Genomic DNA, 57,671 nt, shown 5'->3' with positions numbered 1-57,671 from the left:
TAGAATAACATCACGGCTACTCCTTCCGGATATTCACCAATATAGAAAGCTCCCAAAGTAGCTATAATCATTAGAGTGAACTCACTGAAATAGTCTTTTTCCCTGATACTTTCCCAGGCTTCTTTCATCACTGGAATTCCTACCGGAAGATAGGCCACGATATACCATATCAAGGCTACAGATCCTTCACGGAAGAATGCTAAATCGAGAGCATTCATAATTATTCCACCTGCCAGAAGCAGGAGAGAAAATATCACTTTCCCATATTCATGGAATACCGAAACCTTTGCATCAACCTTTTTTTCTGCTGCGCATGAATGAGCGCCACAACTACAATGTCCCATAACATTCATCATTTAGTTGACGCAAAGGTAACAAATGATTTATGCAACAAAGTTGCAAAATCCGTTTTAGAACATATATCCCAATGAGATCATCAGGTTTCTGTTCTTCATTCCTACTTCTTTGATTACCTCAACAAGTCCAAAGTCATAACTTATGGCAACCTGATATTTCTTGCTGAACTCAACCCCGGCTTTCAGTCCAAGACCGAAGTCGAATCGTTTCAGACCATCGTCTCCAAATATATCTTCGGATGCAGAATTGCCTCCTATTTCATCGAAATCAAAATAATCACCATCTACCTTCGCTTTTGCTTTTCCAAACAGTCCGACAGCCATATAAGGACCTACACTACCAAATAATGAGAAATCATCATTCACAGCATATTTATATCCTACACGTATCGGTATTTCCAGATAGTATGGATTAAATGTTATACTTGCAAGTGATCCGCCATCAACTTTAGCACCTTTCAATGTGAGCAATGCAGCGAAATCCATATAAGCACCACCGCCATTCGAAGCCTGCGACAATCCCACTTCCGCTTTAACACCTGCGTGAAAACCTATCCTGCTGTCAAAACCTGTAATGGTGTATTTACTAACATTCATACCTGCCATCACACCCCATTTCAGATTGTCTTGAGCATTGATACTCACCGCACTTATCGCTACTAAAGCGAATAATAATAAGGCCTTTTTCATACGAATAAATAATTTAATTATTGTTTAGAAATTATGTGAGGCAAAAATAATAATAATTCGCACAACTCCGAGAGGTTTAGTAAAAATATAAAAAATAAACGATATGAATCTTATGAGATATAGTCATAGCAAGGGAACCAGACTATTTCAAACGATTTTATGGAACATAGAACAAAAACACTCTGCACAGAGAAAAAAACATAGGATGAAAGACTGTATAACTTAATTAATTGTTATCTTTGCACAATCAGTCGTAGTGCGACTGTATTGTTTGTTTTAAGAAAAAAAGCGTTTAGCTGATTTCTGTGCTAGTGAAAAGTCGAAAATTCCAAACACACAGAGAAGCAGATAAATGCTCCTTGCAATATGCGGGGGGTGTTTCCTGTGTGTGTGTTTAGGGCTTCGACTCCCTCACTGGCGGATAGGCAAATGCTCTCCGCTTTTTTTGTGCCTATAAATTTGCAATTAAACGACAAATTAGCAATAATCACAAAGGCAAGTCAATTCGGATGGAGCGGCACCCGAACGACTGCAAAGTCGAAAACGTAACATTTAGATGTTACTACTTGCCTTTGAAAATATAAGAGACAGAGGCTAGCTATACCCTCGAGGGGAACAAATGGATTCATTCAGGAGTTCCCCTCTATTTTTGTAAAGATGTGCACTTGAATCCCCCTACAATAAAGTTTGAAAAACACAGAAACATCTTGCACCTTGCACTTTTTCGCCTTATTTCCCTAATATACAACACTCTAATCGAGTGCAAGATACGGTTGCAGATGCGTGCAAGATACCTATATCTTACACGCTGAATAAAACTCAAAAAGAACTGCACTACATCCACGGAAGATACGCATTAATTTATAGAATCTATGCAGAGAATGAGTTGTTCATGCCGAGAAACAATCTGTTTTCATGCTTTGGAACAAAGTGTTTGCTATATCTAAACAATGTGTTTCGCTATAGTGAACACTTTGTTTCAAGCAATTAAACAAAGTGTTTCAAGCATTTGAAACAAACCGGAACAGCAATCAACCGGAAACAAGCTGTTCAGTAATGACGGAAAAGTCCTAGTTGACGGATAAAACAACCGGATTTACTTGTCAGACCGGATAGTTATGGTTACCTTTATAAACTATTTAAATCAACAAAAAAGATGAAGGTTACTCAATTGAGAGTCAAGGACAAATCCACTGCATTAACTACAATGGAAATTGAAACATGGATAGAAAAAACACGAACTGAAACAAAGGCACAGCCTGTATCCGCTTTCAGAGAAGTGTTACGATATAGCCTCCCCGACTCACGCTGCTATGAAGCAGACAAATTGCCGAAGATTCTTCCTGCCGCAGAATTCCGCAGAACGGAAGGTGGCATACAGATGAAAAGTTACAACGGGATAGTAGAACTCACCGTCGGCCCGCTCGCAGGCAGTTCAGAAATCGCATTAGTGAAACAACTCGCTTGGGAACAGCCGCAAACGTACTGCGCTTTTACCGGTTCGAGCAAACGGAGCGTAAAGATCTGGGTGAAATTTACCCGCCCCGACAATTCGCTTCCTCAAAAAAGAGAGGAAGCGGAAATATTCCATGCACATGCCTACCGGCTTGCCGTGAAATGTTACCAACCACAAATTCCATTCAATATCTTATCGAAAGAACCTACGCTGGAACAATATTCACGACTATCATACGATACAGAACTCATGTACAGGCCGAATGCCGTACCGTTTTATCTGTCACAGCCCATGGGAATGCCCGAGGAACTATCTTATCGGGAAGCCGTACATTCGGAAAAGTCGCCACTGACACGAGCGGTACCGGGATACGATACGGAGAAAGCTCTATTTATGCTCTTTGAAGCGGCATTGAGGAAAACTCATGAAGAGATTTACAAAGCAGAAGACGAAGGCGCCCGCCCGAGAGAGGGAGACTTTCAGGCAGTAGTGACACAATTGGCCGTCAACTGTTTCCAGTCGGGTATTCCTGAAGAAGAAACGGTGAAACGTACTATTTTTCACTACTACTTGCGAAATCAGGAAGCGATTATCCGCCAGTTAATCAGAAATGTATATGACGAGTGTGAAGGATTTGGCAAGAAAAGCAGCCTGGGTAAAGAACAGGCACTGGCTTTTCAAACCGAGGAATTTATGAAACGACGCTATGAATTCCGCTACAACACCCAAATAGGTGAGGTGGAATACCGCGAACGAAACTCATTCCGTTTTTACTTCAATCCGATTGACAAACGGGTATTAAACAGCATCGCACTGGACGCACAAGCTGAAGGTATCCCCTTGTGGGACAGAGACATCAGCCGATATATCTACTCCAACCGTGTACCGGTATTCAATCCGTTGGAAGAATTCCTTTACCATCTCCCGGTCTGGGACGGACGCGACCGTATCCGTGGACTGGCGCAAACAGTGCCCTGTAAGAATCCCTACTGGACGGAATTGTTTCACCGTTGGTTCCTTAATATGGTGATGCACTGGCGTGGAACGGATAAAAAATATGCAAACAATGTGTCTCCCCTATTGGTCGGCGGACAAGGAACTCGTAAATCTACATTTTGCCGGAGCATTATCCCGCCTGCCATACGGGCATATTATACGGACAGCATTGATTTCTCACAGAAAAAGGAAGCCGAAAGGTACCTTAACCGGTTTGCACTAATCAATATTGACGAGTTCGACCAGATAAGCGCCAATCAGCAAGGATACTTGAAACATATTCTTCAAAAACCGGTGGTAAATATGCGCAAACCCTACGGGAATGCCGTGTTGGAAATGCGGCGCTATGCATCATTCATCGCTACAAGTAACCAGAAAGACTTGCTCACCGATCCTTCGGGCAGCCGCCGTTTTATCTGTATAGAAGTGACGGATACAATAGACAACAGTCATGCCATAGATTATGAACAACTCTATGCACAAGCCATGTATGAACTGGATCATAACGAACGTTATTGGTTTGACCGGGAAGAGGAACGGATGATGACAGAAAACAACCGGGAGTTTGAACAGACTACACCCGAAGAGCAACTGTTCTATCGTTATTTTCGTCCGGCCAAAGAGCAGGAAGAAGGTGGTGAATGGCTTTCTCCGGCAGAAATACTGGAAGATATCAACAAAAACAGCACTATATCATTGTCTAATAAACGGACAAGCGTATTCGGCCGGATACTCTGCAAACACAATATACCTTCCAAACGTGCCAACCGAGGCACTCTCTACCATGTTGTAAGGCTTTCATAATACAAACAGATGCGTGCAAGACACTTTATCTTACACGCATCTGCAACCATATCTTGCACGCCACCAATCAATTCGTATTCAAGCCATTAACAGTCAAAAGTGCAAGGTGCAAGATAATTACCATTTATATTCTTCTGTGTAGGAATCAAATGCAGGTTCTTCCGTTATTCCTTTTTGGCGGAAAATCCGCCGGATATATTCCTGTTGTTCCGGAGCGAGATATTTCTCTTTACGATAGAAGCGGTAATACATTCCCCGTCCGAAATGGCTTAACATCAAGCTTTTAAGTTGTTCCGCATCCTTATGGGGCACGTTATCCAACAAGTGCCTGACTCCCCACGCTACACGTATTTTCTGTACCGGCTTATAAAAAGAACAAGCATTCGCATCTTCCGGGATGCAATTGGGATTTACCACAGACAGAGTGGGATACTGGTCGGTACTATGCATTGCCACCAAACGATGCAGGCATTTTTCTCCTTTCGGACATCGGCTGTTAAAGCAATGAGCGAAACTATAAGGCACTGACTGATAGTCAAAATTATCTTCCATTATTATTCCAAGTTTTATTTCCTATTTGGCAGAGCAAAGTTACAGCAAATTATCAGCCATACAATTTATATCGCACTTTATTTTTCTGAACATTCCTCAAAATAATAACCAGACTATTTATTCCAACATAGCGACAAATGTTTCGTGCCTCTCCCTACCGCAACAACCATTTCCAAACAGGTACGACTTCTATGTCCAACTCATCTGCTGAAACAGTCCTTTCCTCATCCCAAGTAATGACAAAGGCTTTTTTGATGCCAAAAACTTCCGACATTTTACATAAAGCCCTGATTTCCCGTTCCCGAGTGAGCGGATCATCAATGCTATATGATACTTGTATAGCCATTTCTTCATCAGGAATATAAAAATCCACCTCCACACCTTTATGATAAAAGAACACTCTATCTTCCTCTTTTCCATACCGTTCTATCAAATTTATAGCTACAATATTCTCCAACAACTTAGTTTCGGCATTAATCAGAAAATTACCAAGCAGTCCATTGTCATAAAAATATCTTTTACAACTAGACATACGTTCAGCTACCGAATCTGTAAAATTAGGAATATTAAAAGTCAGATAGACATCATTCATATAAGTCAGATAATCCGCCAATGTATTACGGCTGATGCCACTACCTGAAGATTTTACAATATGCAATAGTCGTGTCTGTGTAGTTGGCTGCATGACACTTTCAGCAAGTTTCTTTGCTAGCAGGCGGATAGCGCCACTATTGCGAATCTCGTTACGTGCTATAATATCCCCCAACAAAATCTTTTGATATAACGAATTAATCCATTCCCGTTTATCTGTCAGAGAGAACATTTCGGCAAAACCGCCGAAATGGAAATAGGTATTGAATAATTTAATGACCTCCAACCGTTGCTCCGGATCAAATTCCCAGTTTGTCTTCAAGTGAATTTGATGAAAAGTCAAATACTCGGCAAATGAAAAAGGAAATACTTCCCGTATGATATACCGTCCGCCTAAAGTAGTGGCAATATCCCTGCTAAGCATTCTCGCATTGCTTCCGGTTATGAAAACCCTATATTTAGAATCTGCCAGTCTACGAGCGAATTTTTCCCATCCTTCAATATTCTGAATCTCATCAAGATAAACCAAGGGTTTGCGGTTATCATACATTTCAGCATAACATTCCAACAGAAGTCCCAGTTCTGAAGCCTCAATGGAAGAGATACGTTCATCTTCAAAATTAATATAAAGGCAATCTTCAAGGGTCGCCTTGCCCGATCTCACAAGATTCTGTATATCCTGATACATCTGATAAGATTTACCCGCCCGACGAATACCGACCAGAACATAATTCGCCTGCTCCTCAAAATAGATCGGTCTTTCAACCAACTGAATCTTACCGATTTCTTGCTGACGTTCGGCTATAATTGCCTTTATTATCCGTTTTTCCATAAAATATGCTTTTTATATTGCACAAATATAGCGAAATTATGCTCAATATATTAAGCAATACACCCTTTTTCTTTCCAACTATAGCTAATATTTCCTATATAGCCCATACCACACGGACTACCCGAAAAGGAGATGTACCTTATCTTTGACACATCTTTTTTCCAGGGAAGGATAAAGAATTTATAAAAAGAAAGAAAAAGTTTGCCGTTCCCTTAAGAATAAATATCTTTGTAACCGTGGTTACAGTAACCACAGTTACTAATATAATTCACTGATTATGAGGTTTTATAATAGAGAAGAAGAACTAAAAGAGCTAAAACGAATTCAGCAATTGGCATTTGAGGAAAGTTCAAGAATGACAGTCGTTACCGGTCGCCGTAGAATTGGGAAGACGAGCCTCATCATGAAAGCCGTTGAACAGACTCCCACTGTCTACTTATTTATAGGGCGCAAAAATGAAGCAACTTTGTGCGAAGAATTCATCCCACTTATCGCACAAGCCCTGCAAATCTTTGTTCCGACAGAAATCCGAAGTTTCCGAAACTTATTCCAATACCTAATGCAGCTTTCGACACAACGGACTTTCAACCTGGTTATTGATGAATTTCAGGAATTCTATACTATTAATGAATCCATATTCAGCGATATGCAAAATATTTGGGACCAATATCGGAAGTCCTCACACATGAATTTAATTGTCAGTGGTTCCATCTACTCTCTTATGCAAAAAATTTTCCAAAACAACAAAGAGCCACTCTTCGGAAGAGCCGATAACATAATCAAGTTGTCAGCTTTCAGTCTCTCTGTTCTAAAAGAAATCATGTATGAATATGCCCCGACACATTCGAATGATGATCTTTTAGCACTTTATACTTTTACTGGCGGGGTGCCTAAATACGTGGAACTTTTTTGCGACAACCATACGCTTCACGTGGAAAGTATGATCCATTTTATGGCTCGCGATAATTCTCCCTTTACCGAAGAAGGAAAAAATTTGTTGATAGAAGAATTCGGGAAAAATTACGGAACCTACTTTTCTATTTTAAGTGCAATTGCCGGAGGCAGAAATACACAAGCAGAAATTGAGGCAGCACTAGGAGAAAAAAGCGCAGGTGGCTATCTGAAACGTCTGATAGACGATTATAATATTATCATACGTCAACGTCCCATTTTAGCAAAAGAGAACTCGACGACTGTCCGATATGAAATATGCGATAATTTTATCAGGTTCTGGTTCAATTACTTCGATCGTAACCGTTCATTGATAGAAATTAAAAACTTTGTAGGGCTGCGTAATATCATAGAAACTGATTATCCAACCTACAGCGGAAAGATATTAGAACTTTACTTCAAACAGAAATTCGCTGAAAGTTATCAATTCCGCGCTATCGGGTCATGGTGGGAAACCAAAGGGAATCAAAACGAAATAGATATTGTTGCACTCTGTCTTGAAAAAAACAAAGCAGTAGTTGCTGAAGTAAAACGCCAACGTAAAAACTTTAAGCCAGAGTTGCTGGAACAGAAAGTTGAACATTTGAAGAAAAAGCTATTGCCTCGTTATACTATTGAAACAATGTGTTTGTCATTGGAAGATATGTAGTACATAGTTAGGCACGGATGACAGGTTTTCTATGAGATCAGTACCCCATCACCTGTATTCCGTGCCCAATATAATATCATTGTTGGTTTTCTTCCCGGTCTGTCCGGATAAACTCCAGAAGTCGTTCTACCGCTTCTTCTTCAGGAATATTTTTCTCTACGCACACCTTGCCTTTATAGAGACTGATTTTCCCCCGTCCTGCTCCTACATAGCCGTAGTCTGCATCTGCCATCTCACCGGGACCATTCACGATACACCCCATGATGCCGATCTTCAGCCCTTTCAAATGTGAAGTGGCTGCCTTGATACGGGCAATAGTCTTTTCCAAGTCGTAAAGTGTACGGCCGCAACCGGGACAAGATATATATTCTGTTTTGGAGGTACGGGTACGTCCGGCCTGCAAGATTCCGAAAGCAGTAGCATCAACGACGGCATGGCTCAAGTTCCCCTGATTGAACAGGAAGATGCCATCACAAAGACCGTCAAAAATCAAGGCTCCCATATCGGCTGCGGACTTTATCTGCAAATTCTCCGCATCATCTTCCGAATAATGCTGGAAGAAGACAACCGGATTTTGTAAACCTTCCGTCATTAGTTGATGTACCAGTGCACGGTGCTCACCCAAACGGTTCGGGTGATTGCTTTGGGAAACAATCACTACCTCCGGATGATGTTTCAGACAGGCTATCACTTCATCCGTTTGTGCCATGTAGGGCATAAACAGGAATTTAAGCTCTGCATTGCATTCTCCCATTAAAGGCAGCTGTGCATGATTGAATGCAGGCCAGCTTCCGTCTTCTCCCTGCCATACATCCGCATCAAGAATATATTCTACTCCGTCTTCCCGTTGATCGGGCAAGGTTCTTCCGGCGTAAATATAGTCCGGTGTGAATTGCGGGTTTACCTCTGTCTTCCCGTCCATGCGGTCGGCAATAACCACAGGTACATGTTCACCTCCGATATTACGGACGGCTTTTGTCTTGCGACGTTCGGGAGACAGATAATTGAATTCCGGTGCTTCCAATCCCGGGATATAAGGATGATCCTGCCTCAACAGAACATAATCCACCAGTTTACGGGCCACCGGGATTTCAGCTTCAGGAGCTTCGCTCAAAGATACCCGAATAGTATCTCCCAATCCGTCACTCAACAGCGCACCGATGCCAAGGGCGGACTTGATACGTCCGTCTTCTCCATCTCCGGCTTCTGTCACCCCGAGGTGTAATGGGAAAGCCATCCCTTCTTTTTCCATGACGTCTACCAACAGGCGGACAGTTTTTACCATGACCACCGTATTAGAAGCCTTGATGGAAATCACCACATCCGTGAAGTTTTCCTCTACACAGATACGGAGAAACTCCATGCAGGACTCTACCATTCCTGCGGGGGTATCGCCATAACGGGACATGATACGATCGGACAGAGAGCCATGATTTACTCCAATCCGGATAGCCGTGTGATTCTCTTTACAGATATTCAGGAACGGGACAAACCGGTCATGGATTTTCTGTATTTCCTGCGCATACTCCTCGTCTGTATATTCCAGTTTTTTAAAAGTACGCGCAGCATCTACATAATTTCCCGGATTGATTCGCACCTTTTCTGCGTATTGAGCAGCCACGTCTGCCACTTTCGGATTGAAATGCACATCGGCAACCAACGGAACCATATATCTCTGGCTACGCAGTCCGATATTAATGTTCATCAAGTTTTCGGCTTCTTTGATGCCCTGGGTTGTGAGGCGGACATACTCTCCACCTGCATCAACAATACGTTTCGCCTGTTCCACACAAGCCTGTGTATCCTGCGTAGACGTGTTCGTCATCGACTGGACACGAATAGAATTGGGGCCGCCCAACGGCACAGCCCCAATATTTACTTCTGTGGTTTCTCTTCGAAAATAATTGAATAGATCCATTAGTTCGTTTTATATTCAAACTTCACTTCTTTCAGTTCTTCGTTTGCTTTTACGATTTTCTTTTTCAGTCCTTCCTTGTAAGCAGCAAAAGCTTCTGCCAGTTTCTCATCGCTCAATGCCAGCATCTGGATGGCAAGGATAGCGGCATTCATCGCTCCGTTGATGGCAACCGTTGCTACAGGAATGCCCGGAGGCATCTGAATGATAGAATAAAGTGCGTCCACACCATCGAGCACGGAACCTTTTACAGGTACTCCGATCACCGGCAATGTAGTGTTAGCCGCAATTACACCGGGAAGGGCGGCAGCCATTCCGGCAGCAGCGATAATTACTTTAATGCCACGGTTGCGGGCATTCTTCGCAAACTCTTCCACAGCTTCGGGCGTGCGGTGAGCAGAAAGAGCGTTCATTTCGAACGATACATGCATATCATTCAGTAGCTGTGCAGCCTTCTCCATAACAGGAAGGTCGGACGTGCTGCCCATGATAATACTTACAATTGGAGTCATAGAATAAAAATTAAAAGCCTCTTCACAGCCCTTTCACGAAGAGAGGGGGTTCAGCTACATTCAACTTATATTAGTTATATTTCTGTTTGCACTATCCGTTTACCACGGCTTTATACGCTTCGGCATCCAGTAGATCTTCCACCGCTTTTACATCCGCCGGCTTCACTTTAATCAACCAACCTTCGCCATAGGGATCTTTATTAACCAGTTCCGGGTTTTCTTCCAATGCTTCATTTTGTTCGAGCACCTCACCTGCTATCGGCAGGAAAAGATCGGAAATAGTTTTCACTACTTCAATCGTTCCGAAAGTTTCACCGGCTTCCAACGTTTCACCAACAGTCGGGATATCTACGAACACAATATCGCCCAATTGTTCCTGTGCATAATCGGTGATACCAACGTATGCAATGTCTCCGTCAACGCGAATCCATTCGTGTTCGTTCGTGTACTTCAAATTCTGTGGAAAGTTCATAATGATTAGTTTTTAGGATTTATACTGTTTTAAAATAAAAATACTCGAAATAAGATGTTACTCACCGGATGAAGTACCAAAAGGGCACATATCAGACCGACAGCAAAACCGGAAAGCACCTCACCCAGCGTGTGATGTCCCAGAACAATGCGTGCAGAACCCAATATACCGGCAATCAAAATAAACAGGCATAGCCATCCGACCGGATTGTAACCGAACAAGGCACTGAAAGAAATCAAGCCTCCGATCACCCCACCCATTCCTGCCATGTGTTCGCTCAACTTCCATTTCAGGTTTACTGCAATGCAAATGATAGACACTACCAGGGAAGCAAGAATGATACCAGTCATATACCACGGGATATTCAGCCTACGCATCATCAGCAGGCAGAACACATACGAGATGATGGTCAGCAGAATAGGTACATAACGCTTCTTACGTTCACTCAACTCCTGACGGGCAAACCCATTGATTTTACGAAACAAGAAAATTGTAATAGTAGGTGTCAGTATGGTGAAGCAGTAAACGATTCCCAACACTATCAACTTATATTGTATCGGCATGATACGAAGATAAGAAAACAGGAATAACACCAGAAACGATAAAAACGGAATAGAAAATGGAGTAAAGACCATCGAAGTGACTCTCGCCACCTGCAACATCGTCTTATCCGCTATGATATGTTCTCTCTCTCTGTCCACTCTTCTTTGATTACTAGTTACTAATTATAAATTACAATTCTCATTCTTCATTGTCAATTATCCATTATTTCCGCAGTCTCGCCACGGGGATATTCAGTTGTTGACGGTATTTGGCTACTGTCCTGCGGGCAATGGGATAACCTTTCTCCTTTAATATATCCGCCAATTCATCATCGGTCAGGGGTTTCTTCTTGTCCTCGCCTTCAATACACTCTTTCAGGATCTTACGAATCTCACGGACAGACATCTCTTCGCCATCTTCTGTGGTATATCCGTCGCTGAAAAAGTATTTGAGCGGATAGATACCGTAATTCGTCTGTACATATTTACTGTTACTCACACGGGAGATTGTCGAAATATCCAATCCCGTACGTTCCGCCACGTCTTTCAGAATCATCGGTTTCAATAGCGATTCATCTCCTTCCAAGAAGAAAGGACGTTGCAGGTCGATAATCGCCTGCATGGTAACCATCAAGGTATTCTGACGCTGACGGACAGCATCGATAAATCCTTGTGCCGCATCCATTTTCTGTTTCAGAAACATCATCGCTTCTTTAGATTCCTTAGACTGGTTAGCCCTGTTTTTTGTATGCTCCTCCACCATTTCCGTGAAGTCACGACTCATACGGAGTTCGGGAACATTGCGGTTATTGAGACTTACATTGATGGTTCCGTCATCATACGTTTCCACAATAAAGTCAGGAACTATTTGTTGGAGATTTCTGCCAATTGCTTCTCCTAAAGAAGCACCCGGACGTGGATTCAGTTTGGTTATTTCAGTAATGGTTTCCTGGAAAGTCTCTTCATCAATATCCAGTTTCTTTATAATCTTCTCCCAATGTTTACGGGTGAATTCTTCGTAACATTCTCTGATAATCCTTTCTTCCAGATTCAAGATAGGACTGGGAGTTTTCTCTTCTTCTTTTTTCCGGCGAATCTGTATCAACAGACATTCCTGAAGACTACGCGCACCGATACCTGCCGGATCGAAGTCCTGTAAGATGTTCAATGCTTCTTCCAGTTCTTCTTCGGTCGATTCGATACCGGCATAAATCGCCAGTTCGTCGCAGATACTTTCCAAAGATTTGCGAAGCAATCCGTCATCATCCAATGAACCGATCAGGTATTCCACCAAGTCACACTGGTGCTCTGTCAGGTTGCGTTCACGCAACTGTTCTTTCAGGATTTCATAAAAAGAGGTGGAGTCGGAAAATGGAATATCCTCCGCTTGTTCATCTTTCGAACGGTTGTTCTCTTGCAATTTATAATCGGGAATATCGTCTTCTGTCAGATAGTCACTCAAAGAATCATAGTCATTGGCATCGCTATCCATGCCATCCTCTGCATTCTCGGTATCGGAATATTCATTATCCGTAGCATTCTCTTCTTTACCTTCTTCAAGTGCCGGATTTTCAAGCAGTTCAGCATGGATACGGTCTTCCAACTCTACTGCGGGAAGCTCCAACAGTTTCACGACCAGAATCTGCTGGGGCGAGAGCGTCTGTACCTGCTGTTGCGCCTGAGATTGTATTTGACGGGAACCTTGTGCCATATTCGTTTTTGCTTTCTACTGTTTCTCGCTACAAAAGTAACTTTTTAACGAGAGATTACACAGATTAGGGAGATAATTTTTAATCCTATAACACAAAATTCGTTATCTTTGTTGCACGAACTTAAAAACTAGGACAATATGTTTGCCAAAGAAACGTATATGCAGCGGAGAGCCCTGCTAAAAAAGAACTTAGGCTCCGGAGTGTTGTTATTTCTCGGAAATGACGAGTGCGGACTGAATTACGAAGATAACACATTCCGTTATCGTCAGGATTCCACTTTCCTTTATTATTTCGGACTTTCATGTGCCGGACTTTCGGCTATTATCGATATAGATGAAGACAAAGAAATTATCTTTGGTGATGAGTTGTCTATCGACGCAATCGTATGGATGGGATCACAGCCGACGTTGCACGAAAAATGCGAACGTGTAGGCGTAAAAAATCTGATGCCGTCTGCTGACATTGTAAGCGACCTCCATCAGTGTGTACAGAAAGGGAAAGCAATTCACTATCTGCCTCCTTACCGCCCTGAACATAAACTGAAACTGATGGACTGGCTGGGTATTCCTCCCGCACATCAGGAAGGTTCTGTTCCATTCATCCGTGCCGTGATCGCTCAACGCAACTATAAATCTGCAGAAGAAATCGTAGAAATAGAAAAGGCTTGCGATGTAACTGCCGATATGCATATTACAGCTATGAAAGTACTTCGTCCGGGTATGTACGAATATGAAGTGGTAGCTGAAATGAACCGGGTGGCCGAATCTAATAACTGCCAGCTATCATTCGCTACAATTGCCACTATCAACGGGCAGACTCTGCACAATCATTATCACGGAAATAAAGTGAAGCCGGGTGATTTGTTCTTAATCGATGCCGGTGCAGAAGTAGAGTCAGGTTATGCGGGTGATATGTCGTCTACCATTCCTGCCGATAAGAAGTTCACCACCCGTCAGCGTGAAGTATACGAGATTCAGAACGCCATGCATCTGGAATCCGTAAAGGCTCTCCGTCCGGGTATTCCTTATATGGACGTATACGAACTGTCAGCCCGCGTCATGGTGGACGGTATGAAGACGCTCGGATTGATGAAAGGAAATACCGAGGATGCTGTACGCGAAGGTGCCCATGCGTTGTTCTATCCGCACGGACTAGGTCACATGATGGGATTGGATGTACATGATATGGAGAATCTGGGAGAGATATGGGTAGGTTACAACGGTCAACCGAAGAGCACACAGTTCGGTCGCAAATCGCAACGCCTCGCTATTCCATTGGAACCGGGTTTTGTACACACGGTAGAACCGGGTATTTATTTTATTCCGGAACTGATCGACATGTGGAAAGCAGAAAAGAAATTTACCGATTTTATCAACTACGAGATAGTGGAGACTTATAAGGACTTCGGTGGTATCCGCAATGAGGAAGATTATCTGATTACAGAAACCGGTGCCCGCCGATTAGGCAAGAAGATTCCTTTGACACCGGAAGAGGTGGAAGCTTTAAGATAAAAAGCCTCATCAAAATAAAAGAAGAACCTTTCTTCTATTCAAAATCAATAGCGGAAGCTTTTCATCCGGATGAAAAACTTCCGCTATTTTTGTCAAAGTACCAAATAGTCCATCTAAAATCACATTTTTTCTACCCTTCTTTTCCCGAATCTTGCGTAATATTGCAACAGAATTAAAATAATTCACTTTTTAATGATATAAAAACAATGAATAACACCATGAAGAGACTACTTTTATCTGTATGGCTATTGTCACTTTCCTTACTGTCCGCCGTAGCTGAAAACTATCCTTATAAAAGCGATGTGCTTTGGGTCACCGTACCCAATCATGCCGACTGGCTTTATAAAACCGGAGAAAAAGTAACTGTAGAAGTACAATTCTATAAATACGGCATCCCCAGGGATAATGTAACCGTCACTTATGAAATTGGCGGTGATATGATGCCTGTTGCCGATACAAAAGGAAGTATAACTTTAAAGAATGGCAGGGGGGTGATTCCTGTGGGCACAATGAAAGAGCCGGGATTCCGCGACTGCCGCCTGAAAGCAACCGTAGATGGAAAGACCTATTCACATCATATCAAAGTAGGATTTTCACCGGAGAAACTTCACCCATATACAACCATGCCTTCCGATTTCAAGGAATTTTGGGAAAAGGCTAAAGCGGAACAAAAGGAGTTTCCCCTAACGTATACCAAAGAACATGTCGAAAAATATTCCACTGATAAAATAGACTGTTATCTCGTAAAATTGCAACTGAACAAACGTGGACAATGCGTCTACGGATATTTATTCTATCCGAAAAAAGAAGGAAAGTTCCCGGTTGTCTTATGCCCTCCGGGAGCAGGAATCAAAACCATCAAAGAACCTCTACGCCATAAATATTATGCGGAACAAGGATGCATCCGTTTTGAATTCGAGATACACGGCCTCAACCCGGAAATGAGTGAAGAAGAATTCAAAGAAATCAGCAACGCTTTCAATGGCAGAGAAAACGGCTACCTGACCAATGGGCTCGACAGTCGTGATAATTATTATATGAAACGGGTATATCTGGCCTGTGTACGCGGTATCGACTTTCTAACTTCCCTACCGGAATGGGATGGCAAAAATATAATCGCACAAGGAGGTAGTCAGGGAGGCGCTCTGGCATTAATCGCTGCCGGACTGGATGAACGGGTGACAGCTTGTGTCGCCAATCATCCTGCATTAAGCGATATGGCAGGCTATAAAGCCGGACGTGCCGGCGGATATCCTCATTTCTTCAGGAATTCGGTAGATATGGATACTCCTGAAAAAATAAAGACAATGGCCTATTATGATGTTGTGAACTTTGCGAAATTAATCAAAGCAGATACCTACATGACATGGGGATTCAACGATGATGTATGTCCTCCGACAACCAGCTACATCGTATACAATGTACTAAACTGTCCGAAAGAAGCACTGATTACTCCCATTAATGAGCATTGGACTTCCAACGATACCGAGTATGGACATCTGCTTTGGATAAAGAAGCATTTAAAGTGAAGTTTTAATCATTCCATCTGGATGCGGGCAATTCTTTTTTCCCGTAACCTTTTTTCCAGGCATACGCTTTCCTCTTCCTGAGATAAAGCGTATCGCCACAATGTTTCATCGCCTCCCAATTAAAGATAGAATGGTGACAGATGATCTTTTCAAACCAATAAAGTATGTGATAAGTCACGAATGGTAACACCATCCACCACCATGAAAACAGTAACGATAAAATAAGTGCTGGTATCAGGGTTAAAGAAAAACATTCCCAATACTGTCTGGCATGAATTCGGAGTTCCATATCTTCCCAGACTTCCAGATATTTATAGCGGGTAAAGAAAAACCAGCCTAACATAAAATAGTGCTTCTTCCCTTTTCCTAAGAACCACTTTGCTAAAAGACTATTATAAAAAATCATATTCACATTTTTTTTGTTGCATGTAGTCCCTTCTTAACAGCAAAAGTAATTAAAGGTTCAATATTTTAAAGTTTTGCATAACAACCATAACATTCTTTCCCTAAATATCACTCAAATATTGTTTATTTTTGTGTTCCCTTGCTTCACTACAACAAAAGGTTTATTTGTATTTTCTGCAAAGGAAACACAATTCACGAATATATCCTAATTTTTCTGCTTAATATTTAAAGCTGCTTCCTCCTAAAAATTCACGCAACAAAGAAGTAGGCGGAATTTCTTTATCCTGTACCGGAACAAAATATTTGATAAACTTCAACAATCGGTAGGCTTCACAATATTCAGGACAGTTACGCGGAACACCCATCAGAATAGGCTCAGCGTGTAAACGAAGTACGGCAAACTCAAAAAGTAGCGCTGAATTAAACATGACATCAGCATTTTCCTGATAAGGGAATATCCATTTGTCTTCACCGGCACGTACACTAGGCCAGCGTGATATGGTTTCACGTGCAGAATATCCCCGATAATTAAAGTCGCGGATGATGCGACGCAACAAACGGTTGTCAGTAGTTGGAATCCAGTTATGGTCATCCAACGAAATAGTAGTCAATGCTGAAACATAAATCTTGAATTTCCGTTCGGCTGGTATATGCGGTGTCAGTTCCGGATTTAAGGCATGAATACCTTCCAGAATCAGAATTGTATTATCTTCTATTTTCAGTTTATCACCTTTATATTCCTTTTTGCCAAGAGAGAAATTAAAACGTGGCAATTCCACCTCCTCGCCACGAAGAAGCGCCTGCAGCTGTTGATTAAACAATTCCAGATCGAGCGCATAAAGTGATTCATAATCATAGTTTCCGTTTTCATCCAAAGGGGTTTCTTCACGGTCTACGAAATAATTATCCAAAGAGATCGGGAATGGCTTCAAGCCATTTGTCATCAGCTGAATAGAAAGCCGTTTGCTGAATGTTGTCTTTCCCGAAGAAGACGGGCCGGCAATCAATACCAGTTTTACCCGGTTACCGTTCTCGCCACGATGGAAGATAGTATCGGCTATCTGCGCTATCTTTTTCTCCTGCAATGCTTCCGCCACATTAATCAAGTCAGTGGCATGTCCTTCTTCACAGGCAAGATTAAAATCTCCGGCATTATTAAGCCCCATGATATAACTCCAATTCAGATATTCCTTAAAAACATCCAGCATCTTCTCCTGCTTCACAACTTCTTCGAGCATACTTGGGTTTTCACGACTCGGAATCCGGAGTAGCAACCCATCATAATACTTCACGATATCGAACAATTTAAGATATCCGGTGCTGGGAAGCAGATTACCATAATAATAATCAATTGTATCACCCAATGTATAATAATAGGTATAAAGAGAACCGGAAGTTTCAAGTAATCTCACTTTATCATTCATCCCCCGCTCGCTGAAAACCCGTACCGCTTCCGCCGTATGACATTCAATGCGGTGATAAGGAATATTTTCCGCAATGATCTCCTGCATCCGTTGCTTGATACGCGTCACATCTTCGAGTTCAATGGGGCGTCCAATCCGCAAATTGCAGAAATAACCTTTTGAAACAGGATGTTCCACAAACAATTTTCCCTCGGGAAAGAGTTCCGTGACAGCCTTAAACAAGACAAAACAAAGCGAACGGACATAAGTACGCATACCGGACTGATCTCTCACATCCAGAAACTCTACATCCTTATTATTATATACTCTGAAATTAAGTCCCTCGGAGCGATTATTGACCTTGGCACTCACTACTTGATAAGGAAAATTAAGATTAAAACCGTAATAAATATCCAAAAGTGAGCTTCCGATAGGGAATTCTTTGGAATTATTGTTATTTTTGCAACATATTTGTAACATCTGTTTCATCGAGTTCGTTAAAAGGTGAATAATTTGGGACTAATATACTTATAATCAGATTGAGAACAAATAACCATTAAAAATATTATAGATGGAATATTCTTTTTATGATTTTTTAAAGCTCATAGGCTCATTGGGACTCTTCCTCTACGGAATGAAAATCATGAGCGAGGGCTTACAAAAGGTCGCGGGTGATAGATTGCGAAGTATTCTAACGGCAATGACCACCAACCGGGTAACGGGAGTTCTAACAGGAGTGTTGATTACAGCCCTTATCCAGTCTTCTTCAGCAACGACGGTGATGGTCGTTAGTTTCGTGAATGCCGGGTTACTTACACTTGCCGAATCCATCAGCGTTATTATGGGTGCCAACATCGGTACTACTGTAACTGCTTGGATCATTTCAATTTTCGGATTTAAGGTCGATATGGCTGCTTTCGCTCTTCCCCTCTTAGCCATTGCCCTCCCGCTCATCTTTTCTGGAAAAAGCAACCGCAAGTCCATCGGTGAATTCATTTTTGGTTTTTCTTTCCTTTTCATGGGGCTCTCTTATCTGAAAGCAAACGCCCCCGACCTGAATGCCAATCCGGAAATGCTTGCCTTCGTACAGAACTACACGGATATGGGATTCTTTTCCATTATTCTGTTCTTGCTCATCGGTACAATATTGACCATGATTGTGCAAGCCTCTGCAGCTACCATGGCAATCACATTAATTATGTGTGCCAACGGCTGGATCAGCCTGGAACTGGGAGCAGCACTCGTATTGGGAGAAAACATCGGAACGACTATCACGGCCAATCTTGCCGCACTTACAGCCAACACACAGGCTAAGCGGGCAGCATTGGCCCATTTTGTTTTTAACGTGTTTGGGGTCATTTGGGTATTGATTGTCTTCCATCCTTTCATGGATCTAGTAAACTGGGTAGTAGACACCTTCTTTCAAAGCAGTAATCCAGAGGTTGCTATTTCCTACAAGCTATCTGCTTTCCACTCTATCTTCAATATCTGTAACGTATGTATCTTGATATGGGCTGTAAAACTGATTGAACGTACCGTATGCGCTTTAATCCACCCCAAAGAAGAGGACGAAGAACCTCGCCTGCGGTTTATCACTGGTGGTATGCTTTCCACTGCTGAACTTTCCATCCTTCAGGCACGTAAGGAAATCCATCTTTTCGCAGAACGTACCCACCGGATGTTCGGCATGGTGCAGGATCTGTTGCATACGGAAAAGGATGACGATTTCAATAAGCTGTTCAGCCGGATAGAGAAATATGAAAATATCAGCGACAATATGGAACTTGAAATAGCCAACTACCTGAATCAGGTATCCGAAGGCCGTTTGAGTTCTGAAAGTAAGTTACAGATACGCGCCATGTTGCGTGAAGTGACAGAAATTGAAAGTATTGGCGACAGCTGCTATAATCTGGCACGTACCATCAACCGGAAACGTCAGACTAATCAAGACTTTACCGAGAAACAATATGAGCATATTCATTTCATGATGAAGCTGACTAACGATGCACTTGCCCAAATGATTGTGGTAGTAGAAAAACCGGAGCATCAGAGCATTGACATCAACAAATCCTTCAACATTGAAAACGAAATTAATAATTATCGTAATCAACTGAAGAATCAGAATATTCTGGATGTGAACAACAAAGAATATGATTATCAGATGGGAGTTTACTACATGGATATTATCGCCGAGTGCGAGAAACTTGGCGACTACGTAGTGAATGTAGTAGAAGCCAGCAGTGATGTGAAAGAGAAAAGAGCTTCTTAACAGATAAAATAAAGAATAAAAAAGGAGAATCAGTAGTATCAATACATACCTGATTCTCCTTTTTATATCTAATAGTATCTTTTATAAAATCAATTATATACGTATGATTCAGCCAAACGCCAGAACAATGTAGATTCCGGAACAGTAGTTGTACGAAGCACTTTTGCAGTCCCGCCTTCTGAGGCCGGATTTATATTGGCAAAAATATTCCATCCCTTATTAAAAGAGCAGTTACTATAATAGTATGATTTGTCACTGCCTGTCAATGTAAAAGAACGGTCGGCATACTGATAACTCACCAATGTAGCTTTTCCGGCAGAAGACCCTTTACCCGACCAGTTGGAAATAGCAATTCGCCCCACCCTTTTATTTCCATTAAAAACAAAGAAATCTCCTAACGTCGCCACAAGAGCGTCCGCATCATCTGAGGTTCCGGTCCAGTAACCACCCATACCATTACGCCGGTCTACTGTCTGAAGCTTTTCCGAAGGAAAACTAGTGGGAAGTGTCATTACTATTTGCCCGTTCTCATAAGGAAAGCTAAGAGTCTCAATCACTTGCCAATCAACACCCGTCACTTTCACCTCAACCCGGTCAAATGTGAAGTCCGCAGGTATATTCTGTATATCTTTTACTACAAGCGTGCTATAATCCGGAACATCCAGAGCAGGAGGTTGCTCTTCATTCTCATCGTCGCTACAACCAGCCATCAAAAGGCTGAATATCAATAATACAAAGATTACAGGGTATGATAGATACCTTAGATCGGTTATGACGGTTGCTCTATTATACATAACTTCCGATTTTTGCATCAAAGATATCACATTTATAATCAGCAGAATAATTTCCAACCATAAAAATAAAAAATGACCGGGTATATATTTATACACCCAGTCATTCTCCTCTTAATAATTCTCTCTCTTGGTTTTATCCTTCGTACGGTTCAAAGTCTTCTTTTCCGACTCCACATAATGGACAAGTCCAATCATCAGGAATATCTTCAAATGCTGTTCCTGGTTCAATTCCACTTTCCGGATCTCCTTGTTCGGGGTCGTAAATATATTCACAGACCGTGCAAATGTACTTTTTCATAACGTTCGTATTTTTAATTGGTTTTCTAAATAATATAACACAAATAGCAAGATATTTGTTCAACACTATTTTTAAACTAAAGAAAAAAACTATCTTTGTAGTCATATTATCAAGCTAAAACAACAATATTATACTATGCTTATAGCACTATTGTCTACCTTAATAGTTTTATGCGCAGTCCTACTAATCAGTTTTTTATTGGAACGTAGGAAATGTCTGCGGATGCAACAACGATTGTTCCGTGAATCCAGAAAGTTGGAACGCACCAGCCATATTGCCGGCGCCATCTTGAAAAATGTGCATGCCTTTATCCTATTAATAGACAATGATTTCAAGGTACTGAAGACTAACTATTACCAAAAAACCGGAACCAGAAAAGGAACAGAAGAGAAAAGAGTGGGCGACTTGTTGCAATGTCGCAATGCATTGGCAGCCGAAGGAGGTTGCGGCACACATAGTTTCTGCGGCTCTTGCCCGATACGTACCGCCATACGACAAGCCTTCGAACAGAGACGAAACTTCACGGATCTTGAAGCCACTTTATCCATAGTTACATCTGATAATACTACCGTGGAATGTGATGCAGTAATATCCGGTTCTTACTTCCTTCTGAATGAAGAAGAGAACATGGTAATCACCGTACACGATGTTACCCGCCGAAAACAAGCTGAAAAGGAGTTACGGCTAGCCAAAGAAAAAGCAGAAAAAGCCGATATTTCAAAATCTGCCTTTTTAGCCAACATGAGCCATGAAATCCGTACCCCTCTCAATGCTATTACCGGATTTGCAGAGGTATTAGGCAGTGCAACTACAGAAGAGGAAAAGGCCCAATATCAAGAAATCATAAAAATGAATGCCGACCTCCTGATGCAACTGGTCAACGACATTCTCGATATGTCAAAAATCGAAGCCGGAACATTGGAATTTGTGCAGACAACAGTTGACTGTCAATCAGTTACTTTCAGATTTACAACAACTTTTTCAAATGAGAGTCGATGACGCCGGAGGAAATATACAAATTATAGCGGAATCATCCCGTTCTTCCTGCATGATTCAAACAGATCGGAACCGGGTGGCACAAGTGCTTTCAAACTTTGCCGGCAACGCCATTAAGTTCACCCATAAAGGTAGCATCCGCCTCGGCTATGAAACTAGAGATACCGAGCTTTACTTTTATGTCAAGGATACCGGAACCGGAATTCCAGCAGAGAAATTACCGGATGTATTCGAGCGTTTCGTGAAACTGAATAAAGATAAAAAAGGAGCCGGACTGGGACTTTCCATATCTCAAACTATTGTCGCCAAACTTGGCGGTCAAATCGGAGCGGATTCCGTAGAAGGTGAAGGCTCTACATTCTGGTTTACAATTCCTTATCGGTCATGTGGTAAACCACGCTAACAAATTCGACTTCATAAAAAGTTTTAATTAAACATTCTATCACAATTTTATGTTGTATTTTTGCGGTTCAAACTAAACGCATGTATCTGCATGAGTACAAATAAAAATGACTATTATCATTTAGGACTTACTGATGACGAAGTCCTACAAAGCAGGGAGAAAAATGGTATTAACCTGTTAACGCCCCCCAAGCGTCCTTCTCTCTGGAAACTTTATCTGGAAAAATTTGAAGACCCGGTTGTCCGTGTATTATTAGTAGCAGCCGCTTTCTCATTAATTATCTCCATCATCGAAAACGAATATGCCGAAACAATCGGAATCATAGCCGCTATCTTATTGGCTACCGGAATCGGTTTCTTCTTCGAATATGATGCCAGTAAGAAGTTCGATCTGCTGAATGCAGTCAATGAAGAAACTCTGGTAAAAGTGGTCCGAAACGGACGCGTACAGGAAATCCCTCGTAAAGACATAGTGGTAGGTGATATCGTCATTCTGGAAACAGGTGAAGAAATTCCCGCTGATGGAGAGTTGCTGGAAGCTATTTCTCTGCAAGTGAACGAATCCAATCTGACGGGAGAGCCTGTTATTAATAAAACTACTGTAGAAGCTGATTTTGATGAAGAAGCGACTTATGCCTCCAATCTGGTGATGCGTGGCACTACAGTGGTGGATGGACATGGTACCATGCGCGTGCTGCATGTGGGAGATGCTACTGAAATCGGAAAAGTAGCCCGGCAGAGTACAGAGGATAACCTCGAACCCACCCCGCTGAACATACAGCTCACCAAACTCGCAAATCTAATCGGAAAGATAGGTTTCACCGTTGCCGGTCTGGCTTTCCTTATTTTCTTCGTGAAGGATGTAGTGCTATATTTTGATTTCGGTTCGCTGAACGGATGGCATGAGTGGCTTCCGGTTTTCGAACGGACACTGAAATATTTTATGATGGCAGTTACGCTGATTGTAGTAGCTGTGCCTGAAGGATTGCCAATGAGTGTCACGCTTAGTCTGGCATTGAACATGCGTCGTATGCTTTCCACCAACAATCTGGTGCGGAAAATGCATGCTTGCGAAACAATGGGAGCCATCACCGTGATTTGTACGGATAAAACCGGTACACTGACTCAAAATCTGATGCAAGTGCACGAACCCAATTTCTATGGTATAAAAAATGGCAGTGACTTGTCTGATGACGATATTAGCGCACTTATCGCAGAAGGAATCAGCGCCAATTCAACAGCTTTCCTTGAAGAATCAACCAATGGAGAAAAACCCAAAGGCGTAGGAAATCCAACCGAAGTGGCTTTATTACTCTGGCTAAACAAACAGGGAAGAGATTACCTGCAACTCCGCGAACAAGCTCATGTTCTCGATCAACTCACCTTCTCTACCGAACGGAAATTCATGGCAACTCTTGTTGAATCTCCATTGATCGGCAAAAAAATACTTTATATAAAAGGAGCTCCTGAAATTGTTTTGGGTAAGTGTAAAGAAGTTGTTCTGGATGGACGGCAAGTGGATGCGGTAGAGTATCGTTCTACAGTGGAAGCACAACTGTTGAACTATCAGAATATGGCTATGCGTACACTTGGATTTGCATTCAAGATTGTCGGAGAAAATGAACCGAACGATTGCACGGAACTAGTTTCAGCCAACGACCTCAATTTCTTGGGAGTAGTTGCCATCTCCGACCCGATTCGTCCGGATGTACCTGCTGCGGTTGCAAAATGTCAGTCTGCAGGTATCGGCATCAAGATCGTGACCGGTGACACTCCGGGAACTGCCACAGAAATCGCACGCCAGATAGGTCTTTGGAACCCTGAAACTGATACGGAACGAAATCGAATCACCGGTGTCGCATTTGCCGAATTGAGCGATGAAGAAGCACTGGACAGAGTGATGGACTTAAAAATCATGTCCCGCGCCCGTCCGACAGACAAACAACGTCTGGTACAACTGCTTCAACAAAAAGGAGCAGTGGTAGCTGTAACCGGAGACGGAACGAATGACGCTCCGGCTTTGAATCATGCCCAAGTAGGTTTATCGATGGGTACAGGTACTTCTGTAGCCAAAGAGGCTAGTGATATTACATTGCTCGACGACTCTTTCAACAGTATCGGAACCGCTGTTATGTGGGGACGTTCACTGTATAAGAATATCCAGCGTTTCATCGTTTTCCAGCTAACGATTAACTTTGTGGCATTGCTTATCGTTCTGCTAGGCTCCGTAATCGGTACGGAACTTCCGCTGACTGTAACACAAATGTTATGGGTGAACCTGATTATGGATACTTTTGCCGCTTTGGCTCTTGCCTCTATTCCACCCAGCGAAACGGTGATGCTTGAGAAACCTCGTCGCAGTACCGATTTTATTATCAGTAAGGCAATGCGGTCTAATATAATAGGTGTGGGCTCTATCTTCCTCATCGTATTGCTCGGAATGATTTATTATTTCGACCACAGTACGCAAGGAATGAATGTACACAACCTGACTATTTTCTTCACCTTCTTTGTCATGCTGCAATTCTGGAATCTGTTCAATGCCCGTGTATTCGGTACTACCGATTCGGCATTCAAGGGACTTTCCAAATCGTATGGGATGGAGCTTATTGTACTGGCTATTCTTGCCGGACAATTCCTCATCGTACAATTCGGTGGAGCCGTATTCCGCACGGAACCGCTCGACTGGCAAACCTGGCTTCTTATTATAGGCGTTTCGTCCACGGTGTTATGGGTTGGAGAACTTGTTCGCCTTGTTCAACGTATTATTCACAAAAAAGACAGAAATGAAAAGTAAAGGAATAAAAAACCTTCTTATTGATTTGGGTGGTGTACTTATCAATCTCGACCGCCAACGTTGCATTGAGCACTTTCAGAAGTTAGGGCTCCAAAACGTGGATGCATTGCTGGATATCCAGAACCAGGACGGACTCCTGATGCAACAGGAAAAAGGATTGATAACACCTGCCGAATTCCGTGACGGAGTTCGTAAAATGATAGGCAAAGCAGTTAGCGACAAACAAATAGATGCAGCCTGGAATAGTTTCCTGGTAGATATACCCACACAAAAACTGGATTTATTATTAAAATTACGTGAGAAATATGTCGTCTATTTATTGAGCAATACCAACCAAATTCATTGGGAATGGACATGTGCTCATTTGTTTCCTTACCGCACCTTTAAGGTGGAAGATTATTTTGAAAAAACGTACCTCTCTTTTGAAATGAAAATGGCCAAGCCCGAACCGGAGATATTCAAGGCAATCATAGAGGATGCCGGTATCGAGCCGAAAGAAACGCTTTTTATTGATGACTCTGAAATGAACTGTAAGACAGCCCAAAATTTAGGAATTTCTACCTATACAGCGAAAGTAGGCGAAGACTGGAGCCATCTTTTCAACCTCAAATAATTTTAGAGATATGCAGATTATACGTGACACATCGGCAATTACCCCGGAACCCTGCGTAGCTACCATCGGTTTCTTTGATGGAGTACATGCAGGACATCGCTATCTGATTCAGCAAGTGAAAGAGATAGCCGCCGCCAAAGGTCTACGCTCTGCATTGGTTACTTTTCCCGTTCATCCCCGAAAAGTGATGAATGTGGAGTATCATCCGGAACTTCTGACTACCCCCGAAGAAAAAATAAGTCTGCTTGCAGACATCGGGGTAGACTACTGCCTGATGCTTGATTTCACTCCGGAAATTTCCCGGCTCACTGCCCGGGAGTTTATGACACAGTTGCTAAAAGAGCGTTATCAGGTAAAATACCTGGTTATCGGCTATGACCATCGTTTCGGACATAACCGCAGCGAAGGTTTCGAGGATTATGTACGTTATGGAAAAGAAATTGGCATAGAAGTAATTCGCGCCAAAGCGTATACCAGCAATATAGAAATAGGGAACGAACCCAACATTCCGGTGAGCTCTTCCCTGATCCGCAAACTTCTTCATGAAGGAGAAGTTAGCCTGGCCGCCCATTGTCTGAAATATGAATATTTCCTTGACGGGATCGTAGTAGGCGGCTATCAGGTAGGCAGAAAGATAGGTTTCCCAACGGCCAATTTACGGGTGGATGATCCCGATAAACTGATTCCTGCCGATGGCGTATATGCCGTATGGGTAACATTTGACGGGAAAACGTATATGGGGATGCTGAATATAGGTGTCCGCCCGACGATTGACAATGGTCCGAACCGGACGATTGAGGTGAATATCCTCCACTTCCATTCTGACATATATGATAAATTCATCCGGCTTACTTTTGTTAAACGGACACGTCCCGAACTGAAATTCTCCAGTATCGACGAGTTAATAACACAGCTCCATAAGGATGCTGAAGAGACAGAAACAATTCTTAAAAAATAGATTCTTATGCAAAAGTCATTTATGAGCATCTCTTTGGTGGTAATAGCTATATCCATGTTAGCTATGTTTATCTATAGTTTCTTTACCACTAAATAAAAAACCATGAAAACGGCTATCAAATTAGTATTAATAGACCTTCTCATTGCACAGATTGTCGCCCCTATCCTGATTATGATTCCCTGTACGATCTATTTGTTCGTCACCACGGGAAATCTGGATAAAGTCACTCTGACGCAAATGATTATGATCCCGGCACAACTAGCCGGACAGATTATGATGGGTATTTATCTATGGAAAGCCGGTTATATCAGTAAAAAGAAGACAACATGGTCACCCGTATCAGCTCCATTCCTAATTTGTAGCGGACTAGCTATTCTCACCGGTGGTTTTCTGGTATCCGCACTGATGGGACTGCTAGACTGGATACCCAACATCATGGAGCAATCTTTCGACATTCTCCAATCCGGTTGGGGCGGTATTCTTGCAATAGCTATCATCGGTCCTGTACTTGAAGAACTGTTGTTCCGCGGAGCCATTACCAAAGCTTTGCTGCAACAATACAACCCGACGAAAGGCATCCTCATTTCAGCACTTCTATTCGGTGTCTTTCACATCAATCCGGCCCAGATACTTCCGGCATTTCTGATTGGTATCCTGCTGGCATGGACATACTATAAAACCGGCAGTCTGATTCCCTGTATACTCATGCATATATTGAATAACTCCTTAGCAGTATATCTTAGTATCAAATACCCCGAAGCAGAAAATATGGACGACCTGATTAACGGTACCCCGTATCTCATCGTCCTATTCGGGTCAATCCTCCTGTTTATCGGTATCATACTGACCATGAACCACCTGACTTCCCAAAAGCAGCAATAAAAAAGGGAAGTTTTTACTTCCCCTCTTTCGCTTTGAATGCTAATGCATACATTCGTATTTGTTTTACCATCGACAGCAAACCGTTGCTACGCGTTGGCGATAGATGCTCTTTCAGTCCGATCTTGTCTATAAAATAAAGATCTGCATTTAAGATTTCATCAGGAGTATGTCCGGAAAAGACTTTAATCAACAAGGCAATAATCCCCTTTACAATCAAAGCATCGCTTTCTGCTTTAAAAACGATTTTACCATCCACATCATCCGCTTGAAGCCATACCCTGCTCTGGCATCCTTCAATCAGATTTTGTTCCGTCTTATATTTTTCTTCAAGTGGTTCCTGCTCATTCCCCAGATCAATAAGTAATTGATAACGGTCCATCCAATCGTCGAAGTCACTGAATTCCGCAATCACTTCATCTTGTAGTTCATTAATTGACATTATAGTAATTATTTAATTAGACAATATACCAATGTGCGAATAGCAGATGCCGTATTTAAAACCGGCATATCAATCTATCAACACCTTATTATATTATTTCTCAATTCTATTATTTCTCATTATAAATCACTTCCAATACCGTCTGACCGACTGCTTTCAACGTATTCTTATCAATATGTTCCATATTGTCATTGACAGTATGCCATGTCGGGGTAAAATCACCTTCCTGATTGTAGGGAATGATATCGATCGTTTTAATACGTGCCAGACGATTTATGAACAGATGGTCGTCTGTTACAAATCCTCCGTTTCCATCCATGAAAGTCTTTCCGTAACCCGCTTTCTTTGCCGCTTTCCAAACCTTCTTATTTATGTCCGGAGCAAATTCTTCCGAATACCCTTCTTTCATAAACACACTGCCTTCACCTCCTACCATATCGAGCAGGATACCAAAACGTGCATTATATCCTTGTACATGAGGATTACGTGCCCAATACTGCGATCCCAGACACCAGAATTCCTCCTTATGCTTTCCTGTATAAAACTGTGGCGCACCGTAGTCCTCTGCATCCAACAGAATGATATCAATCCCCAATTCCGGTTGTTGCTGATTGACCAGACGAGCTATTTCGAGCAAAGCTCCTACCCCACTGGCACCATCATTTGCACCCAGAATCGGAGTTTTATGGTTCTTCTCGTCAGGATCGTTATCAGCCCATGGGCGTGTATCCCAATGTGCAAACAAAGCGATTCTCTTTTTACTTTCCGGCTTATAAGAACCGATAATGTTTCTCGCTTTCAACAACGTACCGTCATAAGCAATCAAATCAGCATATTGATTAGTCACTTGAGCACCGAAAGCCTCTAATTGACTGGCAAGGTAATTGCCACAGGCAACATGTTCTTTAGTGTTAGGAACACGAGGTCCGAAATCTACCTGATTCTTTACATACAAATAAGCACTATCCGCATCAAACTGAGGTACATTCACAACTGTCTTTTCGTCTTGTTCACTCGTACTATTTGCCTTGTTACCTCCACCGCAAGAGAATGCTGATAATAACAAAAAGGCACTCATTAATACTATCATAGTTTTCTTTTTCATCGTCCTTTTATCTATTAAAGCCTCAAAATTAGTCATTTTCACCACAGCATCGTTCAGATGGAATGGATTATTAACATATAAACTTTAGTTCCACATTTTTCTTTCCCACCACAAGCTCTACTTTTGCACCGTTGATAAGCGGGAGATTATGAGTCACATGCCCCACCGGGAAATTGAAACAGACGGGATAATCATACTCTTTTACTAAATCTGCCAAAGCAGCATACAGTTCCTTGCCCAACGAACAGTCCTCTTCATATTCTGTAAATTGACCGATAATCAATCCGGACAGTTTTTCTAACACGCCCCCCAGTTTCAAATTATACATCATACGTTCGATGGCATGCGGACGTTCGCTAACATCTTCAATAAACAGTATAGTGCCTTCCGCCGGAATATCATAAGGAGTGCCACGCAAACCGTAGGCTACCGCCATGTTACCGCCATGCAAAACGCCTTGTGCCGTCCCCTGCTTGTTCAGTTTATGCTTCTCGCACATGTAAGAAGGAATATTTCCCAATAGAATATCCTTCAGATAGTTCGCACAAAGATCGTCTTCCGGTTCCACCGTAAGATGACGTGCCATCAATGAATGAAGGGAAGCATATCCATTTTTCTGAAACAGATTGTGCAAAGCGGTTATATCGCTAAAGCCCAGTAACCATTTCGGATGTTCACAAAAGGCCGTAAAATCAATTTTATCGATCAAATGTACCGCCCCGTACCCTCCACGGCTGCAAAGAATAGCCTTCACTTTAGGGTCGTCCATCGCATCCTGCAAATCTTTCAGCCGCTGCTTGATTGTCCCGGCATATCTTCCGGATGAACTTCCGGCATGCTTTCCTATAGCCACTTTCAAGCCCCATGATTCCATCCGTTTCTTGGCTCCTTTTAGGAATTGTTGGTCTATCTTACTCGAAGGTGATACAATAACCACTTTATCACCTTTCTGCAAAAAGGGAGGAAATTGAATATCCATATATGTTCTTATTTTATTGACTTTCGTTGATAAAAACGTACCCAGTCCACTTCCATTTCTACCGGAAGATCCTCGGGAGAGACTGCTCCCACCCACGAGCCTCCCAACTGCATATCAATCAGCAGATAAAATGGCTGAGTAAAAGGGAATTGTCCTTCTTCTTTCGTTTGTATGCGGGGGTAAGTAAACGTATGCACATCATTGACATAAAATGAAAGACTGTCCGGATACATTTCGACTACAAAAATATTGTAGCGGTCAGGGTGAATCACTCCCATAGAATGTGATACCGGATGATCCTTGATCCCCAGCGTATAAGTGTAATGGGAATGAACTGTCTGATAAGCAATAGAATCGTTATTCAAACGTTCCATGATATCAATCTCACCGCCAGATGGCCATGCCGCTCCTTCAGGCAACATCCAGATGGCAGGCCATGCTCCTCCCGCCGCATTCAACTTGGCACAAATCTCAATACGCCCGTTCGTAAAAGCCTTTTTGCCTTTTGTATACACACCGCCTGTCAAATAAGGGGCAGTGTCATTGCGTTGGGTATGATTGACAATACCTCTCAACACCAGTTTGCCTTTACGCATGGCATAGCAGGAATCAAAGTCTGTCATATAGTTATTCCAGTCTGACTTACCTCGTGGAATCTTGCTCCAGACCTGTGAATCGAAACTCTTTTTCTGATTAAAGTTCTCTTCCCAGATCAAAGACCAACCGGAAGACGTCTTGCTGCTTTTACAGGAAACAAGCGTCCAACAAAGGAGAATTAAGCTAAGAAATAATAGATTTTTAAACTGTTTCATGGTGCTTTTATTTTATTGGGGGATTTATTTGCAAAAATACAGGAAAAAACGGTTCCATGCACATCCAACAGCCAAAACAAATAAAATATAGCAAAATGTTACATAATGGATGTAATTTTTCGGGTTATAATCATTATTTTTTCAATCATTTTTCTGATATTTGCTAAAAATCTAACGTTATGGAACCTATTCTAAATTTTGCCCAGTTAACGGCTCATCTTAAAAAACTAAACCATAGAAAACGAATTGCCGTGGTCTGTGCGAACGATCCTAACACTGAATATGCCATCTCCCGTGCTTTGGAAGAAGGGATTGCAGAATTTCTGATGATTGGAGATTCTACCATTCTGAAGAAATATCCCACGCTCAAACAATATCCTGAATACGTAAAAACCATCCACATAGAAAATCCGGATGAAGCGGCGCGCGAAGCTGTCCGCATTGTGCGTGAAGGAGGAGCGGATATTTTGATGAAAGGGATTATCAATACGGACAACTTACTGCATGCCATACTCGACAAAGAAAAAGGTTTGTTACCGAAAGGGAAAATCCTCACGCATCTGGCAGTAATGGAAATTCCTACTTACCATAAACTGCTTTTCTTCTCGGATGCCGCCGTCATTCCGCGTCCTACTTTACAGCAACGTATAGAAATGATTTGGTATGCTATCTGCACCTGCCGTCACTTTGGTATCGAACAACCGCGTGTCGCATTGATTCACTGCACAGAAAAAGTGAGTGCCAAGTTCCCTCATTCACTAGATTATGTGAATATCGTAGAACTTGCCGAAGCGGGAGAATTCGGAAATGTGATTATTGACGGCCCGCTGGATGTACGTACTGCCTGCGAACAAGCAAGTGGTGATATTAAAGGGATTGTATCTCCTATCAACGGACAGGCAGATGTCTTGATATTCCCGAACATTGAATCGGGTAATGCATTCTACAAATCCGTCTCTTTGTTTGCACAGGCAGAAATGGCAGGATTGCTGCAAGGTCCTATTTGCCCTGTAGTACTTCCATCGCGTAGTGATTCCGGCTTGTCCAAATATTACAGCATTGCAATGGCATGCTTACAAGTGTCAGGAGATTGCAAATGCAGAAAACAAGTCAGCCAAGTCACCGGCTCATCATTCTAAATTCACCACTAAAAGCCTACTATTCATGAAAATTCTGGTTATCAACCCCGGTTCTACTTCTACTAAAATAGCAGTTTACGAAAATGAAACTCCGCTGTTTGTCAGTAATATAAAACATTCTGTAGAAGAACTATCCGCTTTTCCCGAGGTGATAGACCAGTTTGAATTCCGGAAAAACCTGGTGTTACAAGAATTGGAAAACAATAAGATACCTTTTTCTTTTGATGCAATCATCGGACGCGGCGGTTTAGTGAAACCGATACCGGGCGGAGTGTATGAAGTAAATGAGGCCATGAAACGTGATACAGTGCATGCTATGCGTACCCATGCTTGTAACTTAGGAGGATTGATTGCCAGCGAACTGGCCTCCACATTACCCGACTGTCCGGCTTTCATTGCTGATCCGGGAGTGGTGGATGAACTGGAAGATATAGCACGCATTACAGGTTCTCCCTTAATGTCGAAGATCACCATCTGGCATGCATTAAACCAGAAAGCAATCGCCCGCCGCTTTGCCAAAGAGCAGGGAACCCAATACGAAAATCTGGATTTAATTATCTGCCATCTGGGAGGTGGCATCTCTGTCGCAGTCCATCACCACGGACGAGCCATTGACGCCAACAATGCATTGGACGGTGAAGGTCCTTTCTCACCGGAACGTGCCGGTACACTTCCCGCCGGTCAACTGATCGACCTATGTTTTAGCGGTCAACTCACCAAAGACGAATTGAAAAAACGTATCTCCGGACGCGCCGGACTGACCGCCCATCTAGGTACAACCGATGTTCCCGCCATTATACAATCTATCGAAGAAGGAGATAAAAAAGCGGAACTGATACTGGATGCCATGATTTACAATGTTGCAAAAGCGATAGGAGCCAGTGCCACCGTACTTTGTGGGAAGATAGATGCCATCCTTCTGACAGGAGGTATCGCCTATTCGGACTATGTGATTTCAAGACTGAAAAAAAGAATCTCTTTCCTGGCTCCCATCTATGTTTATCCCGGAGAGAATGAAATGGAGTCGTTAGCATTTAATGCCATAGGAGCACTAAAGGGGGAATTGCCGATACAAATCTATAAATAGGCGGGCGCACAAAAAGGCTATTCAGTTACCAATCACCAAGCAATCTGATAGTTTCTGTTTCTAATTGGAAACGGCTAACTGCACAGCATCATTCACAATGCCTGCTAATATAAAGTCTTGAACACATAAATGGTACGACAAAAAACAGTAATACAAATAATAACAGTAAGGTATATTTGTCTATTTCACATAGATAGTTGAATAACATAGTAAAAAAACACTTTTGCGATAGTTTCTTTAGCGGGGTTAATAAAAAAGCGCCTATTAGCCATCGCATTAACCACGATTTTAACCACGACCTTAACCACGAAGCTATACTTTTGTCATGTCTCAACTCGTTGGAACATTCAACATTGGCAACACATGAAAACGCTGTGATTACTTCGCAAGCTATAAACTCAAAAAGAAAATTATGAAGAAATGTTGGTTATTATTTTTAGTGCTTAGTTGCACGTTTCTTGCCCAGTCCAAAGACTGGACACAATACGTTAATCCGTTAATGGGAACACAATCATCTTTTGAATTATCAACAGGTAACACCTACCCCGCCATTGCCCGCCCTTGGGGAATGAATTTCTGGACCCCACAGACCGGAAAAATGGGAGACGGATGGCAATATGTCTATACAGCCAATAAAATCCGTGGATTCAAACAAACTCATCAGCCCAGCCCATGGATAAACGATTACGGACAGTTCTCCATTATGCCGATGGTGGGTAAACCTGAATTCGACGAAGAAAAGCGGGCTAGTTGGTTCGGACACAAAGGAGAAGAAGCAACTCCTTATTACTACAAGGTATATCTGGCCGAATATGATATTGTCACGGAGATGTCTCCGACCGAACGTGCTGTTCTCTTCCGGTTCACTTTCCCGGAAAACGCACATTCGTATATTGCAGTCGATGCATTTGACAAAGGTTCTTTTATTCAGATTATCCCAGAAGAAAACAAAATTATCGGTTATAGTACACGCAATAGCGGAGGAGTTCCCGAAAACTTCAAGAACTATTTTATTATTCAATTCGATAAGCCTTTCACCTATAAAGCCACTGTAAATAATGGAAATATTCAAGAAAATGCAACCGAACAGACAACTGACCATGCAGGAGCCATTATAGGTTTTAAAACTCAACGTGGAGAACGAGTACATGCACGCATCGCCTCTTCCTTTATCAGCTTCGAACAGGCTGCAAGAAATATGAAAGAATTAGGAAATGACAATCTAGAGCAGATAAAACAAAAGGGACAGAAAGCATGGAACCAAGTACTGGGAAAAATCGAAGTGGAAGGAGGAAACCTCGATCAATACCGCACTTTCTACTCCTGCTTATACCGTTCGTTACTTTTCCCCCGAAAATTCTACGAACTGGACGAAGCCGGAAAACCTGTTCATTACAGCCCTTATAACGGGCAAGTTCTACCGGGATATATGTTTACCGACACCGGATTTTGGGATACCTTCCGGTGTCTTTTCCCATTACTGAATCTGATGTATCCGTCGATGAATAAAGAAATGCAGGAAGGGCTCATCAATACCTACAAAGAAAGCGGATTCTTCCCCGAATGGGCCAGCCCCGGACACAGAGACTGCATGATAGGAAATAATTCGGCTTCCGTACTGGCAGATGCTTATTTAAAAGGTATTAAAGTAGAAGATGTGAAAACTTTGTACGAAGGGTTAATACACGGAACAAAGAACGTACATCCCACCGTATCTTCCACAGGAAGACGCGGATACGAATATTATAATAAGTTAGGCTATGTCCCTTATGACGTAAAAATCAATGAAAACACAGCCAGAACTTTGGAATATGCCTACAATGACTGGTGTATCTATCAATTAGCCAAAGAATTAAAGCGACCGGAAAAAGAAATACAGCTCTTTGCCAAACGGGCGATGAACTATAAGAATGTATTCGATAAAGACTCCAAGCTCATGCGAGGAAAAAATGAAGATGGAACATTCCAATCTCCATTCTCACCATTGAAATGGGGAGATGCATTTACCGAAGGAAACAGCTGGCACTACTCATGGTCTGTATTCCACGATCCACAAGGATTAATTGACTTAATGGGAGGAAAAGATATGTTTATCACTATGCTGGATTCTGTATTTTCCGTACCTCCTGTCTTTGATGAGAGTTATTACGGGCAGGTTATTCATGAGATTCGTGAAATGACAATCATGAATATGGGGAATTACGCGCATGGCAACCAACCAATCCAACACATGATCTACCTATACAACTATGCCGGTCAACCCTGGAAAGCGCAGTATTGGCTACGCCAGGTCATGGATAGAATGTACACACCGGGCCCTGACGGATATTGTGGAAATGAAGATAATGGGCAGACTTCGGCATGGTATGTTTTCTCCGCATTAGGTTTTTACCCCGTATGTCCGGGAACCGACGAATACGTCGTTGGAGCTCCTCTTTTTAAAAAAGCAACCTTACATCTTGAAAACGGTAACAGCCTCATCATCCGTGCAACCGATAACAACAAGAAGAATATGTATATTCAAACAATGAATCTGAACGGCACAGAATATAAAAAGAACTATCTACGCCATGAAGACTTATTAAAAGGAGGAAACATTAACTTCCAAATGGGAAGCCAGCCCAATTTAAACAGAGGAACGGAAGAGGAAAGCTTTCCTTACTCCTTCTCTAAAGTCCTAAAAAAGATTCGTTAAATTCATAAAAAACAAGAGACTGTTTAACTAAGTCTCATGTTGATAAGTTTGCCTCTATTATGGGAATCCATAGCAGAGGCAAATTTTATTCTTCAAGACTTATTAGGGATATTCATTAAAAGGAAAAAGTGATCTCCTTATTCATCAACGTTTCAAAAATCAGAAAAAGATAGAGGAGCCACACACCTTATAGCAACATGTATGCTACTTGTCTCTTAAGAAAGAGTTACCTCCTCCAATAAAGCAAGCTCCCAACTACGCCAAACAATAGTAATTAACTTCAACTCACCTTTCGCCCTGGCTTCTGCCACTAGTTCGTCTTCACTATAACGAAGCAACTGACCACGTGCCTCATCGGCAAGGATACGTATTTCTTTTTCCGAAGCACCGGCTTTTGCATATTTCACCTCAAGCAGATAGGTGAAAGGAGGCAGTACAGGAACCGACGGACTAGGTTTGAAGAAGAAATCTGCAAAACCCTTATTCAATTCGTATTCCGGATAGAGCTGATAATAACGATACATTCCTAAATAGGCAAGCAAGAAGCCTTTAATGTGCGCTTCACCTTCAATATATTCACGGATACGACTTTGCTCACGAACAGCATTGGCGATAAAATCGAACAAAGGTTTCCAGTCTCCCCTGAAAGCCATATTCTCAAATAAAGCACTCATCCTGTTCATGTCAATTTTAAAGATATCATGCTTGATGTAGCCTTGTATCAAGAAATTAAACAGTTGTTCTCTTACAACCAAATTCGGTACATGTAAAATGGGTCTTCCCACCATGTCCACACCTTTGATGGAAAGAAGTCCGAAATAGAATAATAAAGACTTGAAATTACTGGGGTCCGTCATCTCCAATGCAGAGAAATGAGTAACGATGTCAGTAGTGATTTCTCCTTGCTCGGCTATTTCCTTTATAACGGAAAAATTCTCTCCCAACCCGTGATCTAGCTTTATCAAGTATGCCAACTTGTTAAAGTCAGTGCGAATATTGGGATCTACGATTTCTTCAGGCTTTTCCCCATGCAAAACAAAAGACTTCATAAAATAAAGTACCATATCAGAATTAAACATACAGTCCACCAATCTACTTCTACTAAAGCAATAATTGTCATAATTAGGTTTCATCATGACAACAGTTTCATCTACAGATTGCATCAACACTCCTTGTTCTTTATAATAAGTCAGCATTTCACGCAATTCTTTCTCACTAAAACCAACTAAATCATTAAACCAAGGATCAGTCGTTATATTGGTTCCGATGTTAAAGCCACTAGTCACATCATCCATCGTCACCGGACTCACTCCGGTAATAAACAACCGTTCAAGAGCGGCTCCGGTTCCGGTAGTGGCAGATTTTATCACGTTAAAGAAGCCACGAATAAAACCTTCGCCATGCGTTGCTTTCCTATAAAATTCCGTACCGTAAGTCGAAAGAATGGTATTGGTGAAATTATCATATTCATCAATGAGTAAATAAATACGAATATTTTTCTTACGGGTAGCATAGGAATTAATCGCAGACAGAAAAGCACCGGGTTCTTCTTGTATTTTCTCATCAAGAACATCCCAAATTTCTTTTCCTAACAAATCTTCATACTTAAAGACAAAATCTTTAAGTTTGCTACAACAATGCAGCTTAAACGATAGTTCTACTTCATTGACATTGGAACTCACTTCCGAAAAATTAAATCGCATGATGAGAAACTGATTGTGGAGCTTCGTCGGATGCTGACCTATGTATAGCTGACCAAACAACTCGTCAAACTGTTCAGCATGATTTACGTCATAATAGGCCTCTAACATAGCCAAAGTCAGACTCTTCCCAAATCTACGGGGACGTATCAGAAACAGATAAGGCGGTTGCATCTCTATTTTTTCAATGAACATTGTCTTATCTACATAATAATAATTCTCTTTCTGAATTCGGCTAAAATCAGTTATTCCGTAAGGTATTTGTTTCATCATATTGCGATTCCTTTCAATTTATCTGTCCCTTATTTCTGCAGACTTTTTTCAATATTCTGCAAACGGCGTTCTAACGCAGCATACTTTTCATCCTTTTCTTTTAAAAGACGCTCGTAGAGTTCAGTGATTTTGTCGATAGGATTGAAGTTGTTAACTCGACTATCATTAATACTATCTTCGGTATCAGACTTAACTATACCCATGCTGATGTTTGCCCCACCTGCACTTTGTTCTGAATTATTCACCGTATTATTTTCAAACACCACCGTCTGTGCATCCTCCTCCAAAGTCTTGAGATAATCGAAAGGGACATTCAATGCACGTGCAAAACGTTGCAACATCTCATCATCAATCACTTTCATCTTCTCATATTTAGAAACAGCAGGTTGTGAGAGATGTACTAATTCACTCAAACCCTCCTGGTTCATATCCTTTTCAATACGGGTACGACGTATATTGCGTCCGTGATGGACTCTCCCAATTGTCAATTCTTCTGTTTCCATTTTTATTTTCTTTCTTTTTAAAATCCAACAAATATACAAATGAAAAGTTTCGCTCGAAGCAAATATACGAAAAAAACGAATAGATGTGATAATATGGATAAAAGGAATATTACAACCTGACAAATAGAATAAAATGAATACTTCAAACAGCGCATAATGTGTTAAATTATCACGAACTTTACCGCACGAAAGGGCAACAAAACAAAAGAGCTTACGGACATGAAAAGAATATTGACAAATAAAGAATACAGGTTCATAAAAGGGCTCAAAGAATTGATGATTAAATACAATGCGGTGATCTCTACAGATGCGCAAGGGAAAATTGAGATTGTGGTGAATGAAGACAACGAATCATTTGATTTTGAAGCAGAAAGCACGATCTATTTAGGAGCTTGTTTTTCAGATTATGAGTTAAATGAATTACTGGAAAAGAACTTCGCACACATAAAACGAATAAAAGAGGAGTATAAAACAAACTTGTAAACGGATCTATATAATCGAAAAATCATTAATCCTAATCTCTATATAAACACCCCACCGGTTTCTTTAAAACCAACGGCCTCTTCCTTTTAAAGGAAGGGGTCGTTCCTTTAAAAGGAACGAGGCTTTGGTTTTAAAGGAAGAAAAAACAGCCTTATTTGCAGGTATATTTGCCTGTATCATAAACTTTTTAAATAAAAAAGCTCTTTCAAAGAAATTTTTCTCATATCTTTGCGACGTGTTAAGTTAATAAATTGATTAAGGTCGATTTTTGACTGTTTCGAATCGGGAAGTATGGGGGTACTTTCCGATTCTTTTTTTGGGGAGGATATAACAAGGTGTCTTTCATCTTTTTAAAGGTTTTAATAAACTGAATAAATCTAATATATACTAACTCTATATATAAAACAGTTCAACCCCGGATGATACTAATAAAAAAAGAAGGCTGTTTCAAAATTGAAACAGCCTTCTTTATATATAGACGCTATCGCGTTCTTATTTCTTTTCTGGTCTTGGCATCAACACTTTTCTTGAAAGTTTGAATTTACCAGTTTTCTGGTCAACATCAATCAGTTTTACTTCGATTTCATCACCTTCCTTAATTCCAGCTTCTTCTACTGTTTCCAGACGCTTCCAATCAATTTCAGAGATGTGCAGCAAACCATCCTTGCCCGGCAAGAATTCGATGAATGCACCGTAAGGCATAATAGAACGAACTTTACCTTTATAAACTTCGCCCACTTCAGGAACAGCAACGATTGCTTTAATCATGCGCATTGCATTATCAATACATTTTTTGTTTGTTCCGGAAACTTCGATGCGTCCCATACCATCAATTTCTTCGATAGTAATCACAGCACCGGTTTCTTCCTGCATACCTTGGATGATTTTTCCACCAGGGCCGATTACAGCACCGATAAATTCTTTAGGAATTGTCATCGTTTCAATGCGTGGAGCATGTTCTTTCAGGTCAGCACGTGGTTCAGCGATTGTTTCAGTAATCTTACCCAGAATGTGCATACGTCCTTCTTTTGCCTGATTCAAAGCACGTTCCAGAATTTCGTAAGACAGACCGTCTACCTTGATATCCATCTGGGTAGCCGTAATACCATCTTTTGTTCCCGTTACTTTGAAGTCCATATCACCCAAGTGGTCTTCGTCACCCAGAATATCAGACAATACAGCATATTTTTCTTCGCCCGGATTCTTAATCAATCCCATAGCGATACCTGATACCGGTTTCTTGATCTTCACACCAGCATCCATCAATGCCAATGTTCCGGCACATACAGTAGCCATAGAAGAAGAGCCGTTAGATTCGAGAATATCTGAAACCACACGTACTACATACGGATAGTCAGCAGGAATCTGTCCTTTCAAAGCACGCCAAGCCAAGTGACCGTGACCGATTTCGCGACGACCTACACCACGTTGTGCTTTTGCTTCACCTGTAGAGAAAGGAGGGAAATTATAATGCAATAAGAAACGTTCTTTTCCGTGTTCCAAAACATCGTCGATAATCTTCTCATCCAGTTTTGTACCCAGAGTAACAGAAGTCAATGACTGTGTTTCACCACGAGTAAAGATAGCAGATCCGTGAGGGCCAGGCAGAGGACCTACTTCACACCAGATCGGGCGGATTTCGGTAGTCTTACGACCATCCAGACGCTTACCTTCGTCCAAAATAGAACGGCGCATGGCTTCTTTTTCTACATCGTGGTAGTAACGGTCGATCAATGCAGCCTTTTCGTCCAACTCTTCTTCAGAGAATTGAGCTTTGAATTCTTCGCGGATCGCTTCGAAAGCAGCAAAACGTTCGTGTTTGTTATTGTTTCCGGAAGCGGCAACTGCGTAAGCCTTGTCGTAACATGCTTCGCGAACAGCCTTGCGCAAGTCTTCGTCGTTTACTTCGTGGTTGTATTCACGTTTTACAGTTTTTCCAACCTCTTCAGTCAACTCCATCTGCGCTTTGCAATGAATCTTGATAGCTTCGTGAGCCACTTTCATTGCTTCCAGCAATTCAGCTTCAGATACTTCATGCATTTCACCTTCTACCATCATGATGTTCTCATAAGTAGCGGCTACCATCAAGTCCATGTCAGCTTTTTCCAGTTGTTCAAAAGTAGGATTGATAACGAACTGACCGTCGATACGCGCTACACGCACTTCAGAGATCGGTCCGTTGAAAGGAATATCTGAAACGGCAAGTGCTGCAGAAGCGGCAAGTCCTGCCAATGCATCCGGCATATCCACACCATCAGCAGAAAAGAGGATGATGTTCACATATACCTCTGCGTGATAATTATCGGGGAATAAAGGACGAAGAGCACGGTCGACAAGACGGCAAGTGAGAATCTCATAATCAGAAGCTCTACCTTCTCGCTTGGTGAAACCACCGGGAAAACGGCCGAATGCCGCAAATTTTTCTTTGTACTCTACCTGTAAAGGCATAAAATCTGTTCCGGGAACTGCATCTTTAGCGGCACAAACAGTAGCTAACAACATGGTGTTTCCCATGCGGAGCATTACAGAACCGTCTGCCTGTTTTGCCAACTTTCCCGTCTCGAGCGTGATGGTTCTTCCATCAGGTAACTCGATTGTCTTAACAATTGGGTTAATCATAAAAATTGTTTTATCTATACTTTTTCTTTCAAAATTCCTGCAAAGATATACATTTATCGTGGTAATTAGGTGGAAATGAGGTAAAAAGTTAGTGGCGAACTGATTTTTTTTCAAAATTAGGATGAAGAACACAGCAAAATGCTTTGACTAATCTCGAAAAGAAGTATATTTGCATCTCGTTAATAACACACACTATATGAAAAAGGTTACTTTTGCAGCGCTCGCCGCACTTACTATTACTGCTTGTAGTTCCGGCCCTAAATTCCAGGTGAACGGGGATGTATCAGGAGCCGACGGTAAAATGCTTTATCTCGAAGCTTCCGGTCTGGAAGGTATTGTTCCGCTCGATTCAGTGAAGCTGAAAGGGGAAGGTACATTCAGTTTCAAGCAGCCTCGTCCCGAGTCACCCGAATTTTACCGTTTGCGGATTGACGACAAAATCATCAATTTTTCTGTAGATTCTATCGAAACGATTCAAATCAAAGCTCCGTATGTGGATTTCTCTACTACTTATACGGTGGAAGGTTCGGAAAACAGCAATAAGATAAAAGAACTGACGTTGAAGCAGATTCGCCTTCAAAAAGAGGTGGACAATTTACTGGCATCCCTGCGCAGTAACGGAATAGGACATGATGTGTTTGAAGACAGCCTGGCAACATTGCTCAACAACTATAAGGAAGATGTCAAAGTGAACTATATTTTTGCTGCTCCCAACACGGCTGCAGCTTACTTTGCCCTGTTCCAGAAGCTCAATAATTATCTGATATTCGATCCGTTGAACAATAAAGACGATGTGAAATGTTTCGCAGCTGTTGCTACGAGCCTCAACAATGCGTTTCCTCATGCGGTACGTTCCAAGAACCTTTATAATATTGTAATCAAAGGAATGAAGAACACGCGTCAGCCGCAAACAAAAGCTCTGGAAATTCCACAGGACAAAATCGTAGAAACCGGTATTATCGACATTGCCTTGCGTGATGTGAAAGGAAATGTGCGCAAGCTGACCGACCTGAAAGGCAAAGTCGTTTTGCTCGATTTCTCTGTATTCCAGTCGCCTGCCGGAGCTCCTCACAACCTGATGCTCCGCGAACTATATAATGAATACGCAAAACAAGGACTGGAAATATACCAAGTATCTCTCGACGCGGACGAACACTACTGGAAAACAGCGGCAGATAATCTTCCATGGGTCTGTGTGCGCGATGGAAACGGAGTTTACTCTACCAACGTAGCCGTATATAATGTTCGTCAGGTTCCATCTATCTTTTTGATTAATCGTAACAACGAATTGAAGCTTCGTGGCGAAGACATTAAGGATTTGGAAGCAGCTGTCAAGTCATTGCTCTAAGTTGTTATAATTTAGCATATTTCATTTAAATATGTTACATAGCATCTTTTTTCACTTGACACGTATCACTTAAAAGGCTATCTTTGCAAAGAAATAATGAAAAGAGGGTTCCAACATGGCTCATGTTGGAATTCTTTTTTGTTTATATGACCATTTAAAACAATTAAAGGAGGAAAACATCATGGCTTATATGTCAGAAGAAGGTTACAAGAAACTGATGGCGGAACTGAAGGAACTGGAAACAGTGGAACGCCCGAAGATCTCTGCGGCAATAGCCGAAGCCAGAGATAAAGGAGACTTGTCGGAAAACGCTGAATACGATGCAGCAAAAGAAGCGCAAGGTATGCTCGAAATGCGTATCAACAAACTGAAAGCTACCATTGCAGATGCCAAAATCATCGATGAATCTAAATTGAAAACAGATTCCGTACAGATTTTAAGTAAGGTGGAACTGAAGAATGTAAAGAATGGCATGAAGATGATTTATACCATCGTTTCAGAAAGTGAAGCTAACCTGAAGGAAGGAAAGATTTCCGTTAATACCCCGATTGCACAAGGTCTGCTTGGCAAGAAGGTGGGTGATGTAGCAGAAATTACTGTTCCACAAGGTAAAATTGCACTGGAAGTAGTAAACATATCAATTTAACGTAAAGGCAGGTCTCCATGTGAGGCTTGCCTTAATTTATCAATAAAAGTTATGGCAACAATATTCAGTAGAATCATCGCAGGAGAAATCCCCTGCTACAAGGTGGCAGAAAACGAAAAGTTTTTTGCTTTTCTCGATATCAATCCATTGGTAAAGGGACATACATTGGTAGTGCCCAAACAGGAAGTAGACTATATTTTCGATTTGAGCGATGAAGACTTGGCTGCTATGCACGTGTTTGCAAAGCAAGTAGCCTGTGCCATTAAAAAAGCATTCCCTTGCCAAAAGGTAGGCGAAGCTGTTATCGGACTGGAAGTACCCCATGCACATATTCATTTAATTCCTATTCAAAAGGAATCGGATATGTTGTTTTCGAATCCGAAACTGAAATTGTCGGATGAAGAATTCAAGTCCATAGCGCAAGCAATCAACTCCTCTCTATAAAACATGATGATGAAATAATGAAAGGCATTCCGTGATGGAATGCCTTTTTTCTTTACTTTTCTTTACTTTCGGCCACTTCAACCAGGTAAACTCCAATACAGATAAAAATGATTGCAAATGTCTGCGTCCAGCTAAAACGGTCTTGTCCGAGAGCAAGGGAAGCAATGGTCGCCACAATCAGAATCAGATAACCGTAGATAGCGACGACCGTTGTCTTCAGATATTTCAAACCGACAGGCAGCAGCATATAACTGATAGTGGTTGGGAAAATCAATACGAACATCAGAATAAGGAAAGGCGTCCAATGGAACGGCATGGAGAATACCGGGGCATCAAATCCTGTAATAAACGTGACTATAATGGCAGACACGGCAGCACCGGAAAAGGTATATCGCAACATCGTTATCGCTCCAATGGCCGTGAGGATGCGCTGACTAAGAATCAGATAGACAGCATACACCACAGAACTTAGAAGACAAAGCATATTCCCCGTAAAAGCATCAGAGGCCAAATCATCGCTTTGCTGGGTTAGGATGCAAACCAACGCTCCTATCAGACCGATAGAAATTCCTATTATTTTTTTAGCGCCCGCCTTCTCCTTATAAAAGAATATCATGATAAGAAAAACCCAAATAGGCTGGAGACTGGTAAATATGGAACTGGAGACAGGAGTTGTTTTACTCAATCCGGCCAGATAGAGAAACATAAAGCCGTAAAGTCCCAAAGCCCCCAACAGAAAGAGGAGCCATTTATCTCTGGTTGACGATTTCTCCGGAGGCATAAACCACCCGATCACCCAAAAAGCAGCTGCTGCAAATGTGCAACGGAGCGTGGCTCCTGTCAATGGACTCATCCACAAAGGCAGAAGATACTTTAAGGCATTCATATTTAAACCGCTAAATACTTTCGAGACAGCCATGCTAAGATTGGCTTCCAGTTTCTTATTCTTCATTTTCTATTTTAATTGGTCGTTAAACAAAAAGGTATTACGGCGCCGATATGCCCAGAAAAGAGTAACAATAGTTATCAGAAGATTAAAGATAAAAGGAAACTCCTGTGATTGGGTATGGAATATCCACTGGAAAAAATCGACAATAAAGGGATAAAGCAAGATAGCCAGATAATTCATCATCATCACAAACGCCAAAGCCAATGTGGTCTTTTGCGGCAGTGCGGTCTGGGTGGTCTTATCATAAAGCATAGGTTGAATAATGCCATATCCCAAACCAACCAGGATACATCCGGGAATAATCAGCCATTCGATCGGAGCTATCCAGATTAACAACAATCCCAATGCCATAGACAGGAGGCTGTATGCTTTTGTACGTCCTTTCAGCAGGGCTACAATCTTGTCCAGGCAAAAACCCGGAGCGGTGATGGCCAGAAAGAAAAGCGAAATCATCAATCCGGAATTGCCACTGGAAAAGTGATGCTTTTCCATTAAGAAAGGTAGATTGAAGATCACCACTACCACGATATATGTTATCACGCCATAGAAGAGCATCAACTCTATCAGATGTTTGATGTGAATACCGTACTTGCTGCCTCCTATATCTATGGAAGTAGATTGTTCGGAGGATTCGTTGTCTTTTGTAGTATCTGCAGAAGAAGAAGGTGTAAAAGCGACTTCTCCCGTCCGGTCTTCTTTTAAATGTCCTACCAGCAGAATGGAAATCAATGGGAGGAGATAGACCAGGAAAGGCAGATGCCAGCTGACTTCTGCAAGATAGCCCGTTACGGCAGTTGCTATCACTAATGTGAAATTAGTAATAGCGGAGCTTAATCCGAACTGTTTCACCCGATAGGTTCCTACAAAGTATCTGGAAACCAACCCGGTAGATAAAGGGATAATCAGACCGGAACCGATACCGAGCAAAGCACTTACCACAATTAATTGCCACATTCGATTGGAAATCAGATACAAAATACCGCTCGCGGCAAAAAGCCAGAGTCCGACCTTTAATACACGGACATAATCGACTTTCTCTGTCAGTTTACCACCCAGCAATATAAAAGGAATAATGAGCAGTGATGGCAGCGAAGTCAACATCTGTATGTCCAGATCCGTAGCTTTTGGAAATATCTTCGTAAGATCACCCAATATAGGTGAAACAGCCAGTCCCGGCAATGAAGTCAATGCCGAAATAGACCAGATGGCAATTAAAGTAATAAGAGGAATTGTTCCCCGTCCCGTCTGTATCTTCATAATGCTTATTCGTTAAAAGTTTAGGTTTGAAGAAAACAATAGTTGCTTTATAAAGTTCAAATATGCACCGAAATGAGCCAAATGAACATTTATTGAAACGCAGATTAACGCAGATTTTCGCAGATTATTAGAAGGCTGCGCCATGTTTGAGAACTTTTTTATTCTTTACGAAAATCTGCGTTAATCTGCGTTTCAATACTTATTTGCTAAAATATCAATTGATTCATAACCGTGTGGGAATGAACTAATCTTAGTTCTTCTAAAATTTAATTGGTAATATGCGATGATTTAATATTCATCATACATAAATTTATTCGTCTGACAGTTGTTGAACTTTCGTCTGGCAGTTGTTTCTTTTTCGTCTGACAGTTGTCAGACGAAAGAATAACAGCTGTCAGACGAATAAAATTATGTATCATTAGCCATAAACCCATTAGGCATCAAAAATAAATCTGCACAAGCTCGAAATTAGTTCAAAACTAGTACGATCATAAGCTTTTCCGCTAAATCACAAAAGCTCCGCTTCAATAAGGGCGTCCTCCTCCTTAATAAACGCCAAATAATGTAAAACCGGGAAACTTTCAAACCTATCTGCTGTTGTTGTGGGAAATTCGACGGGGAAAATCCCCATCGCCCTAAACCTTTAAAAAAACAAATTAGTATGGAAGATTTAAATTTCAGAAAAGGTGATGCAAAAACCGATGTATTTGGTTCAGACAGAATGTTACAACCCTCTCCGGTAGAGAAAATACCTGATGGACCTACTACTCCTGAAGTCGCCTATCAAATGGTGAAAGATGAAACATTTGCTCAAACTCAGCCCCGTTTGAATCTGGCTACTTTCGTTACCACTTATATGGACGAATATGCAACCAAGCTGATGAATGAGGCCATCAACATCAACTACATTGATGAAACAGAATATCCGCGTATCGCTGTGATGAACGGTAAATGTATCAACATCGTTGCCAACTTGTGGAACTCTCCTGAAAAAGATACCTGGAAAACAGGTGCTTTGGCTATCGGTTCTTCAGAAGCATGTATGTTGGGTGGTGTAGCTGCCTGGTTGCGTTGGCGTAAGAAAAGACAAGCACAGGGCAAACCATTTGATAAACCAAACTTTGTTATTTCTACAGGTTTCCAGGTTGTTTGGGAAAAGTTTGCACAGTTGTGGCAGATTGAAATGCGTGAAGTGCCTTTGACGCTTGAAAAAACCACTCTTGACCCCGAAGAAGCTTTGAAAATGTGTGATGAAAACACCATCTGTATCGTACCGATTCAAGGTGTTACATGGACTGGACTGAATGATGATGTCGAAGCATTGGATAAAGCTCTGGATGCTTACAATGCCAAGACCGGTTATGACATTCCTATCCACGTAGATGCCGCCAGTGGTGGTTTCATCCTTCCGTTCCTGTATCCGGAAAAGAAATGGGACTTCCGTTTGAAATGGGTACTTTCTATCAGCGTATCCGGCCACAAGTTTGGTTTGGTATATCCGGGACTCGGATGGGTTTGTTGGAAAGGCAAAGAATATCTGCCCGAAGAAATGTCATTCAGCGTCAACTATCTGGGCGCCAACATTACACAGGTAGGTTTGAACTTCTCTCGTCCGGCCGCACAAATTCTGGGACAATATTATCAATTCATCCGCTTAGGATTCCAGGGTTACAAAGAAGTGCAGTACAACTCCCTGCAAATTGCCAAATATATCCATAGTGAAATAGCCAAGATGGTTCCGTTCGTTAACTACTCAGAAGATGTTGTGAACCCGCTATTCATCTGGTATCTGAAACCGGAATATGCAAAGAGCGCCAAATGGACTTTGTATGATTTGCAAGACAAACTGTCTCAACATGGTTGGATGGTTCCTGCTTATACATTGCCTTCTAAACTGGAAGATTATGTAGTGATGCGTGTCGTTGTTCGTCAGGGATTCAGCCGTGACATGGCAGATATGCTTCTGGGCGACATCAACAATGCCATCGCCGAACTGGAAAAACTGGAATATCCAACTCCTACCCGTATGGCTCAAGAAAAGAATCTTCCGGTAGAAGTCAAGATGTTCAACCACGGTGGTCGTCGTAAAACCGTAAAAAAATAAAATGATCTATGGATAAAAAAGTAACACTCGCTCAATTGAAAGAAGTGGTACAGGAGGCATACGATCAGGTAAAGGCCAATACCGGTGGCAAGAATGCCGACTATATTCCTTATCTGGCAAATGTCAACAAGGATCTCTTTGGAATCAGTGTCTGCCTGCTCAACGGGCAGACCATCCATGTGGGAGATACTGACTATCGCTTCGGTATAGAATCCGTATCCAAAGTACATACGGCTATCCTGGCACTGCGTCAATACGGTGCTAAAGAGATTCTGGACAAGATTGGAGCCGACGCAACAGGCTTGCCCTTCAATTCAATCATCGCTATCTTGTTGGAGAACGATCATCCGTCTACCCCACTGGTAAATGCCGGAGCCATCTCTGCCTGCAGTATGGTGCAGCCCATTGGTGACTCTGCCAAGAAATGGGATGCCATCGTAGGAAATGTGACAGACTTATGCGGCAGTGCCCCGCAACTGATTGATGAATTGTACAAGTCGGAATCGGACACCAACTTCAACAACCGTTCTATCGCATGGCTGCTGAAGAATTACAACCGGATTTATGATGACCCGGATCTGTCATTAGACCTTTACACCCGCCAGTGTTCATTGGGAGTTACCGCATTGCAGCTTTCCATCGCAGCCGGTACAATCGCCAACGGTGGTGTGAACCCTGTGACTAAAAAAGATGTTTTTGATGCCGTCCTGGCTCCTAAAATCACTGCCATGATTGCCGCCGTAGGTTTCTACGAACATACCGGCGACTGGATGTACACTTCCGGTATTCCTGCAAAAACAGGTGTAGGTGGCGGTGTGATGGGCGTACTGCCCGGACAGTTCGGTATTGCCGCATTTGCTCCTCCTTTGGATGGTTCGGGCAACTCCGTGAAAGCGCAGTTAGCTATTCAATACATCATGAACAAGCTGGAATTGAATGTATTTAGCAACAACCATATCACCGTTGTTGACTAAAATTCTCTCAATCTCTTTTATAAGAAAGGTAAAGGTTACTATCTATTGATAGTAACCTTTTTCCATTCCCCTTACCCTCTTGATTTCCCGCCAATGTTTCAATACAAACGGCATCATTTTTCAAATGCTACAAATTGAACTTACCCCTGAACAACTCTAGTTATTAAAATGAGATAGCTGTTATTAACCCGGATAAGGTAAAGTTTGATTCATTCAATAACGGTTATAACAGCGTCGTGTCTTATCTCTTCTCAACAAAGATAGAAAGTAATACCTCTTTTCCACCCCTTTTCCTTCGCCGCTTATAAAGAAAAGTAATTATAGTATTAAGAAAAGTAATTCATCTTTGGTTTTCAACACTTTACCGTCATCATCACTTCATCTGTTTTTTCATCTTATCCGCAAGCACATTATGATGTGCTTGCTTTCTGTACGGCTGCTTTTTCTGCCAATTCTTTTTTCTCGGAAGCCTTTTTCTCTAGTTCCTCCTCTTCGTAATATTGTTTTCTACGTTTGTTAGATTGCTGAATCAGATTTGTGATATAAACCGTAAAGATAGGGAACATCATCATACCCAGGGCAGCCAACAAAACGGAAAGTACACGTCCGGTCACCGTCTGCGCTATGATATTCGAACCGACGGTAGTGACATCCATAAAAGCCCACCACAAAGCATCTCCATAACCATTCACCAAGGGATTCACCCGATGCTCAAGCACAAAAAATGCCAGACTGGAAAAATAGACCGTTGCCAACAACATCGTCAGATAAGAGACAAACAAACTCGAAGCACGATTGTAGGTCAACCAGCCGACCACAATGGCAAGCGCATATCCTCCTCTCAATAAAGGTATGAAACGGAGAAGATAGGTGATCTCATCCGAAAATATCCACCCATAATAGGCGATAATATTCTGATAAGGAATCGCCACCAATAAAAAGATAAAATGCGTCCGCAAATAACGTCCCTTATGTTTTGCCAGAAAGAACTCCAATACAAAATCAAAAAGAAACCAAAGACAGATACATAGCTGTACTTTCATATACGAAGACTGTGTATAGAAAGGAATTCCCTTAAAAGTATCTACCGAGATACTAATAACCAGGAATAGGGACATTACTAATATAATAATGTGAAGAATACCATAGATTCCCTTTTTCCCGGAAATAAAATCTGAAAGCGCTGATTTCATAACTACTTAATTTATAATAAAATGATTCATTTATAATTTAGATTGCTTAAAAACAATTGGAGAAAGCGATTGTTTCGGAAGAAGTAAATCCGGGGTTACAATCTCCCATTTCGGGGATGTTAATTAACGAACTTTGAAAGAGATTGCGGAAACATCTCACGCAAAATGTTGTTATAACACTGACTTTAAAATATTTTTCACTTAAAACCTTAACTTATGGCGAATATTAAAAATGCAGTGAAGCTGGGTGTGTTTACCCTGGCTATCATGAATGTTACGGCAGTAGTATCCTTGCGTGGACTACCAGCCGAGGCCGTATATGGAATGAGTTCGGCCTTCTATTATCTTTTTGCAGCTATTGTCTTTCTAATCCCTACATCGCTCGTTGCAGCAGAGTTGGCGGCGATGTTTCAGGATAAGCAGGGTGGTGTGTTCCGGTGGGTAGGCGAAGCCTACGGCAAAAAACTGGGATTCCTCGCCATTTGGGTACAATGGATCGAAAGTACGATCTGGTATCCGACAGTGTTAACGTTTGGTGCCGTATCTATCGCTTTCATCGGAATGAATGACGTACATGACATGTCACTGGCAAACAATAAGTATTATACGCTCGTCGTAGTACTTATCATCTACTGGCTGGCTACTTTCATTTCCCTGAAAGGTATGAGCTGGGTAGGTAAGGTTGCTAAAATCGGTGGTATGGTCGGTACAATTATCCCGGCTGCCCTGTTGATTATCTTAGGAATCATTTATCTGGCAAGCGGCGGACATTCCAATATGGATTTCAACAGCAGCTTCTTCCCCGACTTTACCAACTTTGATAATGTTGTTCTTGCTGCCAGTATCTTCTTGTTTTATGCCGGTATGGAAATGGGTGGTATCCACGTAAAAGACGTAGAGAACCCTTCCAAAAACTATCCGAAAGCCGTATTCATCGGTGCACTTATCACAGTGTTGATCTTCGTTTTGGGTACTTTTGCATTAGGTGTGATTATCCCTGCAAAAGATATCAACCTGACTCAAAGTCTACTCGTCGGCTTCGACAACTATTTCAGATATATTCATGCTTCCTGGTTGTCACCAATCATTGCTGTCGCTCTTGCATTTGGTGTACTGGCAGGTGTATTAACATGGGTTGCCGGTCCGTCAAAAGGTATATTTGCCGTAGGTAAAGCGGGGTATATGCCTCCGTTCTTCCAGAAAACAAACAAACTGGGTGTACAGAAGAATATCCTGTTCGTACAAGGTATCGCTGTTACTGTATTAAGTCTGTTGTTCGTCGTTATGCCGTCCGTACAGAGCTTCTATCAGATTCTGTCACAGCTGACAGTTATTCTTTATCTGATTATGTACTTGTTGATGTTCTCCGGAGCTATCGCATTGCGTTATAAGATGAAGAAACTCAACCGTCCGTTCCGTATCGGTAAGTCAGGTAACGGTTTGATGTGGTTTGTTGGCGGTCTTGGTTTCTGCGGATCATTGCTTGCCTTTATCCTCAGCTTCATCCCGCCCAGCCAGATCTCTACAGGTAGCAACACCGTTTGGTTCTCCGTACTGATTATCGGTGCCATTATCGTTGTTATTGCTCCGTTTATTATCTATGCTTCCAAGAAACCGTCTTGGGTAGATCCAAACTCCAATTTCGAACCGTTCCACTGGGAAGTTCAGGCTCAACCTGCCACTGTCAATGTCAGTGCAAGTAACGCTAATGCTGCCCGTCCTACCGCAACTTCTGCACATACAGGAGGAGCAACCGGGGCAAGTACAGCTAAGCCTGGTGCAACCGTTTCTAATGCAGCAGCTCCTGATGCGGCATCCTCTGGTGCCACCGCTTCCGGTGCTACTCCATCAAGCAGCAGTTCTGCTACATCCGGCGGAAATTCTACTTCCGGCAAAGCATCTCCGGGAACCGGAGACAAAGATAAGGATGCACCTAAGTCGTAAAGACTAAGTGTTCATCCTGTTCACAAAAAAGTAAGAGGCTATTCAAACAGCTTTGAACTTATAAAATTACCCTCACTACAGTGAAGTGCTCCCCTTTAGTCGGTTATAAAACCTTTGGGATGCACTTCACGGTTGTAGTGAGGGTAATTTATTTTAGAGATTTTTGCAGGCCCTCTTATTTAGAAGTATGCCAATCATCATTTAATAGATACAATACCTAGCGATTGGAGATTACTTTATTGCCTGTGACTTTATTAGTTCCGGTTTTATCACCCGTGGCAACACAAAGCTGAAAGTAGATCCCCGGTTAATTTCCGAATCAAGTTCAAGATTTCCACCCAGATTTTGGATGATCGTTTGCGAAAGAGTCAGTCCAAGTCCTGTCCCCTGCATTTCACGATCAAGTTTTATGAAACGTGAGAATATTTTTTTCTGTTCCTCTTTCGGTATGCCAATGCCTGTATCGGACACAACAAAGCAAACCTCTTCCGTTCCTTTCAGGCTGCAACCCAAACGAATTTCACCCGATTCGGTGAATTTCATTGCATTATGTAACAGGTTAGACAATACCTGAATGATACGTTCCCGTTCCGAATACATCATTATAGGTTGTATGTGTGCCTCACAAACCAATTCCACCGACGAGTTATTCAATTTCGTCTTAAAAATTCCCTCCAACTCTCTTAGTAAATCATTGGCATCAAACTCCGTATAAACAAAATCTACTGTTCCCGATTCTATTTGAGAAAGATCGAAAATATCATTCACCAGGCGCAACAAGCGTTCATTATTCTCTGCAATAACATCAGCATACATTTTTCGTTCCTCTTCACTGGAAGCCGATACCATCAAACCGGAAAATCCGACAATTGCATTTAGCGGTGTACGTACCTCGTGACTCATATTAGCAATAAAGGCAGATTTCAATTTATCAGCAGAAATGGAATGTTCTCTTTCAATAGACAGCAGCCTTTGCGCATTTTTCAGCTCCGTCACATCATAAACAGTCAACACCATATAATCTTCACCATGAATATTCAAATAAGTACCCGATACCGATACATCGCAAGGAGTCACTTTCGTTTCATCCTCACTTAATAACTTCATGGAAGCTTCCAGATTTTTAAAACTTGCTTTCTTGTAAAAAGCTTTTCCGATAGACGCACGGATACAACATAGTTTGCATTGTTCATGCTGACCACATTCACCGGCTGCAATCGCATTTCTACAATGCAGCAAATCCCCGACTCTTTTGGTAACTCCACCTACCTGAATCGGAAAACGGTTTAAAGAATAATAATTGGTGTCACAAACCACAAAATCCTTGTCAATCAATAAGAAGTAAGCATTGATGTTCTGCAAAACCAGAGCCAACTTTTTAAGTTCATTCTCTTTGTTTTCCTTCGAATGCACCTCTTTCTGGAGTGAGTGGCACTTTGCCCACATATAGATGAAGGCAGCTAACAAAACTATTATAACAATAATCGCCAGTGATGACATAGTAATAGAGTGTTTATATTGTTTTGATCGTTTCAGTGCGTAAATTTATAAAATATGTCGCATAAATAGCTGTTTATCTACATATTTATTCTAACAAAAATGCATTTATATTTCCACGAGTCAGAAATTGGTAAAAATTTCCCTTTAAGTTATTGCGGTATTAAAAAATATACTTATCTTTGCACCCGCAAACGAGAAAGGTGCCATAGCTCAGTTGGTAGAGCAAAGGACTGAAAATCCTTGTGTCCCCGGTTCGATTCCTGGTGGCACCACTTCTTAAGCAATCGGAATGTAGCGCAGTTGGTAGCGCACTACGTTCGGGACGTAGGGGTCGGGCGTTCGAGTCGCCTCATTCCGACAAAGCAAAGGGTAACTTTCTGGAGTACAGCAAGTTACCCTTTATCTTTATTTAGTTACCGGGACGAAATCGGGACGGCTATACAAAAAACACTAACCCATTATATCATGAAAAACAGAATTTATCTCTTTACAGTAGCAGTAGCTTCTTTTATGTGCATCAGTTGTACAAAGACTCAAACTACCCTCTCCGAGAATGAAAAGACAGTCAATCCTCCCATCATGGGATGGAGTTCATGGAATGCATTTCGCGTAGACATCAGCGAAGACATCATCAAGCATCAAGCCGACCTGATGGTAAAAAAAGGTCTGAAAGATGCCGGATATCATTATGTCAATGTTGATGACGGCTATTTCGGAAAGCGCGATGACAACGGAATTATGCATACCCACGAACAACGTTTCCCGAATGGGATGAAACCGATTGCGGATTACGTTCACGGCCTGGGAATGAAAGCCGGTCTCTATACCGATGCGGGCAACAGTACATGTGGCTCCATGTGGGACAATGATGCAGCAGGCGTAGGAGCTGGTATCTATGGACACGAACCGCAAGACGCCCAATTATACTTTGGCGACTGGGGTTTCGACTTTATCAAAATTGATTACTGCGGAGGAGATGCGCTGGGACTTAATGAAAAGGAACGCTACACTTCCATCCGGAACAGTATAGACAAAGTAAACAAAGATGTTTCCATCAATATTTGCCGATGGGCCTTCCCGGGCACTTGGGCTAAAGATGCAGCAACTTCCTGGCGTATCAGTGGAGATATTAATGCACATTGGGGATCATTAAGATATGTAGTCGGAAAGAATCTCTACCTGTCGGCTTATGCCGGAAACGGACATTATAATGACATGGATATGATGGTCATCGGATTCCGCAACGACAGTAAAGTAGGTGGACAAGGTCTTACTCCGACAGAAGAAGAAGCTCATTTCGGTTTGTGGTGTATCATGAGCTCTCCTTTGCTTATCGGATGCAATCTGGAAAACATGCCGGATTCTTCGCTCGAACTGCTGACAAATAAAGAACTGATCGCCCTCAACCAAGATCCGCTGGGCTTACAGGCTTATGTAGCTCAACATGAAAATGAAGGTTATGTACTCGTAAAAGATATTGAACAGAAACGTGGGAATGTACGTGCAGTAGCTCTTTACAATCCTTCCGATACCATCTGTAGTTTTTCCGTGCCGTTCTCTTCACTGGAATTTGGAGGAAACGTAAAAGTACGTGATCTGGTAAAACATAGCGATTTAGGAAACTTCTCCGGTACCTTCGAACAAACGCTTCCTGCACACAGTGCCATGTTCCTCCGCATAGAAGGCGAAACACGTCTGGAACCGACCCTCTACGAAGCGGAATGGGCTTACCTACCTCTTTTCAATGACCTTGGCAAAAATCCTAAAGGTATTATTTATGCCCATGATAAGGAAGCCTCCGGCAAAATGAAAGTAGGTTTCCTTGGCGGACAACCTGAAAACTATGCCGAATGGCGGGAAGTATATAGCGAAAATGGCGGACGCTATGATATGACCATCCATTATTTATATGGCAAAGGACGACAAATAGAACTGGACGTAAACGGTATCATTACCAAAATCGACTCTTTGGGAGAGGATAACGGTCATAACCAAATCACAGTTCCCGTTGAATTAAAAGCCGGATACAACACTATTCGCATGGGTAATAGTTATAACTGGGCACCGGACATCGACTGCTTCACTCTGACAAAAGCATTGTAATAGCAATTATAAAAAAAGCCAGGAAAGTCCCTAAAAAGAAAAATTACCCTTACTACAACATAAAGAACTGCGCTCCTCAAGTTTTCTGTCTAACTTTTGGGGCGCAGGTCAACCGTAGTAAAGATTATATTATAATATCAAGGCCTTTTCGGCCTCTTTTTATTTTATAAAATTATCTTTGGGAGATAACCTTTTGAATAAAAGGCTTTAAGCGAGATTTTTCAGCGTTCGAGGTAACGATTCGGCAACCGTGCGTATTTCTGCGTTTTGCGCTGTATTTCCTCAAATAACTCACTGCAAATCTACAAATTATTTCTCACAAACCAATACATATTTTTTTCCTTTTTTTATTTGATATACCTTTCTTTCATTCAGGGAATAGATAAGGCAACACTTTTGCAGGAAATACTACCCGGAGCGTAGCGCAGGTGTGGAGATTTCCTGTAAAACCCGTAGGGCTTGGTGTTTCCGTTCTATTCCCTGTGTGTATTTTTGTATCTCAAATGAATAAAGGATTACTTTGGCACTTTGCATTTCTTCGTTTGTGTTTTCTTGTGAAGATTCAGACAATAAGCTGAATAACTCCGTCTTTACTAATTCATTCATAAGCATAATTTTTTGATGATTAATATTGATTGTCAGACCGAAGTCCTGTTTTATGCTGAATGATTTTTTATTTATGTGTTTTATCGTTCTTACTACTTTTTATAATTCTGATGGGGGGTTGTTTGCTAAATTCTTAGCTTCTTTTACAAAATGAGAAAAATCAGTATAGCCCAATTCGTCATATAAATCATAACTACCTTTGGCTCTATAGTTTTTCAATGCTGTTTTGAAGCGTAGAGCTTTAAAGCATTGTTTAGGCGATACTCCTAATACTTCTTTGAAATATCTGTTGAGAGTAGGATTTGATACTCCGACCTCTTTGCTTACAACATTTAGCTTGTAATCATGGCTATTATTAATGTAGTAAATTGCTTTTGTTACAGCTTTAAGCTTAAAGTCAGAACTAAAGATTTTCATATTACTTAAAAGCCAATTCTCTACAAACAGAACCCGCCCATCAAAAGAGGTTTTCAATTTTAGTTCGTCTATTATTTTTTGGGCACTTAGACGATACTGACACCGTATAACAAAAAGTTATAGCTCGGAGAATCCGGGCTTTTTTTATAAACAATTAAAATTAAAGATTATGGAAAAGAAAGAAGAACTTTTAGAAAGACTAGTGAATGAATTTGCAGCGTACAATAGATTAACTGCTGTTAGAATTGCAAAAGAGAATTTAGATTGTTGGGGGAAAACTAATGAAGAAATGGCGAAAGAGATGAAATCTTCATCAGAAAGAATCCTTAAATGGGGGTATTCAACCGATGAAGATTTTCCTCTTGACCCGCCAAGAATAACAACTGTAAAAATTACATCATGCTCAAAAAACTTAGGTTGAGTAATGTTTCCTTATTAAAAACATAATATACCACAATATAGTAC

The 57,671-nt window shown here is 41.7% G+C and carries 47 protein-coding genes, 2 tRNA genes and 1 pseudogene (1 of these 50 running past the window's edge); 24 read left to right on the top strand and 26 right to left on the bottom strand.

What is annotated here, in order from left to right; genetic code table 11:
* Window positions 1-344: the 5' end (the start) of a heavy metal translocating P-type ATPase gene (locus tag HMPREF9010_RS09250; RefSeq protein WP_032852801.1), read on the bottom strand. The gene continues 1,603 nt to the left of window position 1, outside the view; only the first 344 of its 1,947 coding nucleotides appear in the window; the start codon lies at window positions 342-344; its stop codon lies beyond the left edge, outside the window.
* A 66-nt stretch (window positions 345-410) separates the two neighbouring features.
* Entirely contained in the window at window positions 411-1,046 is a 636-nt protein-coding gene (locus HMPREF9010_RS09255; protein ID WP_008649804.1) for a porin family protein, read from the bottom strand.
* A gap of 1,156 nt (window positions 1,047-2,202) precedes the next feature.
* Here HMPREF9010_RS09255 and HMPREF9010_RS09260 point away from each other — a divergent pair.
* Window positions 2,203-4,302, top strand: a complete 2,100-nt coding sequence (locus tag HMPREF9010_RS09260; protein WP_008649803.1) for a BT4734/BF3469 family protein — start codon at window positions 2,203-2,205, stop codon at window positions 4,300-4,302.
* Between the two features lie 117 nt (window positions 4,303-4,419).
* On the opposite strand, the gene HMPREF9010_RS09265 is transcribed toward HMPREF9010_RS09260, so the two are convergent.
* Window positions 4,420-4,854, bottom strand: a complete 435-nt coding sequence (locus HMPREF9010_RS09265; protein WP_008649802.1) for a DUF6078 family protein — start codon at window positions 4,852-4,854, stop codon at window positions 4,420-4,422.
* 154 nt (window positions 4,855-5,008) lie between these two features.
* Window positions 5,009-6,277: an ATP-binding protein gene (locus HMPREF9010_RS09270; protein ID WP_008649801.1), complete on the bottom strand. Its 1,269-nt coding sequence runs from the start codon at window positions 6,275-6,277 to the stop codon at window positions 5,009-5,011.
* Between the two features lie 277 nt (window positions 6,278-6,554).
* Between HMPREF9010_RS09270 and HMPREF9010_RS09275 the strand changes: the two genes are divergently transcribed.
* The gene (locus tag HMPREF9010_RS09275; RefSeq protein WP_008649799.1) at window positions 6,555-7,877 is read left to right on the top strand and encodes an ATP-binding protein; all 1,323 of its coding nucleotides are present in this window, start codon (window positions 6,555-6,557) and stop codon (window positions 7,875-7,877) included.
* Window positions 7,878-7,953: 76 nt separating this feature from the next.
* Here the strand turns inward: HMPREF9010_RS09275 and HMPREF9010_RS09280 are convergent, their stop codons facing one another.
* The 5 genes from HMPREF9010_RS09280 to rpoN form a co-directional block, all read right to left on the bottom strand.
* A complete protein-coding gene (locus HMPREF9010_RS09280) occupies window positions 7,954-9,795 on the bottom strand; it encodes a 4-hydroxy-3-methylbut-2-en-1-yl diphosphate synthase (protein ID WP_008649798.1) in 1,842 nt (613 codons plus the stop codon).
* Window positions 9,795-10,304, bottom strand: coding sequence for a 5-(carboxyamino)imidazole ribonucleotide mutase (gene purE / locus HMPREF9010_RS09285; RefSeq protein ID WP_008649796.1), 510 nt, complete (start codon window positions 10,302-10,304; stop codon window positions 9,795-9,797). The genes HMPREF9010_RS09280 and purE overlap by 1 nt, the downstream gene beginning before the upstream one ends.
* Before the next feature lie 91 nt (window positions 10,305-10,395).
* Window positions 10,396-10,776, bottom strand: coding sequence for a glycine cleavage system protein GcvH (gcvH, locus tag HMPREF9010_RS09290; protein ID WP_004296232.1), 381 nt, complete (start codon window positions 10,774-10,776; stop codon window positions 10,396-10,398).
* A 29-nt stretch (window positions 10,777-10,805) separates the two neighbouring features.
* Window positions 10,806-11,477 carry a phosphatase PAP2 family protein gene (locus HMPREF9010_RS09295; protein ID WP_004296233.1) on the bottom strand — a complete coding sequence of 224 codons (672 nt, stop codon included), beginning with the start codon at window positions 11,475-11,477 and terminating at the stop codon, window positions 10,806-10,808.
* A 64-nt stretch (window positions 11,478-11,541) separates the two neighbouring features.
* Complete coding sequence (gene rpoN, locus HMPREF9010_RS09300) at window positions 11,542-13,029, bottom strand: RNA polymerase factor sigma-54 (RefSeq protein ID WP_004296234.1); 1,488 nt, start codon at window positions 13,027-13,029, stop codon at window positions 11,542-11,544.
* Between the two features lie 138 nt (window positions 13,030-13,167).
* On the opposite strand from rpoN, the gene HMPREF9010_RS09305 reads away from it, so the two are divergent.
* Window positions 13,168-14,541: an aminopeptidase P family protein gene (locus HMPREF9010_RS09305; RefSeq protein ID WP_004311953.1), complete on the top strand. Its 1,374-nt coding sequence runs from the start codon at window positions 13,168-13,170 to the stop codon at window positions 14,539-14,541.
* A gap of 218 nt (window positions 14,542-14,759) precedes the next feature.
* Complete coding sequence (locus HMPREF9010_RS09310; protein WP_032852799.1) at window positions 14,760-16,070, top strand: acetylxylan esterase; 1,311 nt, start codon at window positions 14,760-14,762, stop codon at window positions 16,068-16,070.
* A 4-nt stretch (window positions 16,071-16,074) separates the two neighbouring features.
* Here the strand turns inward: HMPREF9010_RS09310 and HMPREF9010_RS09315 are convergent, their stop codons facing one another.
* Together HMPREF9010_RS09315 and HMPREF9010_RS09320 are read right to left on the bottom strand one after the other, a co-directional pair.
* Window positions 16,075-16,476 carry a hypothetical protein gene (locus HMPREF9010_RS09315; protein WP_004306977.1) on the bottom strand — a complete coding sequence of 134 codons (402 nt, stop codon included), beginning with the start codon at window positions 16,474-16,476 and terminating at the stop codon, window positions 16,075-16,077.
* Window positions 16,477-16,693: 217 nt separating this feature from the next.
* The gene (locus HMPREF9010_RS09320; RefSeq protein WP_004296239.1) at window positions 16,694-18,367 is read right to left on the bottom strand and encodes a nucleoside kinase; all 1,674 of its coding nucleotides are present in this window, start codon (window positions 18,365-18,367) and stop codon (window positions 16,694-16,696) included.
* 82 nt (window positions 18,368-18,449) lie between these two features.
* On the opposite strand from HMPREF9010_RS09320, the gene HMPREF9010_RS09325 reads away from it, so the two are divergent.
* Entirely contained in the window at window positions 18,450-20,147 is a 1,698-nt protein-coding gene (locus HMPREF9010_RS09325; protein ID WP_004296240.1) for a Na/Pi cotransporter family protein, read from the top strand.
* Between the two features lie 89 nt (window positions 20,148-20,236).
* Here the strand turns inward: HMPREF9010_RS09325 and HMPREF9010_RS09330 are convergent, their stop codons facing one another.
* Together HMPREF9010_RS09330 and rd are read right to left on the bottom strand one after the other, a co-directional pair.
* Window positions 20,237-20,959 carry a hypothetical protein gene (locus HMPREF9010_RS09330; RefSeq protein WP_022200092.1) on the bottom strand — a complete coding sequence of 241 codons (723 nt, stop codon included), beginning with the start codon at window positions 20,957-20,959 and terminating at the stop codon, window positions 20,237-20,239.
* A 115-nt stretch (window positions 20,960-21,074) separates the two neighbouring features.
* Window positions 21,075-21,239 (bottom strand): rubredoxin, encoded by a 165-nt coding sequence (gene rd / locus HMPREF9010_RS0124555; protein ID WP_004306971.1) that lies wholly within the window; start codon window positions 21,237-21,239, stop codon window positions 21,075-21,077.
* A gap of 222 nt (window positions 21,240-21,461) precedes the next feature.
* On the opposite strand from rd, the pseudogene HMPREF9010_RS0124550 reads away from it, so the two are divergent.
* The 5 genes and pseudogenes from HMPREF9010_RS0124550 (at window position 21,462) to HMPREF9010_RS09350 (ending at window position 27,887) form a co-directional block, all read left to right on the top strand.
* A pseudogene (locus HMPREF9010_RS0124550) lies at window positions 21,462-22,638 on the top strand (sensor histidine kinase).
* A 90-nt stretch (window positions 22,639-22,728) separates the two neighbouring features.
* On the top strand, window positions 22,729-25,434 hold the full coding sequence (locus HMPREF9010_RS09335; RefSeq protein WP_004311947.1) for a calcium-translocating P-type ATPase, PMCA-type: 2,706 nt from the start codon (window positions 22,729-22,731) through the stop codon (window positions 25,432-25,434).
* Window positions 25,424-26,047 carry an HAD family hydrolase gene (locus tag HMPREF9010_RS09340; RefSeq protein ID WP_004296245.1) on the top strand — a complete coding sequence of 208 codons (624 nt, stop codon included), beginning with the start codon at window positions 25,424-25,426 and terminating at the stop codon, window positions 26,045-26,047. The genes HMPREF9010_RS09335 and HMPREF9010_RS09340 overlap by 11 nt, the downstream gene beginning before the upstream one ends.
* 10 nt (window positions 26,048-26,057) lie before the next feature.
* Complete coding sequence (locus HMPREF9010_RS09345) at window positions 26,058-27,005, top strand: bifunctional riboflavin kinase/FAD synthetase (protein WP_004311946.1); 948 nt, start codon at window positions 26,058-26,060, stop codon at window positions 27,003-27,005.
* Window positions 27,006-27,107: 102 nt separating this feature from the next.
* Entirely contained in the window at window positions 27,108-27,887 is a 780-nt protein-coding gene (locus tag HMPREF9010_RS09350; protein WP_004311945.1) for a CPBP family intramembrane glutamic endopeptidase, read from the top strand.
* A 13-nt stretch (window positions 27,888-27,900) separates the two neighbouring features.
* On the opposite strand, the gene HMPREF9010_RS09355 is transcribed toward HMPREF9010_RS09350, so the two are convergent.
* The 4 genes from HMPREF9010_RS09355 to HMPREF9010_RS09370 all read right to left on the bottom strand — a co-directional run bounded on the left by HMPREF9010_RS09355 (window position 27,901) and on the right by HMPREF9010_RS09370 (window position 31,222).
* Entirely contained in the window at window positions 27,901-28,326 is a 426-nt protein-coding gene (locus tag HMPREF9010_RS09355) for a SufE family protein (RefSeq protein WP_004296248.1), read from the bottom strand.
* A 109-nt stretch (window positions 28,327-28,435) separates the two neighbouring features.
* On the bottom strand, window positions 28,436-29,431 hold the full coding sequence (locus tag HMPREF9010_RS09360; protein WP_004311944.1) for a M20 family metallopeptidase: 996 nt from the start codon (window positions 29,429-29,431) through the stop codon (window positions 28,436-28,438).
* A 70-nt stretch (window positions 29,432-29,501) separates the two neighbouring features.
* The gene (locus tag HMPREF9010_RS09365) at window positions 29,502-30,410 is read right to left on the bottom strand and encodes an LD-carboxypeptidase (protein ID WP_004296250.1); all 909 of its coding nucleotides are present in this window, start codon (window positions 30,408-30,410) and stop codon (window positions 29,502-29,504) included.
* Between the two features lie 8 nt (window positions 30,411-30,418).
* Window positions 30,419-31,222 (bottom strand): glycoside hydrolase family 16 protein, encoded by an 804-nt coding sequence (locus HMPREF9010_RS09370; RefSeq protein WP_008649775.1) that lies wholly within the window; start codon window positions 31,220-31,222, stop codon window positions 30,419-30,421.
* Between the two features lie 179 nt (window positions 31,223-31,401).
* Here HMPREF9010_RS09370 and HMPREF9010_RS09375 point away from each other — a divergent pair, with 179 nt between their 5' ends.
* The 3 genes from HMPREF9010_RS09375 to HMPREF9010_RS09385 all read left to right on the top strand — a co-directional run bounded on the left by HMPREF9010_RS09375 (window position 31,402) and on the right by HMPREF9010_RS09385 (window position 36,143).
* Window positions 31,402-32,361, top strand: coding sequence for a phosphate acyltransferase (locus HMPREF9010_RS09375; RefSeq protein WP_004296252.1), 960 nt, complete (start codon window positions 31,402-31,404; stop codon window positions 32,359-32,361).
* Window positions 32,362-32,386: 25 nt separating this feature from the next.
* A complete protein-coding gene (gene buk, locus HMPREF9010_RS09380; RefSeq protein ID WP_008649772.1) occupies window positions 32,387-33,448 on the top strand; it encodes a butyrate kinase in 1,062 nt (353 codons plus the stop codon).
* Window positions 33,449-33,860: 412 nt separating this feature from the next.
* Window positions 33,861-36,143, top strand: a complete 2,283-nt coding sequence (locus tag HMPREF9010_RS09385) for a GH92 family glycosyl hydrolase (RefSeq protein ID WP_008649770.1) — start codon at window positions 33,861-33,863, stop codon at window positions 36,141-36,143.
* Between the two features lie 215 nt (window positions 36,144-36,358).
* Here the strand turns inward: HMPREF9010_RS09385 and HMPREF9010_RS09390 are convergent, their stop codons facing one another.
* Window positions 36,359-38,116: an ATP-binding protein gene (locus tag HMPREF9010_RS09390; RefSeq protein WP_008649769.1), complete on the bottom strand. Its 1,758-nt coding sequence runs from the start codon at window positions 38,114-38,116 to the stop codon at window positions 36,359-36,361.
* Between the two features lie 29 nt (window positions 38,117-38,145).
* Window positions 38,146-38,619, bottom strand: coding sequence for a helix-turn-helix domain-containing protein (locus HMPREF9010_RS09395; protein ID WP_004296256.1), 474 nt, complete (start codon window positions 38,617-38,619; stop codon window positions 38,146-38,148).
* A gap of 219 nt (window positions 38,620-38,838) precedes the next feature.
* On the opposite strand from HMPREF9010_RS09395, the gene HMPREF9010_RS09400 reads away from it, so the two are divergent.
* Entirely contained in the window at window positions 38,839-39,102 is a 264-nt protein-coding gene (locus tag HMPREF9010_RS09400) for a hypothetical protein (protein WP_004296257.1), read from the top strand.
* Window positions 39,103-39,594: 492 nt separating this feature from the next.
* Here HMPREF9010_RS09400 and pnp read toward each other — a convergent pair whose 3' ends face one another.
* Entirely contained in the window at window positions 39,595-41,721 is a 2,127-nt protein-coding gene (gene pnp / locus HMPREF9010_RS09405) for a polyribonucleotide nucleotidyltransferase (RefSeq protein ID WP_032852788.1), read from the bottom strand.
* A gap of 196 nt (window positions 41,722-41,917) precedes the next feature.
* Here pnp and HMPREF9010_RS09410 point away from each other — a divergent pair, with 196 nt between their 5' ends.
* The 3 genes from HMPREF9010_RS09410 to HMPREF9010_RS09420 all read left to right on the top strand — a co-directional run bounded on the left by HMPREF9010_RS09410 (window position 41,918) and on the right by HMPREF9010_RS09420 (window position 44,159).
* Complete coding sequence (locus HMPREF9010_RS09410; protein ID WP_004306934.1) at window positions 41,918-43,069, top strand: TlpA disulfide reductase family protein; 1,152 nt, start codon at window positions 41,918-41,920, stop codon at window positions 43,067-43,069.
* A gap of 181 nt (window positions 43,070-43,250) precedes the next feature.
* A complete protein-coding gene (greA, locus tag HMPREF9010_RS09415; protein ID WP_008649767.1) occupies window positions 43,251-43,715 on the top strand; it encodes a transcription elongation factor GreA in 465 nt (154 codons plus the stop codon).
* 51 nt (window positions 43,716-43,766) lie between these two features.
* Window positions 43,767-44,159, top strand: a complete 393-nt coding sequence (locus HMPREF9010_RS09420) for an HIT family protein (protein ID WP_004311936.1) — start codon at window positions 43,767-43,769, stop codon at window positions 44,157-44,159.
* A gap of 52 nt (window positions 44,160-44,211) precedes the next feature.
* Here the strand turns inward: HMPREF9010_RS09420 and HMPREF9010_RS09425 are convergent, their stop codons facing one another.
* Together HMPREF9010_RS09425 and HMPREF9010_RS09430 are read right to left on the bottom strand one after the other, a co-directional pair.
* A complete protein-coding gene (locus HMPREF9010_RS09425) occupies window positions 44,212-45,111 on the bottom strand; it encodes a DMT family transporter (RefSeq protein WP_004296266.1) in 900 nt (299 codons plus the stop codon).
* 3 nt (window positions 45,112-45,114) lie between these two features.
* The gene (locus tag HMPREF9010_RS09430; protein ID WP_004323288.1) at window positions 45,115-46,365 is read right to left on the bottom strand and encodes an MFS transporter; all 1,251 of its coding nucleotides are present in this window, start codon (window positions 46,363-46,365) and stop codon (window positions 45,115-45,117) included.
* A 661-nt stretch (window positions 46,366-47,026) separates the two neighbouring features.
* On the opposite strand from HMPREF9010_RS09430, the gene HMPREF9010_RS09435 reads away from it, so the two are divergent.
* Both HMPREF9010_RS09435 and glsA read left to right on the top strand, forming a co-directional pair.
* Window positions 47,027-48,469, top strand: coding sequence for a glutamate decarboxylase (locus HMPREF9010_RS09435; RefSeq protein ID WP_004296269.1), 1,443 nt, complete (start codon window positions 47,027-47,029; stop codon window positions 48,467-48,469).
* A gap of 8 nt (window positions 48,470-48,477) precedes the next feature.
* Complete coding sequence (gene glsA, locus HMPREF9010_RS09440) at window positions 48,478-49,443, top strand: glutaminase A (RefSeq protein WP_008649763.1); 966 nt, start codon at window positions 48,478-48,480, stop codon at window positions 49,441-49,443.
* 410 nt (window positions 49,444-49,853) lie between these two features.
* Here the strand turns inward: glsA and HMPREF9010_RS09445 are convergent, their stop codons facing one another.
* Entirely contained in the window at window positions 49,854-50,636 is a 783-nt protein-coding gene (locus HMPREF9010_RS09445) for a potassium channel family protein (protein ID WP_008649760.1), read from the bottom strand.
* A gap of 216 nt (window positions 50,637-50,852) precedes the next feature.
* Between HMPREF9010_RS09445 and gadC the strand changes: the two genes are divergently transcribed.
* On the top strand, window positions 50,853-52,580 hold the full coding sequence (gadC, locus tag HMPREF9010_RS09450; protein ID WP_004296275.1) for a putative glutamine/gamma-aminobutyrate antiporter GadC: 1,728 nt from the start codon (window positions 50,853-50,855) through the stop codon (window positions 52,578-52,580).
* Window positions 52,581-52,811: 231 nt separating this feature from the next.
* On the opposite strand, the gene HMPREF9010_RS09455 is transcribed toward gadC, so the two are convergent.
* Window positions 52,812-54,080: a sensor histidine kinase gene (locus HMPREF9010_RS09455; RefSeq protein WP_008649757.1), complete on the bottom strand. Its 1,269-nt coding sequence runs from the start codon at window positions 54,078-54,080 to the stop codon at window positions 52,812-52,814.
* 199 nt (window positions 54,081-54,279) lie between these two features.
* Between HMPREF9010_RS09455 and HMPREF9010_RS09460 the strand changes: the two genes are divergently transcribed.
* The 3 genes from HMPREF9010_RS09460 (at window position 54,280) to HMPREF9010_RS09470 (ending at window position 56,183) form a co-directional block, all read left to right on the top strand.
* A tRNA-Phe gene (locus HMPREF9010_RS09460) sits at window positions 54,280-54,352 on the top strand.
* Window positions 54,353-54,365: 13 nt separating this feature from the next.
* Window positions 54,366-54,438: transfer RNA gene (locus HMPREF9010_RS09465), tRNA-Pro, on the top strand.
* Window positions 54,439-54,545: 107 nt separating this feature from the next.
* Entirely contained in the window at window positions 54,546-56,183 is a 1,638-nt protein-coding gene (locus HMPREF9010_RS09470) for an alpha-galactosidase D (protein WP_004306926.1), read from the top strand.
* Window positions 56,184-56,591: 408 nt separating this feature from the next.
* Here the strand turns inward: HMPREF9010_RS09470 and HMPREF9010_RS09475 are convergent, their stop codons facing one another.
* Together HMPREF9010_RS09475 and HMPREF9010_RS25920 are read right to left on the bottom strand one after the other, a co-directional pair.
* A complete protein-coding gene (locus tag HMPREF9010_RS09475; protein WP_004323390.1) occupies window positions 56,592-56,789 on the bottom strand; it encodes a hypothetical protein in 198 nt (65 codons plus the stop codon).
* Window positions 56,790-56,888: 99 nt separating this feature from the next.
* A complete protein-coding gene (locus HMPREF9010_RS25920) occupies window positions 56,889-57,206 on the bottom strand; it encodes a helix-turn-helix domain-containing protein (RefSeq protein ID WP_232284366.1) in 318 nt (105 codons plus the stop codon).
* A gap of 169 nt (window positions 57,207-57,375) precedes the next feature.
* On the opposite strand from HMPREF9010_RS25920, the gene HMPREF9010_RS25915 reads away from it, so the two are divergent.
* Entirely contained in the window at window positions 57,376-57,627 is a 252-nt protein-coding gene (locus HMPREF9010_RS25915) for a hypothetical protein (protein WP_008649751.1), read from the top strand.
* Window positions 57,628-57,671: the final 44 nt, after the last annotated feature.

Source organism: Bacteroides sp. 3_1_23 (genome assembly GCF_000162555.1).
GTDB classification, from domain to species: Bacteria; Bacteroidota; Bacteroidia; order Bacteroidales; family Bacteroidaceae; genus Bacteroides; species Bacteroides ovatus.
Note: the sequence above shows the minus strand (reverse complement) of the source record. Positions and strands in the feature narration are given on the sequence as shown.

Coding starts and splice junctions, on each gene's coding strand:
- HMPREF9010_RS25920 (WP_232284366.1), bottom strand. CDS start 57,206: ATGAAAATCTTTAGTTCTGACTTTAAGCTTAAAGCTGTAACAAAAGCA.
- HMPREF9010_RS09340 (WP_004296245.1), top strand. CDS start 25,424: ATGAAAAGTAAAGGAATAAAAAACCTTCTTATTGATTTGGGTGGTGTA.
- HMPREF9010_RS09345 (WP_004311946.1), top strand. CDS start 26,058: ATGCAGATTATACGTGACACATCGGCAATTACCCCGGAACCCTGCGTA.
- HMPREF9010_RS09395 (WP_004296256.1), bottom strand. CDS start 38,619: ATGGAAACAGAAGAATTGACAATTGGGAGAGTCCATCACGGACGCAAT.
- HMPREF9010_RS09370 (WP_008649775.1), bottom strand. CDS start 31,222: ATGAAACAGTTTAAAAATCTATTATTTCTTAGCTTAATTCTCCTTTGT.
- HMPREF9010_RS09425 (WP_004296266.1), bottom strand. CDS start 45,111: ATGAAGAATAAGAAACTGGAAGCCAATCTTAGCATGGCTGTCTCGAAA.
- buk (WP_008649772.1), top strand. CDS start 32,387: ATGAAAATTCTGGTTATCAACCCCGGTTCTACTTCTACTAAAATAGCA.
- HMPREF9010_RS09455 (WP_008649757.1), bottom strand. CDS start 54,080: ATGTCATCACTGGCGATTATTGTTATAATAGTTTTGTTAGCTGCCTTC.
- HMPREF9010_RS25915 (WP_008649751.1), top strand. CDS start 57,376: ATGGAAAAGAAAGAAGAACTTTTAGAAAGACTAGTGAATGAATTTGCA.
- HMPREF9010_RS09420 (WP_004311936.1), top strand. CDS start 43,767: ATGGCAACAATATTCAGTAGAATCATCGCAGGAGAAATCCCCTGCTAC.
- HMPREF9010_RS09305 (WP_004311953.1), top strand. CDS start 13,168: ATGTTTGCCAAAGAAACGTATATGCAGCGGAGAGCCCTGCTAAAAAAG.
- HMPREF9010_RS09385 (WP_008649770.1), top strand. CDS start 33,861: ATGAAGAAATGTTGGTTATTATTTTTAGTGCTTAGTTGCACGTTTCTT.
- HMPREF9010_RS09410 (WP_004306934.1), top strand. CDS start 41,918: ATGAAAAAGGTTACTTTTGCAGCGCTCGCCGCACTTACTATTACTGCT.
- HMPREF9010_RS09270 (WP_008649801.1), bottom strand. CDS start 6,277: ATGGAAAAACGGATAATAAAGGCAATTATAGCCGAACGTCAGCAAGAA.
- gcvH (WP_004296232.1), bottom strand. CDS start 10,776: ATGAACTTTCCACAGAATTTGAAGTACACGAACGAACACGAATGGATT.
- gadC (WP_004296275.1), top strand. CDS start 50,853: ATGGCGAATATTAAAAATGCAGTGAAGCTGGGTGTGTTTACCCTGGCT.
- HMPREF9010_RS09330 (WP_022200092.1), bottom strand. CDS start 20,959: ATGCAAAAATCGGAAGTTATGTATAATAGAGCAACCGTCATAACCGAT.
- HMPREF9010_RS09275 (WP_008649799.1), top strand. CDS start 6,555: ATGAGGTTTTATAATAGAGAAGAAGAACTAAAAGAGCTAAAACGAATT.
- HMPREF9010_RS09360 (WP_004311944.1), bottom strand. CDS start 29,431: ATGAAAAAGAAAACTATGATAGTATTAATGAGTGCCTTTTTGTTATTA.
- HMPREF9010_RS09365 (WP_004296250.1), bottom strand. CDS start 30,410: ATGGATATTCAATTTCCTCCCTTTTTGCAGAAAGGTGATAAAGTGGTT.
- HMPREF9010_RS09260 (WP_008649803.1), top strand. CDS start 2,203: ATGAAGGTTACTCAATTGAGAGTCAAGGACAAATCCACTGCATTAACT.
- HMPREF9010_RS09325 (WP_004296240.1), top strand. CDS start 18,450: ATGGAATATTCTTTTTATGATTTTTTAAAGCTCATAGGCTCATTGGGA.
- greA (WP_008649767.1), top strand. CDS start 43,251: ATGGCTTATATGTCAGAAGAAGGTTACAAGAAACTGATGGCGGAACTG.
- HMPREF9010_RS09400 (WP_004296257.1), top strand. CDS start 38,839: ATGAAAAGAATATTGACAAATAAAGAATACAGGTTCATAAAAGGGCTC.
- HMPREF9010_RS09335 (WP_004311947.1), top strand. CDS start 22,729: ATGAGTACAAATAAAAATGACTATTATCATTTAGGACTTACTGATGAC.
- HMPREF9010_RS09355 (WP_004296248.1), bottom strand. CDS start 28,326: ATGTCAATTAATGAACTACAAGATGAAGTGATTGCGGAATTCAGTGAC.
- rpoN (WP_004296234.1), bottom strand. CDS start 13,029: ATGGCACAAGGTTCCCGTCAAATACAATCTCAGGCGCAACAGCAGGTA.
- HMPREF9010_RS09315 (WP_004306977.1), bottom strand. CDS start 16,476: ATGATTTTTTATAATAGTCTTTTAGCAAAGTGGTTCTTAGGAAAAGGG.
- HMPREF9010_RS09375 (WP_004296252.1), top strand. CDS start 31,402: ATGGAACCTATTCTAAATTTTGCCCAGTTAACGGCTCATCTTAAAAAA.
- pnp (WP_032852788.1), bottom strand. CDS start 41,721: ATGATTAACCCAATTGTTAAGACAATCGAGTTACCTGATGGAAGAACC.
- HMPREF9010_RS09390 (WP_008649769.1), bottom strand. CDS start 38,116: ATGATGAAACAAATACCTTACGGAATAACTGATTTTAGCCGAATTCAG.
- HMPREF9010_RS09475 (WP_004323390.1), bottom strand. CDS start 56,789: ATGAATGAATTAGTAAAGACGGAGTTATTCAGCTTATTGTCTGAATCT.
- HMPREF9010_RS09445 (WP_008649760.1), bottom strand. CDS start 50,636: ATGAAATCAGCGCTTTCAGATTTTATTTCCGGGAAAAAGGGAATCTAT.
- HMPREF9010_RS09435 (WP_004296269.1), top strand. CDS start 47,027: ATGGAAGATTTAAATTTCAGAAAAGGTGATGCAAAAACCGATGTATTT.
- HMPREF9010_RS09350 (WP_004311945.1), top strand. CDS start 27,108: ATGAAAACGGCTATCAAATTAGTATTAATAGACCTTCTCATTGCACAG.
- purE (WP_008649796.1), bottom strand. CDS start 10,304: ATGACTCCAATTGTAAGTATTATCATGGGCAGCACGTCCGACCTTCCT.
- HMPREF9010_RS09265 (WP_008649802.1), bottom strand. CDS start 4,854: ATGGAAGATAATTTTGACTATCAGTCAGTGCCTTATAGTTTCGCTCAT.
- HMPREF9010_RS09470 (WP_004306926.1), top strand. CDS start 54,546: ATGAAAAACAGAATTTATCTCTTTACAGTAGCAGTAGCTTCTTTTATG.
- HMPREF9010_RS09320 (WP_004296239.1), bottom strand. CDS start 18,367: ATGAAACAGATGTTACAAATATGTTGCAAAAATAACAATAATTCCAAA.
- HMPREF9010_RS09310 (WP_032852799.1), top strand. CDS start 14,760: ATGAAGAGACTACTTTTATCTGTATGGCTATTGTCACTTTCCTTACTG.
- HMPREF9010_RS09430 (WP_004323288.1), bottom strand. CDS start 46,365: ATGAAGATACAGACGGGACGGGGAACAATTCCTCTTATTACTTTAATT.
- rd (WP_004306971.1), bottom strand. CDS start 21,239: ATGAAAAAGTACATTTGCACGGTCTGTGAATATATTTACGACCCCGAA.
- HMPREF9010_RS09280 (WP_008649798.1), bottom strand. CDS start 9,795: ATGGATCTATTCAATTATTTTCGAAGAGAAACCACAGAAGTAAATATT.
- glsA (WP_008649763.1), top strand. CDS start 48,478: ATGGATAAAAAAGTAACACTCGCTCAATTGAAAGAAGTGGTACAGGAG.
- HMPREF9010_RS09255 (WP_008649804.1), bottom strand. CDS start 1,046: ATGAAAAAGGCCTTATTATTATTCGCTTTAGTAGCGATAAGTGCGGTG.